Here is a 56,456-nt window from a genome sequence, read left to right as displayed (position 1 = left end):
GCGCGGTGGCAGCCCGCGCCAAGGTCGCCCCGGCCACCGCGTACACCTACTTCTCCTCGAAGAACCACCTGATCGCCGAGGTCTACCTGGACCTGGTGCGGCAGGTTCCCTACTTCACCGACGTCAACGAACCGATGCCCACCCGGGTTGAACAGGTGTTGCGTCACCTGGCCCTGGTGGTCGCCGACGAGCCCGAGGTCAGCGCCGCGTGCACGACTGCGTTGCTCAGCGGCGGCGCCGAGCCCGCGGTGACCGCCGCGCGCGACCGGATCGGCGCGGAGATCCACCGCCGGATCACCTCTGCCATTGGCCCCGACGCCGACCCCACCGCGGTGTCCGCGCTGGAGATGTCCTTCTTCGGGGCACTCGTTCAGGCCGGCAGCGGCGAATTCACCTACCGCGAGATCGCCGACCGGCTGGCCTATGTGGTGCGGCTGATCCTCACCGGCGCGGGAGAGACAAGCCAGGAGATAAGCACCGAATGACCGTTCATGTTGGCGACCACGAGCTGGTCCTCGATCCGTACGACTACGACTTCCACGAAGACCCGTACCCGTACTACAAGCGCCTTCGCGATGAGGCCCCGCTGTATCGCAATGAGGACCTGAAGTTCTGGGCGTTGTCGCGGCATCAAGATGTGCTGCAGGGTTTCCGCAACAGCACAACGCTATCCAACAAGTACGGCGTCTCGTTGGATCCGGCATCTCGCGGCCCGCACGCATCCAAGACAATGTCGTTTCTCGCGATGGATGATCCCGCCCATCTTCGGTTGCGGACGCTCGTGTCAAAAGGGTTCACGCCCAGGAGGATTCGGGAACTCGAGCCGCGCGTCACCGAGATCGCGACGCAGCACCTCGACACCATGCTGGAAAGGGCGAAGGGCGGCACGGTCGACTATGTCGACGAGTTCGCCGGGAAGCTGCCCATGGACGTCATCTCCGAGTTGATGGGTGTCCCCGAGCCGGATCGAGTTCAGGTCCGGGCGTGGGCCGACGGGGTGATGCACCGCGCGGAGGGCGTCACCGATGTGCCGCCGGAGGCTGTCGAGGCCTCCATCAACCTGATCGTCTACTACCAGGGGATGGTCGCCGAACGGCGCAAGAAGCTGACCGACGATCTGACCTCGGCGCTGCTGGAAGCCGAAATCGACGGCGACCGGCTCACCGACGAGGAAGTCCTCGGTTTCATGTTCCTGATGGTGATCGCCGGCAACGAGACCACCACCAAACTCCTTGCCAATGCCGCGTTCTGGGGTCACAAGAACCCGGATCAACTCGCCCCGGTCTACGCCGACTTGTCTCGGGTGCCGCTGTGGGTCGAGGAGACCCTGCGTTACGACACCTCCAGCCAGATCCTGGCCCGTACCGTGTCCGGGGAGCTCACCCTCTACGACACCACCATTCCCGAGGGTGACGTCTTGCTGCTGTTGCCCGGTTCGGGCCATCGCGACGAGCGGGTTTTCGACAACCCCGACGATTATCTGATCGGGCGCGAAATCGGGGCCAAGCTACTGAGTTTCGGTAGTGGCGCACACTTCTGCCTGGGCGCGCATCTGGCGCGGATGGAAGCCCGGGTCGCGCTCACCGAGTTGTTCAAGCGAATCCGCGGATATGAGGTGGACGAGGCCAACGCCGTCCGCGTCCACTCCAGCAATGTCCGCGGATTCGCTCACCTACCCATGACCGTGGAGGTCCGCTGAATGCCCCGTTTTGACCCCCTGCCCGAACGCCGGCCGGCGATCGTGGCCGGCGCCTCCTCCGGCATCGGAGAGGCCACCGCCATCGAACTCGCGGCGCACGGCTTCCCGGTCGCCCTCGGCGCCCGCCGGGTCGAGAAACTCAACGACATCGTCGGCAAGATCAACGCCGAAGGCGGCGAGGCGGTCGGGTTCCACCTGGACGTCACCGATCCTAACTCGGTGAAATCCTTTGTCGCGCAGTCGGTCGAGGCGCTCGGCGACATCGAGGTGCTGGTGGCCGGCGCGGGCGACACCTATTTCGGCAAGCTCGCCGAGATCAGCACCGACGAATTCGAGTCGCAGCTGCAGATCCACGTCGTCGGCGCCAACCGGCTGGCCGCCGCGGTGCTGCCGGGCATGCTCGACCGGCAGCGCGGGGACCTGATCTTCGTCGGCTCCGACGTGGCCTTGCGCCAGCGGCCACACATGGGCGCGTACGGCGCGGCCAAGGCCGCGCTCGTCGCGATGGTCACCAACTTCCAGATGGAACTCGAGGGCACCGGCGTGCGGGCCTCGATCGTGCACCCCGGCCCGACGAAGACGTCGATGGGCTGGAGCCTGCCGGCCGAGAAGATAGGCCCCGCACTAGAGGACTGGGCCAAGTGGGGCCAGGCCCGCCACGACTACTTCCTGCGAGCGGCGGACCTGGCACGCGCCATCACGTTCGTCGCCGAGACACCTCGCGGTGGCTTCATCGCGAACATGGAGCTTCAGCCCGAAGCCCCGTTGGCCGACAAGAAAGATCGCCAGAAGCTCGCGCTCGGCGAGGAGGGGATGCCGTCATGACTTCGCGAAACGACGATGCGGCGCGAGACGCGAGCGCCGAGGAGGAGTGAGCACATGACCACAGCTATCGTGCCGCGGGTATCCGGCGGCGAAGAAGAACACGGCCACCTCGAGGAATTCCGCACCGACCCAATAGGTTTGATGAAGCGCGTCCGGGAGGAGTGCGGCGACGTCGGCTGGTTCCAGCTCGTCGACAAGCACGTCATCCTGTTGTCCGGCGCCAGCGCCAACGAGTTCTTCTTCCGGTCCGCCGACGAAGATCTCGACCAGGCCGAGGCGTATCCGTTCATGACGCCGATCTTCGGCAAAGGTGTGGTGTTCGACGCCAGCCCTGAGCGGCGCAAGGAGATGCTGCACAACTCGGCGCTGCGCGGCGAGCAGATGAAGGGCCACGCGGCCACCATTGAGGGCGAAGTCAAGAAGATGATCGCCGACTGGGGCGACGAAGGCGAGATCGAGCTGCTCGACTTCTTCGCCGAGCTGACCATCTACACCTCGACGGCCTGCCTGATCGGGCTGAAGTTCCGTGAGCAGCTCGACCATCGGTTCGCCGAGTACTACCACATGCTCGAACGCGGTACCGACCCGCTGTGCTACGTCGATCCGTATCTGCCGATCGAGAGCTTCCGGCTTCGCGACGAGGCGCGGGTGAAGTTGGTGGCCCTGGTCCAGGAGATCATGGATCAGCGAATCGCGAACCCGCCCAAGGACAAGAGCGACCGCGACATGCTCGACGTGCTGGTGTCGATCAAGGACGAGGAGGGCAATTCACGCTTCTCGGCGGACGAGGTCACCGGCATGTTCATCTCGCTGATGTTCGCTGGCCACCACACCAGCTCGGGGACCTCGGCGTGGACGCTGATCGAGCTAATTCGCCACCCGGAGGTTTACGCCGAGGTGCTGGCCGAGCTCGACGAGCTATACGCCGACGGTCAGGAAGTCAGTTTCCATGCACTGCGGTCGATTCCGAAGCTGGACAACGTCGTCAAGGAGACCCTGCGGTTGCATCCGCCGCTAATCATCTTGATGCGGGTGGCCCAGGGCGAGTTCGAGGTCGAGGGCTTTCCGATCCACAAGGGCGACTTCGTCGCCGCATCCCCGGCGATCAGCAACCGGATCCCGGAGGACTTCCCGGACCCGGACGCGTTCAAGCCGGACCGCTACAACAAGCCCGAGCAGGCCGACATCGTCAACCGGTGGACCTGGATTCCGTTCGGCGCGGGCCGGCACCGCTGCGTCGGCGCCGCTTTCGCCCAGATGCAGATCAAGGCGATCTTCTCGGTTCTGTTGCGCGAATACGAGTTTGAGATGGCGCAGCCGGCCGATAGCTACCACAACGATCACTCGAAGATGGTGGTGCAGCTGGCCCGGCCCGCCAAAGCCCGCTACCGCAAGCGCACATCCTAGGGGCTCCGGCATGGCATTTCGGATCGAAGTCGACTTGGATTTGTGTCAGGGCCACGCCATGTGCGAACTCGAGGCGCCGGACTACTTCCGGGTGCCCAAGCGCGGCAAGGTCGAAATCCTCGACCCCGAACCGCCCGAAGACGCCCGCGAGGAAGTCGAGCGCGCGGTCGACATGTGCCCAACGCATGCACTGTTCATCAAAGAGAAAGAAGACTAAGGACCCATGAATTCACAGGCGTCACACTCACGCGAAGAACTCGAGGCATGGGTCGACCGCTGGCTGCAGGCCAACAAGGACTGCGAGAAGGCCGGTGACTGGCGGCCGTTGGCAGACTTCTACACCCAGGACGCCACCTACGGCTGGAACATCGGCCCCAAGGAAGACGTGATGTGCGTCGGCGTCGACGAAATCCGCGACATCGCGCTCGGCCTGGAGATGGAGGGCCTGGAGAACTGGGTGTACGAGTACCAGAAGGTGCTCATCGACGAGAAGCAGGGCGAGATCGTCGGCTTCTGGAAGCAGATCGTCAACAAGTCCGACGGCACCCAGGACGAGATCTACGGCATCGGCGGCAGTTGGTTCCGCCTCAACGCCGACAACCTCATCGAGTGGCAGCGGGACTTCTTCGACTTCGGTCACGTCGCGAAGATGTTCGCGGCGCTGATTGAGTCGGGCGACCTCAGCTCCGGCATGCAGAAGCGGATCGAGCGCAGCATCGCCGGTGAGAAGCTGCCGGGCTACTACCCGCTTGGTGAAGCTCCGGTGCCGATCTGGTGAGCGGACCAACCAAGCATTTGATTTGTTCCACGCGCTATGCTGACGCGACAAGGGTGCCTGTGGCGCCCGTCACCAAGTTGTCCGGCATGAAGGGGCCGGGCAGCTCTGATCGATTCAAAGGCGAAATGGGGTCAGGACCATCGTGAAGACAAAAGGCGCACTGATCTGGGAGTTCAACCAGCCCTGGTCCATCGAGGAAATCGAGATCGGCGACCCGCAAGCGCACGAGGTCAAGATCCAGATGGAAGCGGCGGGCATGTGCCACTCCGATCATCACCTCGTCACCGGCGGAATCCCGATGGCCGGCTTCCCGGTGCTCGGCGGGCATGAGGGTGCCGGCATCGTCACCGAGGTCGGGCCGGGCGTCGAGGACATCGCCCCGGGCGACCACGTCGTGTTGTCCTTCATTCCGTCTTGCGGGCAGTGCCCGACGTGTCAGTCCGGCATGCGCAACCTGTGCGACCTGGGGGCCGGCCTGCTCGGCGGTGCCGCGGTCTCCGACGGCACATTCCGCATCCAGGCCCGCGGCCAGAACGTCTTCCCCATGACACTGCTGGGCACGTTCTCGCCCTACATGGTCGTGCACCGTGCCTCGGTGGTGAAGATCGACCCGTCGGTCCCGTTCGAGGTGGCCGCCCTCGTCGGCTGCGGCGTCACCACCGGCTACGGCTCGGCGGTCCGCACCGCCGACATCCGGCCGGGCCAAGACGTCGCCATCGTCGGCGTCGGCGGGGTCGGCATGGCGGCGCTGCAGGGCGCGGTCAACGCCGGCGCGCGCTACATCTTCGCGATCGACCCGGTCGAATGGAAGCGCGACCAGGCCCTGAAATTCGGTGCCACCCATGTCTATCCGGACATCAACGCGGCGCTGATGGGCATCATGGAGGTCACCTACGGGCTGATGGCCCACAAGGTGGTGGTGACTGTCGGTGAACTGCACGGCGCAGACATCGACAACTACCTCAACATCACCCAAAAGGGCGGCACCTGCGTGCTGACCGCCATCGGCAGCCTGCTGGACACCAACGTCAATCTCAACCTGGCGATGCTCACCCTGATGCAGAAGAACCTGCAGGGCACCATCTTCGGCGGCGGCAACCCGCAGTACGACATCCCGCAGCTGCTGTCGATGTACAAAGCCGGCAAGCTGAACCTGGACGACATGGTCACCACCCAGTACCGCCTCGAGCAGATCAACGAGGGCTACCAGGACATGCTGGACGGCAAGAACATTCGCGGCGTCATCCGCTACACGGACGCCGACAGGTAACAGCAGCCCCAACCGACTGGGTCCCGAGTGACGGGGTTCGGGCACCTGCTGGCGCCGGGACGAATCGGCGCCATGACGGTGCGCAACCGCGTGGTCATGTCTCCGATGGAGACGATGTACGGCACGCCGGATGGGCTGCCGTCCGAACGCACCCGCGACTACTTCGCCGCCCGCGCCAAGGGTGGAGTCGGCCTGATCACACTGGGCGCCACCGGGATTGACAACCAACATCCCGAGACTCCCGGCGGGCTGCACCCGGCTACCGACGAGTCGGTCGACGCGCACCGGGCGCTCGTGGAGGTGGTGCACGAGCACGGCGCCAAGATCCAGCCCCAAATCGTGCATGCCGGGCCCGACGGCCTGGGACCCGAGATCTTCGGTGTCACATCGGTGGGCCCATCGGTGATTCCCTCCTACCTCACCGGGCGTCCGTCGGTTGAGCTCAGCAAGCAACAGCTGTGCGGAGTGTTCGACTTGTTCAAGGCCGCGGCGCGGCGCGCCGTCGAGGCCGGCTATGACGGCATCGAGTTGCACGCCGCGCATGGCTACATGCTGCTGGGCTCGTTCCTTGCGCCGCAACGCAATCGGCGCACCGATGACTATCGCGGCGATTCGACGCGTGGGCGGGCGCGCGTGGTGCTCGATGTGCTGGCCGCGATCCGCTCCGAGATCGGTGACGCACTGCCGATCACGCTGCGCATCTCCGGGTACGAACGGGTCGCCGGTGGACGGCCCATTTTCGAGACCGCGCAGCTTGCACCGGAATTCGTGGTCGCGGGCGTGAACGCGTTCCACGTCAGCGGCGGGGTGATCGATCGGCTGGTGACCGGGATGGTCAACGGCGCCGACGACGGCGACGAGCTCAACGTCGGGGCCGCGGCGGCGGTCAAGCAGGTAGTCGACGTGCCGGTGATCGCCGTCGGCCGCATCCACGACCCGGTCAGGGCCGAACGGATCCTGGCCGACGGGCGCGCCGATTTCATCGCCATGGGGCGTCCGCTGCTGGCCGACCCCGACCTGCCGCGCAAACTCCGCGACGGGCAGGCACACCGGATTCGCAAATGCATCTCGTGTGAAAACTGCATCGACGCAATGGAACAGCGTTTCTCCGTCGACTGCGCCGTCAATCCCCGCACCGGCAAGGAGCGGGAGTTGTCTGCGGCTCGCGCCGCGCGCCCCAAGCCCGTGGTGGTGGTCGGCGGCGGACCGGCCGGGCTGGAGGCGGCCCGGGTCGCCGCCGAACGCGGCCACCACGTCACGCTTTTCGAACGCAGCGCGGTGCTCGGCGGGGCGCTGCGCTGGGCGTCGGTTCTACATCCGGAGAACCAGCCGTTCCTGCGCTACCTGCGCGACGAGATCAAGCTCAGCAGCGCGGAAGTTCTTCTTGGCCAAGCAATTTCATCCCGGGACGTCGTCGATGCCGGCCCCGACGCGGTCGTCGTGGCCACCGGGGGCCGGGTCACCGTGCCGGCGATCCCCGGGTCCGAGCTACCGCACGTGTACACCGGACCCGGATTACGCAAATTGCTGGGCGGCCAAGGAGAATCCGGCGCCCCGGCCTGGCAGCGGCTCGGCGCTTCCGCGCTGGGCGGCTGGCGGCAGCGGCTAGTGCGGCCCGCCGCGGTCCAGCTGGCCAGCCGCGCCTGGATGCCGGTCGGGCGCCGAGTCGCCATCATCGGCGGCGACCTGGTCGCCCTGGAACTGGCCGAATTCCTGGCGAGCCGCGGCCGGCTGGTGTCCATACTCGAATCCGGCAAGAACATCGCTCCCGAAGTCGGCAACAAACGCAAGACTGAGCACATGGATCGCCTCGACCGGCTGGGCGTCACCGTGCACGTCCGGGCAACCGTGGAACGGATCACCACCGAAGCGGTGGTGTTCACCCCGGCCGGTGGCACCACCCGGCAGCTGCAGGCCGACAGCGTGGTGCTGGCCGGCACGGTCGAACCCGACACCACTTTGTTCGAGGCGCTGGTCGCCGCCCTGCCCGGCGCTGCGGTGTACGCCGCGGGCGACTGCACCGGGCTGGGGCTTATCCGCAAGGCCACCGAGGAAGGCGCGCGCGCCGCGTGCGCAATCTAGTGACAGGAGAAAAGAAATGACCCAGACCGAAGAATCCCAAGCATCCCAGGCGACCCCGGCACTGGCCGCCTCACAAGCCTCCTGGCGGTGCGTGCAAGCGCACGACCGGGGGGGCTGGCTGGCCCTGATGGCCGACGACGTCGTCATCGAGGACCCGATCGGCAAATCCGTGACCAACCCGGATGGCACCGGGGTCCGCGGCAAGGAAGCCGTCGGTGCGTTCTTCGACACCAACATCGCGGCCAATAAGCTGTCCATCACGTGCGAGGAGACGTTCCCGTCGAGTTCGCCCCACGAGGTCGCCCACATCTTGGTGCTCGACAGCAAGTTCGAGGGCGGCTTCACCAGCTCGGTGCGTGGCGTATTCACCTACACGGTCAACGATGCCGGACTCATCACCAACATGCGCGGGTACTGGAACCTCGACGTCATGCAGTTCGGCAAGGAGGAGTGAGCCGACCACTCCGCCGCCCGGCGAACCAGGGATTGCCGCCTTCTCCGACTTGATAGCGCAGGCGCTGTCAAACCTCGCGCAAACGGGCGCGACACCGGGGGAAAACATCGACGCCCCTATGCTGGGCCCATGGCGTCGATCTTCACCAAGATCATCAACCGTGAACTTCCCGGCCGCTTCGTCTACGAGGACGACGACGTCGTCGCATTCCTGACGATCGAGCCCATGACTCAAGGGCACACCTTGGTCGTGCCGCGGGCCGAAATCGATCAGTGGCAGGACGTCGATGGCGCGACGTTCGCCCGGATCATGTCCGTGAGTCAGCTCATCGGCAAGGCCGTTTGCAAGGCCTTCAAAACCGAACGGGCAGGGGTGATCATCGCCGGGCTCGAGGTGCCCCATCTACACGTGCACGTGTTTCCCACCCGCCGGCTGAGCGACTTCGGCTTCGCCAACGTCGACCGCAACCCGTCACCGGAATCCCTGGACGAGGCGCAGGCCAAGATCAAGGCGGCCCTGGCTCAATTGGCGTGAACCGGCTCCTGCGCCGTCACCTCGCTGACGCGCGGCAGCGTGACACGGAAACAGGAGCCCTCCCCCGGCGCGGTCGTCACCTTGACCGCACCGCCGTGCGCACGCACCAGGGAGTCGACGATCGATAGCCCCAATCCGGTACCGCCGCTGGCGCGTGCCCGCGACGAGTCGGTGCGATAGAACCGCTCGAACACCCGCGACGCGTCCTGCTCGGTCATGCCGGGACCCTTGTCGGCCACTTCGAGCACCGCGTCGTCGCCCTCGGTGCCGACCCGAACGGTGACGTCGGCGTTCTCCGGGGTGTGCTGCAAGGCATTTACGACCAGGTTGCTCAACACCTGGCGGATCCGCGGTTCGTCGCCGAGCACCTCCGGGGTGCCCGGGCCGTCGAGCACCTCCATGGCGACGGTGCGTTTCGGATCCATCGCCTGTGCGTCGTGCACGGCGTCGCTGGCCAGCGCCAGCAGGTCGACCCGGTTGTGTTCGAGCGGGCGTTGCACATCCAGGCGGGCCAACAGCAGCAAGTCGTCGACCAGCAGTCCCATTCGGCTGGCTTCGCTTTCGATGCGCGACAACAGCATGGCGACATCGCGCGCGGCGCCCTGCCGGTACAGCTCGGCGAAGCCCCGGATGGTCGTCAGCGGCGTGCGCAGCTCGTGGCTGGCGTCGGTGATGAACCGCCGCATCCGCTCCTCGGAACCGCGGGCCTTCTCGGCCGACGACTCCGAGGACGCAAGCGCTTCCTGGATCTGCGCAAGCATTCCGTTCAGGGCGAGCGACAGCCGGCCCACCTCGGTGCGCGGATCACGTTCCGGGACACGGCGATCCAGCTGGCCGGCGGCGATCGCCGCGGCGGTCTGTTCGACCTCGGACAGCGGCCGCAGGCTGCGCTGCACCACCGCGAAGCCGGCAATGCCGACAACGACCAGCACCGCCACCCCGATGCCAATCTGCAACCAGACCAGGGAGCTGACCGTGTGTTGGACGTCGGACAGGTCGATCGCGACGGTCGTCAGGCCGTGCGGGCCGCGTACCGACACCGCGCGCCACTGGATGTCTGACCCGTTGACCGACGGCAGCGTCGTCGGATTCGGGCCCACGTCATTGTTGGGCGGTAGTGCCGGTTCGGAGTTGCGGTCGTTGATGGCGGTGAACGGGGTGCCGTCGATGCCGATGCCCCGCACGTAGAACTTCGACGGTGGCCGGCCGGGATCGGGGCCCTCGTAGGGCGGCGGTGACTGCCGCCGCGGGTTCTGTGCCCAGCCGCGCGACGCGTCGAGCAGCGTCTGATCGATCCGGGAGACCAGGCTATGCCGCAGCATCGACGTGACCGCAATGCCCGAGACCGCCAGGCCGCACGCCACCAGCACCAGGGTGGCGGCGACCAGCCCTACCCGGAGCGGCAATCCACGTCGATGCTGTTTGGCCATGTGGGTGATTCTTCGCTACTGCTGGTGACCGGGCGCCGGCTCAGCGCGGTTCCCGCAACACATAACCCACTCCGCGCAGGGTGTGCAGCAGCCGCTTCTCCCCGGTATCGATCTTGCGACGTAGATACGACACGTAGGACTCGACGACATTGACGTCACCTCCGAAGTCGTATCGCCAGACGTGATCGAGGATCTTGGGCTTGCTCAGCACCGTGCCGGCGTTGATCACAAAGTAACGCAGCAGCGTGAATTCGGTCGGCGACAAGGAGACCGGTTCGCCGGCCTTCCACACTTCGTGGGTCTCCTCGTCGAGTTCGATGTCGGCGAAGGTCAGGCGGGCGCTGCGGGGCTCCGCTCCGCCCTTGCCGGCGCGCCGGAGGATGACCCGCAGCCGGGCGACGACCTCTTCCAGGCTGAACGGCTTCGTCACGTAGTCGTCGCCGCCCAGGGTCAGGCCGGCGATCTTGTCCTGCAGGGAATCGCGGGCCGTCAGGAATAGAGCCGGGGCGTCGATGCCGTCGGCACGCAGGCGCCGCAGCACCCCGAACCCGTCCATGCCGGGCATCATCACGTCGAGGATCACCGCGTCGGGACGGGCTTCGCGGGCCCGATCCAGGGCTTGGGCTCCGTTGGTCGCGGTGCAGACCTCGAACCCCTGGAACTTGAGACTCACCGAAAGCAGCTCGACGATGTTGGCCTCGTCGTCGACCACCAGGACGCGAGCCTCCGGTTTCGTTTCACTTGGCGTTGCCGCGGTCATGTTCTTCTGCCTCTTGTTGAACGTTTGCTATGTAAAGATTGTGTGTTTGCTGAAAGCTCAGTGCCAACACTCTGATAGTAGTCTGCCAGGAATCATCGCATCGGCTTGGACCTGCACGGCTTGACGCGGTCGCGTCCCGAATAGACTCGTGGGATGAACTTCGCCGCACGGATCGTCTCGGCCGCGACCGCCCCGGCGCGAGTCGGGCTTGCCGCTGCGGACGCCGGCTTGACAGTTGCAACCGCGGCGGTGGGTGTGGCGAAACGCGCTTTGGGTGACGGCGGGACCGCCGGAGCCAACGCCATGACGTCCATGCTGGGAATCGACGACGCGATCGTGCGCGCCAACCGGCTCGCCCGGCTGCTGGACGACGACGCGCCACTCGGACGGGCGGTGGCGCCGGAGGGACCGATCGACCGGCTGCTGCGCCCGGGCGGCGTGGTCGACATGCTGACATCGGACGGCGGTCTCCTTGACCGCCTCACCGCGGAGGGCGGCGGTCTGCACCGCACGCTGCAGCCCGGCGGGCTGGCCGATCAGCTTGTCTCCGAGGACGGGTTGATCGAGCGACTGCTGGCCGAGGACGGGCTGGCCGATCGGCTGCTCAGCGACGGCGGCCTGGTCGACAAGCTCACGGCGAAGAACGGGCCGCTCGATCAGCTCGCCGACGTCGCAGACACCCTGGCGCGGCTGACGCCCGGGATGGAAGCGCTGGAGCCCGCGATCGCCACGCTGCAGGACGCCGTCGTCGCGCTCACCATGGTGGTCAACCCCCTGAGCAACATCGCCGACCGCATTCCGTTGCCGGGCCGCCGGCGTCCCTCGTCCCGGGCGGTGCGCTCAACGCGCGTGATCGACAGCGGCAAGTGACCGATTAGGCTTGACCCGGTTTGATCCCGCCTCCTTAGCTCAGTGGTAGAGCACTCGCCTTGTAAGCGAGCGGTCGTCAGTTCAATCCTGACAGGGGGCTCCACCCAGTAGTTTGCCCCCGGTTAATGCCGGCCTGGAATGCCTTCCAGATCTCCCTGGACACCTTGCAGGTCCCCTTGAATGCCTTGCAGTTTTCCCTCGATGGCCTGCAGATCGGACAGAGCATTCTGATAGGCCGGCGACAAATCGGCCGGGGTGGCGGGCTGAGACTGAGGGCAGTACGAGACGATGGCACCCGCGGTGACCTCGGTGCTTTGATTGGCGTCCCAAATCGACGACCGCTGCACGAATTCGACCGCATCTGCGAAATTGGGTTGGTGCGCCAGGAAATCGCAGACTGCGTGCCCTTGGGTCATCACGTATTCCTGGCTGGGAACTGGCACGCCTTCGTGCTTCAACGCGGCGATGAACGCCATGTCGGCAATCTCGATGCGCGGGGTGGGCGCTTTCGGCGCAACCAGGGCGGGCGGCGCGGCCGACGGCGGTGTTTCCGCCGGCTGCGCTGAGGAATCCTGGTGGTGGACCGCAAACATCACCACCGCCGCGGCGGCGACGGCTAGAAGAGATAGCGGCAACGCCGTGGAAAGGCCCAAGTGCCGCTTCACACCCTGACGCCGGCGAGGCATGGTGCCAGTTTTGGCGCCCCGCGACCAAGTGTCGGCGACCACCTCGGGTTCACGCGTATTCGCCGCATTGGCGAAGGGCGCCCCCGCGCTGTAGGCCAGGAGCTCGTCGAGCAGTTCGTCGGCCTCTCGGGACGACGGCTGACCACCCTGCTCTCGGACGGATCGACGCCCAAGAGCGATGCGCCGCAATTCTGAATCGATCGTCTCGCGGTCGCGCATATCAACCAGTTTGAGCGCGTCACGACAATGCCACAAGCCCCGGTAAACAGCGTGGCAATACGGCCGATGGCGGCGAACTCGCACGGTTGCGTTGCCGCAGGTCACGCACCACTTTGATGCTGTCGCGAACACCCCCGAACGCTCGCCGACATAAGCCGGACCACCTTCTGGCCGAGCGGTCGTCAGTTCAATCTGACAGAAGGCTCTGCTACCGCGAGCCGGCGCCGCATCGGTGCCATTCGGTTGGATGCGAGAGACTCGCTGTGCGCAAGCTGGTGCAGCTGCAGTTTGGACCTCATGCTGGCCTCATCGAGGTGGCGGCTACGGGGATGATGATTAGTTATGTACAGGCCTCAAATCCTCGAATCATGCTCTGTAGCAAGGATATTGGAGACTGCAGAGCCGGATTGGCCGGTCATCGGCCTCGGGCGGTATGAAAAGCATTCTGTTGCAGTCGATTAGCGTTAATAGGTGACGCACGTGCTACTCTAGACGGGGATGCCCGTCGGCATCCGTTCAGAATGAGAGAAGTTGAAGGTATGACACAGGGAACTGTGAAATGGTTTAACAGCGAAAAAGGCTTCGGTTTTATCGCTCCGGACGGCGGCGCAGCAGATGTGTTCGTCCACTACTCGGAAATACAAGGCAACGGCTACAAGTCGCTGGAGGAAAACCAGCGAGTTGAGTTCACTGTCGAACAGGGGACCAAGGGTCCGCAGGCAGTCGGAGTAACTGCCGTCTAGTGCGAGTTCTACCCCGTGTGGGCTGGTGGGTGTTTTCCCGCCAGCCCACAGCACGTTGAGGGGTTCCCGGCTTACCCTCGGTAGGGCGACGATCAAGGCATTGGCCCAGGCCCAGGCCCCGGCACCAAGCGGACATCCAGCGATGCCGCCGGTGAAGGGGACCCCCGTAGAAGACGACCGGAAGAAGGGCCAAGAGGCCCGGTTTCTTGGGCAGATCAACGCCGCCAGTCGCTCGACGCGACGTCTTCGCTAACGCTGGCGTGTAGATTGGGTGACAGCAGTTCGTGTATGCACTGCCCGTAGCCCCTTTCTTGTGCAGATGAGCACATCTACGAATCGATCACCCTTCGCTCCACCCACTCACGGTTGGGCCGAAGCCAAAACCAATTTTAGGATCCCGCTCCATGACATCGTCCGACTTGTTTTCGCATCGCTCCGAGCCCGAGGTCGTGTCACCCGCCGGCCGCGATGGGGAACCGGTACAACTTCCGACCTTCTCCGACCGCCCCAATAGCGATTCCGCCGCTACGACGCCCTCGTAGGCACCTTGACCGGCACGCGGCGTCGCTGAGTCGACGGCGCGCCAGTCCGCCGCCGGCTACTGAGCCGGCGGCGGAACGGGACCGGGCGGCAATGCGTCCGGAGCGGGTTGTGGAGCCGGCGACCGATGGGTGCAGTCGGGCACGTAGATCAACACATGCCCGACCATCGTCCAACCAATCGCGCACCCCGGCGGCAACAACGGGGGCGTCTCGGGTGCAGCGATCAGTGCCGTCACCATCGCGGCGAATATCGCCGGACGAAGTGGACGGTGGACGAAATTTGGAGCTGCCCGGCCCGGAGCTCGGCGGATCCTGGATCGTCTCGCGGTTGGTTCAGCAGTGGCGTCAGGCATGCAACTGTTCCACTCTGCTGGGAGGAAGTTGATCCTCAAGTGTGAAATAGCCTGCGGCTAGCCGCAACTTGAAGGAGTTCCTCCCGGGTTCGCACGGCGCAAACATTCCAGGGCCATGCCCTAGGGGTCGCACCCCCGGCCGATATCGGTCACCGCATTGATGTCATGCGGTCGGATGCGAAAGACTATCCAGGGCAATCGACGGAAGTGACACAGTGAGCCGTACCAGCGCAGTCGCTGCTACCGCGCCGCTCGTACTCGGCGCGGTCATGTTCGCAATTGTCGGCTGTTCAGCGTCGCCGGCTAAGCCCACCGCAACCCCCGTCACCGCTTCAACCGCAGCAACAGCATCCGCCACACCGCTCGCGTCGAGAACCATTGCCGCAGCGCCGAATCCGCCTCTTGGCGCGCAACCCCAACTGGCAGCGGACCCGGCACAGGTGGCCGACGACCTCGTTGCCGACGAGCGCGCCGTGCGTGACCCATCGACGCCGGAGCCCGCACTGGTGGCAGCGGCGCACCGCGAACAGGCCGCATACCGTGCGATCGGGCGGCACCCCGAATGGGACTCGATTACGCGGCCGCGCATCCCCTCGGAGCTAGTCGGCGTCTACGACCGCAACCTCGATGCCCGCCGACAGCTCCAGGCGATGACCCCCGCGAAAGATACGCTGCCCGCGTGGCGGATCGAGCCGCCCGTTCCCGCCGACGAGCTGATCAGCGATTACCACGCCGCGGAAGCGGAGACCGGTGTCGGATGGAATTACCTGGCCGCGATCAACCTGGTCGAGACCCGCTTCGGCAGCATCAACGGCATGAGCACCGCCGGCGCGCAAGGCCCGATGCAGTTCCTGCCGTCGACGTTCGCCACCTACGGCCAGGGCGGCGACATCAACTCGCCCCGCGACAGCATCATGGCGGCTGCCCGCTTCCTAGCCGCCAACGGCTTCGCCAACGACCCCGCTCACGCCATCTACGGCTACAACCACGCGCACCAATATGTCCAAGCGGTTGACCAATACGCCGCACTGATCGCAGCGGATCCGGCCGCGTTCCCCACCTACTACCGGTGGGATGTCTATTACGTCACCACCGCCGGCGACGTATTGCTTCCAGTCGGCTACGCCGCGCCGTCCCCGATCCCCGTCGAGGACTACCTGGCGACCCACCCGCAGTAACCCGCACGGATCAGAGGTACTTCAGGGCGATGTCCTGCAGGTGCGATCGCACGTCTTGGCCCGTGGCCTTCTCCAGCTTGATCCCCAGCTCGCCCGCGAGGTTGACGAAGCCCATCAACAGCATGATTTCCCCATCGGGCTCATCGATCACGTTCTCGACGAGTCGGCTCCAGGCGAATTCATTGCCGCTGTCGGACGTCCAAGCCGTCATCACATCGATGGCCCGGCGGACGTTCTCTCGCACATCCATTCCCGGAGCCTGCCATGACGAGCGAACTGCCGCCCGCCAACAGGCGCGCCGGCTACGGCTGGCTGCACCCGTTGGCGGCTCTCGATTCGGCGACCGACTCCGGCCGGACCGTCAGTACAGCGGAACCCAGACTCCCATGTACCAGAACCCCCAACCACCGAACTGCCAGTTGAAGACCGGGATGGCGGTGTAGGAGTCGTACTGGAACGGCCCGAAATCGGCCTGCGCGACTACGACGTCACGCTGCGGCCCGGACCACGGGCGGTTCCAGCCACCGGGAGGCGGCGGACCGTCCCAGCCCCCAGGAGGAGGAGCGCCCACCCAGTGGGGCGGCGGGTGGCCGGGCGCCGGACCGTCGTTCCAGCCGTGGCCTCGCGGCGGCGGCGGTGGCGGCGCCCCGTGGTCCACGATGCTGAAGCCCGCCCGCGCATCGCCGGGCCCGCCTACTTGGGCGTTACCGCTGACGTACGTCCCGCGCGGGACGTACGCCTGGTGTGGAGGCTGGGTGCTCGGCGGGTTGAGGTCCTGCCTGCCCTGAGGCGGCGGGTTGTGCTCGTTCGCCGGTGCGGTCTGTTGTCCACCCGGGCCGTTCTGCCCCTGGTCACCCGGCGGCTGATCGTTCGGCCCACCTTGGTGCGGGTACTGGCCGTGCTCGTTGGGCGCCGGTGTGTTCTGACCACCTTGTGGCGGATTGTTCTGCCCACCCTGCGGGGGGTTGGTTTGCCCGCCCTGCTGAGGGTTGTTCTGCCCACCCTGCGGCGGGTTGGTCTGGCCGCCCTGCGGCGGGTTCTGCCCATGCCCACCTTGGGCGGGATTGTTTTGCCCGCCCTGGGTGCCGCCGGGCCCGCTCTGCTGCCCGCCGGTTCCGCCGGGATTGCCGCCGCCACCGCCGGGGTTGCCCCCGCCACCGCCACCACCGTGGCAGTTTGGGCACGGCGGCGGTGGGTCGAGCGGCGCCGCGAAGGCCGAACCCGCGTTCAAAGTGACCGCGGAGATACTCAGGCCCGCCGCGACGGCCGCCGCGCTGACGACACGTTTCATAGACATAGCTGCGTCCCCTCCCGGGTGTAGATCGCCCGCACTACGGGCAGGTCACTTCCAACTCGAATGATTTGGTCACCTGCTGCGGCTGCTGCGCGTTGCTCATGTCGAGCCCGGTCGCGGTGCCCTTGATTGCGTAGGTTTTCCCGTTCACCGCGGCTCCGGCGTTGCCGCCTTGATTGGGCGCGGCGTCGGAAAAGCCGAGTGTGATGCCGTTGACGCTGCCGAGTCCGACCGCATGGACGATGGGCGGGTTGGCGTTGCTGACCACGGCGCCGACCCCGGCTGTCGGGTCACCGATGCCGATGTTGGTGTTGTCGCCCGAGGGAGTGCACGTGACCTGGCCGCTGACGTTCTGAGTCTGACCGTCGACGATGACCTGCGGGCCGGCCGCCGACGCCGACGAACCCGACGATCCCGTATTTGACTTGTTGCTCGAACAGCCGGCGCACGCCGCGGCCACTACGGCCACGCTCGCCACGCCGACGACGATCCCACGCTTCACTAACGCTCTCCTTCGTGTCGCTGTGTCGCACTGCACAACTCATTGGCCTCGTCAACGTAGCGAGCCCCCACCAATGCCGCGGGGCGGGATACCCGATACCGGCGAGTTACAAACGCTGTGCCAGATGCGGCCGGGTGCCCTTGCCTGTCAAGGGAGAACGCGCAACCCCCACCTGCCCAGCAGCGGATCAATGAGCGTGAAGTAGGTCGTGTAGTCGTCGCCGTCGGGTGAGGACATCAACAGACCCACCGCGCTTACGGTGCCGTCAGGGTTCTTGACGAAACCCGGGCTGCCGCTGTCGCCGTTGAGGCTGAACACGTTGGCTTCGACAACGCCACCGTCAACATGTTTGACGAAACCACAGGTCTCACCGGTAACCGCACCCAATTTGCAGAACGGCATGCCCTCCCGGATTTGGTCACCGCTCAACACATCCCGGACCGCGTACCTTCCACCGACATCCCCGAGGGGCGCTCCCACGCTCGGCTCAAGGAGGATGATCGCGGCGTCCCTTGTGTCGCCCTCCTTCTCGCTAGCCGTGATCTTCCCCAGCGGGACGTCATTCCCGTATGTCCACAACGAACCGTCGTGGGCGTCGCAGTGGCCGCTGGTCATCAGGTAGTAGCTGCCGTCATTGCCCTGGGCCGCGAAACCCGCTGTGCACGAGCTATTTTCATCTTCGACCTTGATGCCCGGCGACACGCCCGCATCCGCTCGCGCCGGGTTCGCCAGCATCGTCGCGGCGACGACCACAGCACCCCCCAGGCCCAACCCTCGCACCCACCGCATGGCCACGCCGCCTCTCTTGATGTGTCGGGCAGCATGCTAACAGCGCGAGCAGGTTTCGGCCGCCTGGGCGTCAGGTCAGGGCCGCCGGCCTCATCCGACCGAATTGACGTGAGCGACAGAACTTTTAGCGAATACCCTGCCGGACAACAGCTTTCGCCATAGACGTCGGCACGCCCGTGATCAGCCGTCGACATGCCGGGCGAGGAATCCGAGGATGGCGTCGGCGAAGATGTCGTTGCGATCGCCGGCGACCATGTGCCCCGCACCGCGCACATCGGTGAACTCGACCTGCGGGAAGCGCACCAGGAATTCGTCAGCCCGTTCCTGGCTGACGAGGTCGCTCATCTGGCCCCGAATCAAAAGCATCGGCACCCCGCCGCTCAGGATCGCGTCAACCGCCGCGTGCATGCGGTCGGGGTCGGTGACCTCGAAAGGGGGAAACGCGGCAGTCCCGCTGATGAACTGGGGATCCCAGTGCCAGTACCAGCGATCGCCACGGCGACGCAGATTCGTGGTCAGGCCGTCCAGGTCGGTTGGTCGCGGCCGGTGCGGGTTGTACTCGGCGATCGCGTCAGCGACCTCGTCGAGTGAGGCGAACCCCGATTCCACCCGCTCGGACATGAAGGCGTGTATCCGATTCGCCCCGGACTGGTCCATGTTCGGCACGATGTCGACCAAGACCACCGCGCTGGCGATGCCGGGGGAAAGCTCACCCGCGAGCAGCATCGAGGTGAATCCGCCCAGAGAGGCGCCAACTAGCACCGGCTGCGGGGGCAGCGTGCCCAGCACTTCCTGGACGTCGCCGGCGAAGCTGACGACGCGGTAGTCGCCTTCGTCGGACCAGTCGGATTCGCCGTGGCCGCGCAGGTCGACGGTGACGGCTTGCCAGCCACGCTGGGCCACGGCGGCGGCGGCCTTGCCCCAAGAGCGACGGGTCTGCCCGCCGCCGTGCAGGAACACCACGGCTCGCGCTTCAGGATCGCCCAGCCGGTCGGCGACGATGCGCACGCCACCGGGCCCCTGGATCGAAAACGGTTCAACTGCCATGGGCATCAGGTGATACTAAGCCGCCTCGGCGCCGGCCCGGCGTCGAAGCGGCTCCAATACGATGCAGGGGCGTCCAGAGGAGAAACCGATGCAGCTTGACGAGTACATGTCCTTGGATGCGACTGCCCTGGCCGACCTGGTCGAGCGCAAGCAGGTGACGCCGGCAGAACTCCTCGCGTTGGCACGGCAGCGAGCAGATGCGGTGAATCCACAGTTGAACGCGATCGTCCGCCGTCTCGGCGACGTGGCGGACCGCCAAGCCGCCGACCCGGACCTGCGCGGACCGTTTGCCGGTGTGCCCTTCGTGATCAAAGACCTTGCCCAGGAGTATCGCGGCTTTCCGACCTCGAGCGGTTCCCGGTCGCTGGCCAACGACGTGGCCGAGCGGCACGCCCTGGTGACTCAGCGGTTCCTGGACGCGGGACTGGTGATCTTCGCGATGACCAACACCCCCGAGTTCGGGGCCAAGGGCGTGACGGAATCGGATTACTGGGGGCCCGCCCGCAACCCGTGGGACACCGCGCACACTCCCGGCGGCTCATCGGGCGGATCAGGGGCGGCGGTCGCCGCCGGGATCGTCCCGGCGGCCGGGGCCAACGACGGTGGCGGATCGATACGCATCCCCGCCGCCTGCAACGGGCTCGTCGGCCTCAAGCTCAGCCGGGGGCTGTCGCCCTACGGCCCGCAGACCGGCGAGCCGATGTTCGGGATGGTGACCCAGGGTGTCGTGTCGCGCACCGTGCGCGACACCGCCGCCTTGTGCGACGCGATCGTCGGCCGCGATCCGCATGGCGCCTACGAAGTCGCCCTCCCGCAAGGCGCTTTCGCCGACCACATCAAGCGTCATCCCGGCGCGCTCCGGATCGGGTACTCGTGGTCCTCGGCGATCAACCCACATCCCGACCGAGAAGCCATCGCCGCGGTTGAACGGGCGGTGTCGCTCCTCACCGATCTGGGGCACCGGGTCGAGGAGGTTTCCCCGCCGTACGACGACGCCGCCCTGGCGCGCGACTTTCTCACCATCTGGTTCGCGCAGCTCTATCAGCACGTCGCCGACGCCAGGCAACGCACCGGTGCCGGCGACCGCGATTTCGAGGCCGACACCCTGGCCGTGAGTGAACTCGCCCGATCCACCGGCGTCCTGGCGCCCATTTTTGCGTTGGAAAACAGAAACGATCACATCCGGTCCCTGGCGACGTTCCACGAGACCTTCGATTGCTTGCTGACCCCCACCCTGGCCACGCCGCCCCTGCGTGTCGGCGCCACGGCGACACCGCGCCCCCTACAACGGGTTGCCCGCATCGCCAGCAAGCTGCGCGCGGGAAAAGTCATGGCGCTCAGCGGGATTCTCGAGCAACTGATCCAGGAAAGCCTGGGTTGGGTGCCCTACACGCAACTCGCCAACATCACCGGACGCCCCGCGATCAGCGTGCCCCTGCATTGGACCGACGGCGGGCTTCCGCTCGGTGCGCAGTTGGTGGGGCGGCTGGGCGCGGACGGCGACCTCCTGCAGCTGGCAGCCCAACTCGAGGAAGCCAGCCCGTGGGCTCACCGGTATCCGGCGCCCGGGTGACTAACCTCGCGCGCCGGGCTCATCTCCCGGCGCGTGATCGCCTCGCCACAGCCTGGCGAACCGCTTGGCGACGTCGCCAAGCCGAGTCCCCGCTCGTTGGGAAGCTTTGATCCTGCCGAGAGCCTGTTTCCCCTCCGCGGCATAGTCCTGGACTGTCTCGTCGCCTTCCTCAGCGCGCATCGTTAACCTCCGGTCCTCATCAAGCTGCTTGGATCCGAGCCCGACGCTCGGACGGTTCCGACGGAGTCAAACGCTCCGGCGGCTCTGCCGGCGTGAGCCGTTCAGGTGTCTCGGTCGGCGTCACCCGCTCGGGTGTCTCGCTGGGAGTACCCCGCTCCGGCGGCTCGCTGGTGTCCATAGTTCGCCCTCCGATCGGCTCAGGGTTGCCTACCCGTCGACCCCGGGGATCGAAACGCTTACGGCCTCAACCGCCGCCGCAGCTCAGGGCACTGGTTCCTTGCTGGCCTTGACCGGCGCCGTGCTCGGCGGCAGCTTGAGCAGGTTGCCGCGCAGGCTCCCCCGCGCGGTGCGCACAGCCACCAGCAGCCAGGTGAACAACAGCCCGGCGTACGCGATGGCCGCGGCCAGCCGGAACGCGGGCAGATGGGTGTGACCGGCGAGCTGGGAGGTGCCCGTGACGAAGGTTCCAACCGGGAAGGTGAGGCTCCACCACGTCAGGGCGAACGGCATGCCGCGCCGCAGCGTGCGCACGGTCAGCGCGGTGGCCAACGCGATCCACAACACCGCGAAGCCCCACACCGGAACTCCATAGAGGATCGCGAAGGCATTGAGGTCCTCGGCCAGTTCAGGGTTGACGGCCAGTCCCGCGTTGGCACCCAAAAGCCCAGCGGCAGTGATGGATTGGCCGAGTGGGCCCAGCACGATCCACAGCGTGGGCACGCGCGCGGAACCCGAGGTGCCATACAACGTCAGGCGCGCCCAGATCATCGCGATGATGTTCAGGGAAGCCAGCAACGACAACCCGAACATCGCGTAGCAGCCGAAGAGCATGGTCTCGCGCCCGGTGCCCGCCGACATGTGCGGTAGCAGCAGGGCACCCGTGGCCGCGGTCACCATGGGCGGAACCACCGGCATCAGCCAGCCACCGAAGGCCGCGTCGGGCTCGACGTTGTGCTGGGTGAACATCAAGAACGGAATGCTCACCGCGGTGAACAGCCCGCCCAGCGTTCCCCCGGTCCACAGCACCCAATCCAGGTCGACGGCGATGCGCTCGCCGAGCAGATCCGCGCCGACGGCTACCCCTCCCGCGCCTACCGTCATCAACGCCATCGGCGCGGCGCCGTAGAAGTGTGCCATCTGCGGATTGCGCGCGTGAGTGCGCGCGACGGTGGGGTGACGCAACCAGTGACCCCCGATCAGAATGATCAGCGCCACGAGCAGGACGGCGGCGATCACCCAGACCACTTGGGCGAATGCACGCAACCCGACCACGTGCACGGGCAGGGTCGCGCCGGCGATGGCGACGATCCCGGTGCCCATCACCGAGGCGAACCAGTTGGGCCCGATGTTGCCCAGTACCTCGACCCGGGTCTGCGGCGACGCCGCGCCGCCCGGGTTTGCAATGGCCATAGCTGAGAAACCCTACTTCGCCACGCCGAATCGGGCGGGCAAGCCGCTTACACTCCAACGGTGATGCATCCGGCGCCGACGACGAGGCAGGCATTCAGCAGAGTCCCGGTGAGGGTCGGGCTCGCCGTGGTAGTGGTGCTCGCCGTTCTCGCCATACCCATCAAACAACGATGCGGGGCGCCAGGCTTGTCGTGCGCGACGGCCATGGACCCCCAGGGCAACGTTCACTACTACTACGAGGTCGAACCGCTCGGTGTGTACGTCGCCGAGATCATGACCGGCTCGAACATCACCGTTTTCTACGAATCGGGCGAGGACCTCGTCAAAGCCCGATAGCCGTCGTCGTATCGGCTCGATAACAGGTTCGAATCGGTCCCGTCGGCGGTGTGACGTTGTCGAAACCACCACGCGACGTTGGAGCCAGAACGTGCTGGTCAGGCGAAGATTGCCGCCAGGAACGCATGCCCGGCCCGCCGGGTGGGGCCGGCTCGGGAAGCGTTCTCGATTGGGGCCTTCACAGCAAGCTAACGCATACTTGTCACCATGCTTGAAGTGACATCGCCGCAAACCGCCGTTGCGGTGGCTGGTGATGCGCTGGGTGTGGGCAGAGGTTTGTGATGGCCCGCTCGGGCGGTGCCCATCACCGTCATCGAGCCGTCCGTCAACCCTCACGTTTCCGTAAAGGGCTGACGCGTACCTTGGGCGCGCTGGTGTCCGTGGCGGCGGTGGGGCTGACCGGGGCGGGGTACTACGTGGCCCACGGTGCGCTGGGCGGCATCACCGTTTCGAATGCCCTGCAGCCCGACGACCCCCGGTCCAGCGGCGACGACATGAACATCCTGCTGATCGGGCTGGACTCCCGTAAAGATCAGGACGGCAACGACCTGCCGTGGTCGATCCTGAAGCACCTGCACGCCGGCGATTCCGATGACGGCGGCTACAACACCAACACGCTGATCCTCGTGCACGTCAGCGCCGACAACAAAGTCGTCGCCTTCTCGATCCCGCGCGACGACTGGGTGTCCTTCACCGGGGTGCCTGGCTACAACCACATCAAGATCAAAGAGGCGTACGGCCTCACCAAGCAGTATGTCGCGCAGAAGCTCGCCAATCAGGGCGCCAGCAGCCAGAAAGAACTCGAGACCAAGGGTCGCGAAGCCGGCCGCGCGGCGACGCTACGCGCGGTGCGGAGTCTGACCGGCGTTCCGATCGACTATTTCGCCGAGGTCAATCTGGCCGGGTTCTACGACCTGACCCAAACCCTGGGCGGGGTGGAGGTGTGCCTCAACCATCCCGTCTACGACTCGTATTCGGGTGCCGACTTTCCGGCCGGGCGACAGACGTTGGATGCCTCCCAGGCCCTGTCTTTTGTCCGGCAGCGCCACGGCCTGGATAACGGAGACCTGGACCGCACCCATCGGCAGCAGGCGTTCATTTCGTCGGTGATGCAGGAACTGCAGGCCGCGGGCACCTTCACCAACCTGGACAAGCTTAAGAGCCTCATGGCGGTGGCACGTAAGGATGTGGTGCTGTCGGCCGGTTGGGACGAGGAGATGATCCAGCGGCTGGGTTCGCTGGCCTCCGGCGGCCACGTGGAGTTCCGGACGTTGCCGGTGGTGCGCTACGAGAACATCGACGGCCAGGACGTCAACATCATCGACCCGGCCGCAATCAAGGCCGAGGTGGCCGCGGCGATTGGCGCCTCGCCCACGACCACCACGCCAGCCACCACGGCCGCCAAACCGAGTCCGTCGACCGTCGTCGATGTGATCAATGCCGGCAGCATGAGCGGACTGGCGACCGAGGTATCACGCGCCCTGCAAAACCACGGCTACACCACGGGCCAGACCCGCGACCGCAATTCGGGCGAACCGACCGCGAGCACCGTCGCGTACGGCGCCGGCGCGGAAACCGACGCCGGTAACGTGGCCAAACTGCTCGGCCTCGATGCGCCCAGTCAGCCCGATCCCAGCGTCCAACCCGGACACGTCAGGGTGACCCTGGATACCAATTTCTCGGTGTCGATGGTTGACGACGGCACGACGGACGAGACCGCGACAACCACAACGTCCAGCAAAGCCAAGCCGTATTACTACAACGGCACCACCACGACCTATCCGACGCCCGATCAGGGGAAGCCGATCGACGGCGGCGGCGTGCCGTGCGTTAACTAGCGGCGATCCGTGCGTTAACTAGCGGCGATCGCAAGCGCGGCGAAGCCGGGCGCGGCGGGTCGCCGCCATCGGGCGCGGCGACGGGCTAAGCGTGCGTCCCGCCGTCGATACGAATTTCGGTCCCGGTGATGAACGCGCCGTCCTCGGACACCAGCATGGCGATCACCCCGGCGACCACGGACGGATCGGCCATCCCGGTGCCGCTGGACTCCACCGTGGTCGGCAAAATCGGCATCAACCTCGAAAACAGCGTCCAGTCAGCGTCTTTGGGGATGTATCCGCCGGTCGCGTCGGTGATCCCGGACTTGATGCTGCCCGGGGCCACGCAGACCGCGCGCAAGCCGTCGCGCGCGTATTCGAGCGCCAGTGAATGAGTGAAGGCCTGGATCCCACCCTTGCTCGCCGCGTACGCCGCCATGTAGGGGTGAGCGAAAGAGGCCGAGGTCGAACTGAAGTTGACGATCGCGCTGCGCGGATTCGCCAGCAGCGCCGGAAGCGCTTCGCGCACAACGAGAAACGTCCCGGTCAAGTTGACGCCGACGATCTGGTTCCATAGTTCCAAGCTGGTCTGGTGGGTGTGCGCGGCGCGCAGGATGCCGGCGGCGTTGACCAATGAATCCAGTCCGCCGAGCGTTTCGACGGCCAGGCTCACGCCGTCGATCACCGAGCCTTCGTTGCCCACGTCCATCGGCATGGTGGTGAGGCGCCCGGCGGTCGCGGCCTCGTCCGCGCGGACCCGCGTGGCGTCCAGGCCACCCTCCGCGACGTCGGAGGCCACCACGATGGCACCCTCGTCGAGCAGCCGCAGCGCGGTCGCCTGCCCGATCCCCGACGCGGCGCCGGTCACCAGGACCCGCTTGCCCTCGAGTCGATTCATCTGCCGCTCCCGTCACTAGGCGTGCGTGACCATCATCGTAAGGAGCGGCTCATCCGGGTCTGGGGAAAGGCGTGAGAAAGGGCCCAGAACGGGCACAGTGGAGGCATGGACATCGGATTCATCGGCCTCGGGAAGATGGGCCGCGGCATGGCCGTGAACCTCTTGAAGGCGGGCCACCGCGTCACCGTCTACAACCGCTCCCCCGATAAGGCGGAAGCGCTCGTGCAGCAGGGCGCGGCGGCCGCGCGCAACGTCGCCGACGCGTGCAACGCCGAGGTCGTGTTCACCATGCTGGCCGACGACAGGGCCGTCGAGGGCGTGGCTTTCGACCAAGGTGGCATCGTCGCGTCGCTGGCGCCGGGCACGACGCACGTCTCGTCGAGCACCATCAGCGTCGCCCTCTCCGAGCGCCTGGCCGCCGCGCACGCCGAAGCCGGTCAGCAGTATGCCGCGGCGCCGGTCTTCGGCCGGCCCGACGCGGCCGCGGCCGCAAAGCTTTTCGTCGTCGCGGCGGGTGCGCCACAGGTGCTGCAGCCGTTGTCCCCGTTGTTCGACGCGATCGGGCAGCGGACCTTCGTGGTGTCCGAGCGGCCACACACGGCCAACCTGGTGAAGCTGAGCGGCAACTTCCTGATCGCATCCGCCATCGAATCCGTCAGCGAGGCAGCCGCTTTGGTCGCCAAGGACGGCGTCGACAAGCAGCAGTACGTCGACATCCTCACCTCGACGCTGTTCGCCGCGCCGGCCTACCAGACCTACGGCGGGCTGATCGCGCGCCGGGAGTTCGAGCCGGCCGGCATGGCGGCGACTCTGGGGCTCAAGGATGTGCGGCTGGTGCTCGCCGCCGCAGAGCAGCTCGAAGTGCCGCTGCCGGTGGCCAGCGTGCTGCGCGACCGGCTGCTCACGCTGGTGGCGACCGGCGGCGGGCACCTGGACTGGTCGGCGCTCGCCACGCTCGCCGACCGAGACGCCGGCCTGTTATCAGACGAGTCCGCGTAGCCCGTCGGCGCCGAACGCGGGTTCCAGCATCGCGGAATAGTCCGGGCCGCGCCGCAGCATCAGCCCACCGTCGACGTTGATGACCTGCCCGGTGATGTAGCAGGCGGCATCGCTGAGCAGGAACATCGCCAGATTGGCGACGTCCTCGACCTCGCCGGGCCGTGGCAGCGGCGTGCACGCGCGGTAGTCCTCACTCACCTCGGGCAGGGCGAATACCGGCGCGACCAGATCCGTGCGGATCAGGCCCGGTCGGATGCTGTTGACGCGCACCCAGGACGGGCCGAGTTCGTCGGCGGCCAACTGCATCATGTGGTCGACGGCCGACTTGCTGACCCCGTAGGCGCCGAACCACCGGTGGGTGTTGCTGGCCGCGATCGACGAAATGCCCACAAACGAACCGCCACCGCCGCGGACCAGCTCGCGCGCGACGTGCTTGAGCACGTACATGGTGCCGTTGACGTTCAGGTCGACGGTGCGTCGCCAGCCTTCCGAGTCGATCTGGGTGATTGGCCCGATCGTCTCGGAGCCACCTGCGCAATGCACCGCCCCGTGGAGTTGACCGTGCCAGGCTGTGGCGGCGTCCACCGCGCGGGCGGCCTCGTCCTCGTTGGTGACGTCGGTCGGCTCGTAGCGAATGGAGCCGCTTCCTTCGAGCGCTTCGATCTCGCTGACGGCGCCCGCCAGCCGGTCGGGGTTGCGACCGGCGATCATGACCGAGGCACCGGCCGCGACCAGCCCGGCGGCCACGCCCTTGCCGATTCCGCTGCCACCGCCAGTGACCAGATATGTCCGGTTTTCGAAAGAAAGCTGCACGCGACGCCCTCTCAAACTGAAACAGGTTCTAGATATCGAACCATGCGAAGAACTTGCCGCGGCAACGGGTGCTGGTGACACCCGCCATAGCCAGCCCTGCGAGCGCTACGGCGTATCGCGGCGGGCCACCTGCGTCGGCTTCGCGTTGCGCCAGTCCTCGACGTCGGGCGGCAGGCCGACCGCGTACCTGTTCTCGTTGTGGGCCGCCCAGTGCGCATGCCCCAACTCGTGAATGTGGAACGCGTGACGCAATGCCTCGGTGAATCCCATTGCGTCGGAGGCGGCGTTGACCGAGTCCTTGACGAGCAGCGCCGCCATCGTGGGCCGGTCGGCAATGCGCCGGGCGAATTCCAGCGTCTTTTCGGCCAGCTCGTCGACCGGGAACACCTTGGACACCATGCCAAGCCGATAGGCTTCGTCGGCGTCGAGCGCATCGCCGGTCAGCAGCAGCTCTTTGGCCTTACGGGGACCGAATTCCCAAGGGTGAGCATAATATTCGACGCCCGGCATCCCCAAGCGCACCGCGACCACATCACTGAACTTGGCGTTGTCGGCGGCCACGATCAGATCGCACGCCCAGATCAGCATCAGTCCCGCGGAGATCGCGTTGCCCTGCACCTGGGCGATGGTGATTTTGCGCAAATCCCGCCAGCGGCAGGTGTTTTGGAAGAAGTAGTGCCACTCCTGCAGGTAGATCTTCTCCGCGATCGGATCGCGGGTCCCGCCGTTGATGCGGAAGCTCGGAAGCTGGCTGCGCTCGGCGATCGCCAACTCGGAGCCCAGATCGTGGCCCGCGGAGAAGTTGCGGCCGCGCGCCGCCAGGATCACCACGCGCACGGTGTCGTCGGCCTCGGCGCGCACAAACGCCTCGTCGAGCTGAACCAGCATGCCGCGGCTTTGCGCGTTGTGGGCATCGGGCCGGTTGAGCCATATCCGCGCGATGCGACCCTCGTCGAGGGTTTCGTAGCTCACCAACTCCTCGGCATCGGCATTGCCCGTCTGAGCACCGGCTTGCTCTGAGACTGTCATTCGGCCCACCTCACTCGTTGTCAGGTCCGACATCGTTACACATTACGGCCAGTCTGTAAGTGGGTCATCGGTGGGTGGCTGAGCCGTCCGGCCGCTTGTCGAGCGGCAGCAGGCGATGGTCTCGGGTGAACGCCAGGCGGACGAGTCCGAGTCCGACGACGACGGTGGTGGCCGCCACCGAACCCAGGATCAAGAACATCACGACAGCCTGGACCAGCACGGCCTGCACCGGATGCACGCCGGCGAGGATGAGCCCCGTCATGGCGCCCGGGAGGAACACCAGGCCGGTGGCTTTCGTGGTTTCGATCTGCGGCGATATCGCGGACCGCAACGCGGTCCGCAGGTACGGGGCAGCGGCCTGACGAGAAGGTTGCCCGAGGGCAAGCCTGGCTTCCACCTCGTCGCGTTTGTCGCGCAACTCGTCGACCAACCGCCGGGCCACCAACACCGTGGCGGTCATCGAGTTGCCGATCATCATCCCGGCGACCGGCACCAGGGTCCGCGCCTGCAGGGGGAACACCCGCAGCCCGAAAATCACCCCGAGGGTGATGACCGCCGCGGCGGCGAACGCGGCGATCGTCAGCGGCGCCAGTCGCGGCACCTCCGGTGCCCTGCGGCGGGCGACGTCCCCGGCGTAGGCCACCATGCCGGCCACCCACGCCCACGACCACCACAGGGAACGGCCGGGCTCGAACAGCAACGTCAGCGCGCCGCCCACGAGCAGCAACTGGGCCAGGGCGCGGGCCGCCGCCCAAACCAGTTGCCGCTGCAGCCCCAACCGCTGCCACAGTGAAATCGCCGCTGCGAACGCCACCAGGATCAGCGACGCCGCCAGGCCCAGCCAGCCGACCTGGCCGTTCATCACGCCACCGACCCGACCGGGCCGAGCCCGAGGCTGCGGCCCCGCCCGATCTGCAGGACCCGGTCAGCGGCGCGCTCGACCTGCGCCGAGTCGTGAGTGACCCACAGCGCGGGGATCCCGTCGGCCGCCAGGTCACGCACGGCACGCTCGATCACCCCGACGGCTTCGGAGTCGACGGCGGAGGTGGGTTCGTCGAGCAGCAACACCTGCGGCTGTGCCATCAGCGTGCGCGCCAGGCAGATGCGCTGCGCTTCCCCGCCCGACAGCGCGGTGGCGTCGCGGTCCAGCCACGATCCGGTCAAACCCACCCGGGCCAGGGTGTCCCGCATCCGTGCATCGGATGCGTCGGGGTCGGCCACCCGCAGATTGTCAGCCACCGTCCCCGGGAACGGCGTCGGACGCTGGAAACACATGCCCACCCGGCGCCGCAGCCACAGGGGATCGATGCCGGCGACGTCCTTGCCGTAGAACGACACCGTGCCGCTCGTCGGCACCTCGAGTCGATTGCACAGTCGAAGCAGGGTCGATTTGCCCGATCCCGACGGTCCGAACACGGCCGTCACCCCCCCGGCCCGGAATGGCGGCGGTCAGGCCGTCCAACGCCCGCACTCCCTGCCGCTCTACCACCACGTCGAGGAACTCGAACATCAAGTCCTCACCCACCTGCCCATCCTGCATCACCTACAGTTAAGTCATGGCTACGAAATCTGACCCTGGCGAAATCGGCGACGTCGAACCGGTTGCCGACAGCACCGCGAGCCAGGCCAGGCGAGTCGTCGCGGCATATGCGAACGACGCCGACGAGTGCCGCGTCTTCCTGTCCATGCTCGGCATTGGGCCCGCAAAACTCGACGCGTAAATGGCTCCCGGGAACGGGCACGACTCGAAGACGCCACCCTTCGGAAACTCCGACTTCGTGGTGGTCGCCAACCGGCTGCCCGTAGACCAGGAGCGGCTTCCAGACGGCACCACGGCGTGGAAGCGCAGCCCCGGCGGGCTGGTGACCGCGCTGGAGCCGCTGCTGCGTCGCCGGCGTGGCGCGTGGGTCGGCTGGGCGGGCATCGCCGAGGAAGAGATCGATTTCGCTGACGAGCCCATCGTCCAGGAGGACCTCGAGCTCCGACCGGTGCGGCTGAGCGCCGACGACATCGCCCAGTACTACGAGGGTTTCTCGAACGCCACACTGTGGCCGCTGTACCACGACGTCATCGTCAAACCGATCTACCACCGCGAATGGTGGGAACGCTACGTCGAGGTCAACCGGCGCTTCGCCGAAGCCACCTCCCGCGCCGCCGCCGAGGGCGCGACGGTGTGGGTACAGGACTACCAACTGCAGCTGGTCCCCAAGATGCTGCGTGAACTGCGGCCCGACCTGACCATCGGCTTCTTCCTGCACATCCCCTTCCCACCGGTGGAACTGTTCATGCAGCTGCCGTGGCGCACGGAGATCATCGAGGGCCTGCTGGGCGCCGACTTGGTGGGCTTCCACCTGGCCGGGGGCGCCCAGAACTTCCTGTTCCTGTCCCGGCGACTGATCGGCGTCAACACCTCCCGCGGATCCGTCGGAGTGCGCTCGCGGTACGGGGAGGTCGAGCTCGCTTCGCGCGTGGTCCGGGTGGGCGCCTTCCCCATCTCCATCGATTCCAGCTCGCTCGACCAGGCCGCCCGCGACCGCGACATCAGGCGCCGCGCCCGGGAGATCCGGGCCGAGCTGGGCAACCCCCGCAAGGTGCTGCTCGGCGTCGACCGGCTCGACTACACCAAGGGCATCGATGTGCGGCTGAAGGCCTTCTCGGAGCTGCTCGCGGAAGGCCGTTCGAAAGGCGACGACACCGTGCTGGTCCAGCTCGCGACGCCGAGCCGCGAACGCGTGGAGAGCTACCAGATTCTGCGCAACGAGATTGAGCGCGAGGTTGGCCATATCAACGGCGAATACGCGGAGGTCGGCCATCCGGTGGTGCACTACTTGCACCGCCCGGTCCCCCGCAACGAATTGATCGCATACTTCGTGGCCGCCGACGTCATGCTGGTCACCCCCCTGCGCGACGGCATGAACCTGGTGGCCAAGGAGTACGTCGCCTGCCGCAGCGACCTCGGCGGTGCGCTGGTGCTGTCCGAATTCACCGGCGCCGCAGCCGAACTCCGGCAGGCCTACCTGGTCAACCCGCACGACCTCGACGGCGTCAAAGACGCGATCGAAGCGGCCCTCAACCAGCCCGTCGAGGAGGGCCGGCGCCGGATGCGGGCGATGCGCCGCCAGGTGCTCGCCCACGACGTCGACCGCTGGGCGCGGTCATTCCTCGACGCGTTGGCGGAGCCGCGTCCGCAGGATGCCAAGTAGGCCGCCCGAACCCATGGTGTTGCCGCGCAAACGCTGTGATACTCGATGGATCGGTGCAGGGGAAGGTCGGAAAGGGAGGGCACTGTGAAGTTCCGTCGCGGGTTGGCCGCTGGCGCAGGCATCTTCTCGGCAGTCGCCATCGGAATCGCGCTGGACTCCGGTGACCCGGCCCACGCGGTCGGACCGCCGCCGGACGGCAACTACAACTACAACGAGGCGGGGGTCTCCGGGGTGACCTGGACGATCTCGGCCCTGTGCGACCAGCCGTCCGGAACCCGAAACATGAATGACTATTCCGACCCGATCGTCTTCGCGATGAACTGCGCCCTGAACATCGTGAGTTCGACGAACGAGCGGATCACCGCCGCGGACAAGGCACAAAACTTCAGCGGTAGGGCTCGAATGTCCAGCATGCTGTGGACCTTCAAAGTCGAGAAATCGGACGGCGTTTCGTGTCCGGGCGGCGGCACCGCACCGTCCACCGAAACCTACGCGTTCAGCGACGAGAACATGAGCGGCACCCACACCAGCCTGCACGGCCCCGTCTGTGGGATGCAGCCGGAGATGAAGAAGCAACCGTTCTCGCTCCAGCTGGCCGGGCCCCCGCCCAGCCCCGTCGAACGTTATCCGTTGTACTGCAACGGCATTGCGATGTGTTACTAGGACCTGCTGTTAGATCGGCGTGATGTAGGCGATCAGCCATTGCTTGCCGATCTTCTTGTAGTCCACCCGTAACCGGCTGCCATCGTAGAGCGGCTGGCGTGATTTGTCGGTCACGGTGCGGTTCATATAGACCATCAGCGATGCCGAATCACGCTTGGCTGACATGATTCCCACGCCCACAACGCTGGCCTGGACGACCACCTCACGCTTCTTGGCCTCCGGAATGATCTGCGCGTTGGCGCTTTTCCGGAACTCCTGGCGATAGTCGGGCGTCAACAGCGGGTACGCATCGCTCAGGCTGCGTTCCACCGTCTGATAGTCGTAGGCGAAGACCTCGGGAATCTCCTTGGTAGCCAAGCCCGGAAGCATCGCCCGGGCCGCCTCCTCGCCGCACGTCTGTACCCGCCCCCAGTAGAACCAGCCGGCCGCCGCGGACAACCCGACGAACACCACAACCAGGAGGTAGCCCGCGACGACGAGCAGCCAGCGCCGCCACCGCATCAATTACCCCCGTTGGGATACTTCAGGTCGTAGCCCGTCATCCGACCCTGCTCGTCCTCGTGCACGATCACCCGCAGGCGATAGGGCATGGAGGGCTTGTTCACGCCGTCGATATCGGCCACCGTGACCCGCACCGAAACGAGCACGGACGCGTTGTCGGTGACGGTGTCGATGCCCTCCAGCGCGGCGCCGTTGATGACGGCTTCCGACGTCGCATTGGTGGAGCGGAAGATGCCCTTGAGGTTCTCGATGTTGTTGTTGGCGCCGAGCATTCCGCGCAGCGGCCCGCTGGTGCCGTTGTAGAAACGGTTCACGCTCTCGTCGATGGTGTCCTGCTTGTAGCTGAACATGTTGACCACCGTCTGGGTGGCGGTGTCGACGAAACGCTGATCGCGCGCCTGTTGGGCGTTGGCGTGCCGTTGCTGCACGACGAGCACGGCCAGGCAACCGGCCAGCGCGCCGATGCCCAACAGCGCGGCCGCCAACGAGATCCCGGCCACCAGGACGCGGTGCGGCCGCCGCCGCGGCGGCGGCTTGACCGACTTGAGGGCCCTGGCGGGCTTGGCCGGCTGCGACGGCGCGGCATCGACCTGCACCGTGGCGGCCGCATTCGCCTCGCCTTTCGCGGGGCCGGCCGCGCGGGAGGCCCGACGACGAACGCGCGGACTGTTCGTTGGCTCGTCTGCCACTACATCGGCCTCGGATCAAGCATCAGGTCCACCCAATTCTCGGCACTCGACGCGCCGCTAGTACCGGCCGCGAAAATACCAGTGCCGCCGGCCGGGTCCTTGAACGCGCCGGTCTTCTCGTCATAGGTGGCGTAGGCCGGCCCGCTGGCCTGCGGCTGCGAGCCAGGTGGCGGCCCCCACGGCTTCTCCGGTCCCGGGCCCGGCGGCGGAGGATTGATCCCTTCCGGCGGCGCCGGCGGTGGCAGCCACTTGGGATACGGCAGCTGCGGCGGCACGGGCGGAACCCCAGGCGGCTGCCACGACGTGAAGGGCGGTGGCGGCCCGTTGTCGTTTGGCGGCGGCGGGTCAAATGCCGGCTGCTTGTTCGGCAGCGGGCCGGGCCCGGGCGCCACACCAGGAGGGGGCGGCCCGACGATGGGTGTGCCGGGATCCGGCTCTGCGCCCGGCGGGATGTATGGGAACTTGTTGGGCGGCAACACGTTCAACCCGTTGGTCACCGGAGTGTCGTAGGGCACTGGCGGACCACGCCACGGGTTGCGGCCAACGGGAACGTAGCCCTTCGGGTCGCGGCAGAGCTGAACCGTCGGCGCCCGTTTGCCCGGGAATTCCTGGCACGGATAGTTGCGCGCGCCCCGAACCGTGCTCGGGTCGTTCTGGGCGACCTTGCAGTACATGTCCCTCGGCAGCTCGCGCACGGTCTCGTCGGCCGGCGTGCGCATCAACGGCGGTGGCAGGAAGCCGACGGCACACGGCGGCGGGTCGTTCAGGTCGAGCTTGAAGTCCAGCTTGGCGCCCTCGTCCTGGGGCATGCCGCCGGCGGCCGTGGTGATCGCGGCGAACAGCGCCGGCAGCACGACCAGCAGCTGCTCGATCGACTTGTGGTAGATGACTCCCACCCGGCCCAGGTTGGCCAGGCTGGCGGCCAGCGCCGGGAAGGACGGACGGATGCCGGAGAACGCGGTGCTGGCCTCGTCGGTCGCCCCCGGGGCGGTGGCCAGCGTCGAACGCAGCTCTGGGTCGGCCTGGCGCACCTCGGAGGTGAACCGCGCCAGCCCGTCGGACAGCGACTTGATGTCGGCGCCGGCGCGAATCTGTGCTTGCAGGAACGGGCCGGCCTGGTCGATCAACTGCGAGGCTTGCGGATAATTCGCGTTGGCCTCGTCCACCAGCAACCGGGCGGACTCGAACAGCCGGGCCAGTTCGGGGCCCGACCCGTTGGTCGCGATGAACGTCTCATGCAGCAGCTCGCGCAACCGGGTGTCGCCCAGGCTGTTGGTCAGGGCCTCCGCCCGCTTCAATAGATCGGCGACATCCTGGCCGATCCGGGTGTTCTGCCGCTCGATCCGAAACCCGTTGTGCAGCTTCGTCGTTGCTGGTGCGCTCGGCGGCACCAGGTCGATGTATTGCTCACCGACGGCCGACACGCTCTTGATGGTGGCGGTGACGTTCGACGGGATGGCCGTGCCGCTGTTCAGCCGCATCCCGGCGGTGACGCCATTGGGGTTGAGGCCCACCGATTCCACCCGGCCGACGGCGACGCCACGATAGGTGACGTTGGCGTTCTTGTACAGGCCGCTGCCGGCGACGAAATCGGCTGTTCCCGCGTAGGTTCCAAGGCCGAACGCGGCGGGCAACCGAAGGTAGAAGATCGCCATCACGGTCAATGTGATGGCGGTGATCACCGCGAATATCCACAGCTGGATCCTGGTGAGTCTGTCGTGCATCTGCGTCCGCCCCCTACTGTCCTGAAGCCGTGCCGGGCGGAATCTTGAATGGGTCGGCCGCCTGTCCGGACAGGTTGGCCAGTTCGCCGACCAAAAAGTCGGGCGGATTGAGGATCTCGTTCATGTGGGCCATATTCGGGTCGAAATACGCCGTGGTGAAGAATGTTTCACCGAGCCGGCGCAGCGTGAGGTCGAAGGTGGTGAACACGTTGAGGTAGTCGCCGCGCACCGCATTCTTGATCCCGAAGTTGGGGAAAGGGAACGTCAGCAAGAGCTGCAGCGACGTAACGAAGTTCTTCCGGTTGTCGTTCAACGCCTTGGCGGCCGCGTACAGGTCCTTGAGGTCGGCGGCGAAGTCCACCTTGGTTTTTGCCAGCACATACGAGGTCACCGTCGCCAGTTTCTTGAGCGCGGAGAACGCCTCGACGATGTGGTCGCGGTTCTTGTTCAGCACGCGAATCGCGTCGGGTAGCGTGTCCAGCGCCCGGCCCAGGTTGTCCTTGTCGCGCGCCAGGCTCGCCGAGAATCGGTTCAAGCCGTCGACCGCGTCGATGATGTTATTGACCTGCCGGTTGAGTCCGGCGGTCAGTTCCGCCAGCCGGGGAACCAGGTCGACGAACTGGTCTTGCCGGCCGGCGACGGCCTGATAGGTCTCGTCGGTGATCTCTTCCAGGGCACCGACATTGCCCTTGTTCACCACGACGCCGAGGGCCGACAGCACCTCCTCGGTGGTGGGGTAGCGGCCGGTGTTGGACTCGGAGATCTTCGACCCGTCGGTCAGTTGGCCGACGGCGGGCTTGCCCTTCGGGCGGGCCAGGTCGATGTGCATCGAACCCAGCAGCGACGTCTGGGCGACCGTCGCCGTCGAGTTGGCCGGCAGCACGACGTTCTTGTCCAACGCCAATTTCACTGCCGCATAGAAAGAACCGTCGGAGCGCTGCACGGCCTGAATGCCGGCGACACTGCCGACGGTGACGTCGTCGACCATGACCGGCGAGTTCTGCGGCAGCGTCGCCACGTCGGGCAGGTCGACGGTGATCGAGTAGGCGCCGCCGCCATGACCGGCGGTGCCTGGCATCGACAGCGAGTTCAGCCCGCCGTATTGGCAGCCGGCCAGCAGCACACTGCCCGCCGCTAAAGCGCTGCCGCGCAACCACATTCGGTTCATTTAGCCGCCCCCTCCGCCAGCAGGCGACGGCGGTGCAGGCGCCTGGCCTGGCGGCGGTCCCGGTAGCGGCCCGAAGGCGCTCCCCGCGGTAGGACCGGGCGCGGGTCCGGCATTACCCAAGGCCGGCGCCGGACCGGGCGCCTGGCCGGTCTGCGGGGCCGTCGGGACAAGCAGGGCCTGCAGATCCGCCGGGTTCTGGGCGGCGGGTGGCGCCTTGGCACCGTTGGCCGGGACCCAGGTGAGCTCGGGGACTGGAGTCGCCGACTTGGCTTGGGTTTCCGGGGTGTCATAGATGATCTGGCCCTTGTAGGCCGTGATCGTGTTGAGCGGGTGGAACATGATCGGCGGGTAGTTCACAGTGAGCCGGCGCAGCACCGGTCCCAGCCGTTCACGGCACAGCTCGGCGCGCTTGAAGTAGTCGGGCGCGCGTGGCCCGGCCGCCGTTTCGAAGGATCCACCGCAGATGAACTGCACCGGGTTGGCGAATTCCGGGATCGACAACAGGCCGTTGAGCGTGCCCTGCGCCGGGTCATAGATGTTGTAGAAGTTCGCGATGCCGGGGCCCGCCACGTGCAGCACCTGCTCGATGTTGTCGCTTTGGTCGCTCAGCGTCTTCGCGAAGTCGTTGAGGTTGTTGACCGTATCGATGATGGTCGAGTTGTTCTCGTGCAGAAACCCGCGGATGTCGGAGAGTGCCTTGTTGAGTGTGCCCAGGGTGGTGTCGAGGTGGCGCGAGCTGTCGGCGAGCACCTGGGACACCGAGGCGACGTTTCCGGCGAACTGCACGATTTGTTCGTTACTCGCCGAGAGCGCGTTGACCAGAACCTGAAGGTTCTTGACCGTGCCGAAGATGTCACTGCGTGAATCCCCCAGCCGCCCAGCGGCTTGCGAGAGTTCGCGCAGGGCGTTGTGGAAGGACTCGCCGTTGCCGTTCAACGTGTCCGCCGCCTGGTTGATCGCCCGGCCCAAGGGTCCCTGCATCGATCCCGTGGTGGGACCGAGCTGCACGGCCAATTTGGTCAGCGACTCTTTGACCTCGTCCCACTCCACCGGAACCCCGGTGCGGCCGAGGCCGATGCTGCCGCCGTCGGGCAGCACCGCACCGCCGGTGTACGCCGGTGTCAGCTGAATGAACCGCGCCGACACCAGGTTCGGCGACATGATGATGGCCTGGGCGTCCTTCGGGATCTTCACGTCCTTGGACACCGACATGGTGATCTTGACGTCGGTGGGCCGCGGCTCGATAGTGTCGACCTGGCCCACCGGAACCCCGAGGACGCGGACCTGGTCGCCGGGGTACAGCCCGACGGCGGACGTGAAGTAGCCGACGATACTGCGCGTATTGCCGGTTGACGACAGCACATACACGCCGCCCACCAGCGCCGCGATGAGCGCGATGGCGGTGCTGTAGCGCAGCCCTCGACTGCCGGCGATCCGCTGCATCATGGCGACTTCGGCCTGATGATCCAGCGTTCCTGGATTAAGCCGCGCAGGTAATCGGCGAGACTGGCGGGCATCTTGCCGGGCTGGTAGAAGAAATCGAACATCGTCGCGACCAGCGGCGCCGGTAGGACACCGTAGACGTTGACGTTGAATCCCGGTCCGGACCCGACGACCTCACCCAGCTCGGTGGCGTAGGTCGGCAGCCGCTTGAGGGCCTCGGTGATGTAGTCGCGGCGCTCGTTGAGATTGGTCAGCACGTCGTTGAGCTTGCTCAGCGCCGGGCCGAACTCCTTACGGTTGTCGGCGACGAAGCCGGAAATCTGTGCCGACAGGCCCTGAATCCCCGAAATCAGCCGGCCGAGGGCGGCGCGCCGCTCGTCGAGCGCGGCGAACAACTCGTTACCGTCGTCGATCAATTTGTTGACTTGGTCGGCGCGCTGAGACAGCACACCCGTCACGGACTTCGCATGCGCCAGAAGGCTTTGCAGCGCCTCGTCACGGCGGTTCAGGGTGCGCGACAGCGTCGTCACACCGTCGAGCGCACCGCGCAGTTCGGGAGTCGCGTCGTGCAGCGTGTCGGTCAAGACATTCAACGCCTGCTCGAACTGAGGCTTGTTCAGGTTGTTGGCGTTTTGACCCAGATCCTCCAGCGCGCCGGCGAGCGTGTAGGGCGTAGTCGTGCGACTCAGCGGGATCGTGGTTCCCCTGCCGGTGCCGGCCGGCGTCACTGCGATGGAGCGCTCACCGAGGATGGTGTCGGTGCGGATCGCGGCAAGCGACTGATCCCCGACGGCGACATGGCGGTCCACGCTGAAGCTGATCTTGGCGCTGTCTCCAGCCAGGCCGACCGACGTCACCTTCCCGACCTTGAAGCCTGAGACATACACCGCGTTACCGGGATTGATACCGCCGGCGTCAGAGAAATAGGCGTCGTAGATCTTTCCCTGCGGCCAAAACGGTAATGCCGCGTAGCCGAATGCGATGAGCATGACGCACACCACCAGCACCACCCCGAAGATGCCGGTGCGCAGCGGATCGCGCTCACGCTTTGCGTTACTTGGCAAAAGCGCACCTCCCCTTGCTGGGATCCACCTGGCCACCAAGGGGCAGCAGAATGTCGCTGCCGGCTGGGCCGTTGATCTTGATTGTCACGGAGCAGAAGTAAATGTTGAAGAACGACCCGTATGCACCCAGCGCAGCCAGCCGCAGATAATCCTCGCCCAGCTGCTCGATGTCGTTGTTGACCTCGGCCTTGCGGTTGTCCAGTTCGGTCGCCAGCGGCCGGGTGTTTTCCAGGATGCCTTGCAGCGGCCGGCGTGAATTCTGCAGCAGCTCGGTCAGATCCGTCGTCGTCGAGGCAAGCGGAGGGATAGCGCCCGCAATGTCGTCCTTGTTCTTGGCCAGCCCGCTGATCAGTTGCTGCAACTGGTCCACACTGGTCGAGAATTGGGCGCTGCGCTGATCGACGGTCTTGAGCACCGTATTGAGGTTGTTGATCACGTCACCGATGAGTTGGTCACGCTGGCCCAGCGCCGACGAGAACGCGCTGGTGTCGGCCAGCACGTTGGACAACGCGCCGCCCTGCCCTTGCAGCAATTCGATGACGGCGCTGCTGATCGTGTTGACTTTGTCCGCGTCCAGGCCTTTGAGCACCGGCCGCAGGCCGCCCAGCAGCGCATCGAGATCCAGCGCGGGCTGGGTGTGTTGGGCGTTGATCGTCCCGCCCGGAGGCAGCTTCCGCAGCTCTCCCGGGCCCGAGGTGACCTCCAAATACCGGTCACCGACCAGGTTTTCGTAGCGGACCACCGCGCGCGTGGAGGAATAGAGCGTATAACGCTTGTCGATTTCGAACGAGACGTCGATGGTGTTGTCCGGGTTGAGCTTCACGCCGGACACCGCACCGACCGGCACGCCGGCGATGCGTACCTTCTGGCCCGCCTTCAACCGCGACACATTGGTAAACGTTGCGTGGTAAGTGCTTTCGGGGCCGAACCGGAAGTCGCCGAAGACCACCACCAGTCCCGCGGACACGAGCAGCATGGCCACCGTGAAGATGCTGACCTTGATCATCATCGAGCGGTGCGTCGGCATATCCCCGGCCGCCATCAGAAGTCGTCCCGTTCCGCGAAGGCGCCGTGGAACAAGAACTGCAGCGTCGAAGGCGCGTCAAACTGCAGTTCCGTGAACGGCTCGTACGGAATATTGGCGTTGTCGGTGACCAGGAACGGGGAGCGGAAGAACGACCCGCCGGTCTGCTTGGTCGGAATGTCCGGCAGCCCGCGGCAGTTCGGACCGCCGGAGGCGTTGACGATCGGCAGGGACTCGGGGTACGTGTACGACGGCGCGCCCAGCACGAAGCTCGACGACGTGAACAAACCGGCTTTGACGGTACCGATCAGCGGGGCATATTCCTTGATACCGCGCTCGATGCCGGCGAACAGGCAGCCGAATTCCGGTGAATAGTCGGCGGTCACTTTCAGGGGCGCCCGCAGCCGGTTGATCGCGTCGATGAAGTTTTGTTCGGCCGGCTCCAACGTCTCGTAGGCGTTGTTGGCCAGGCCGATCGTGGCCAACAGCGTGTCGTTCAGGTTGTTCTGCTGGTCGACGACGGTCTTGTTGATTGTCGGCAGGTTGTCGAAGACGGTGTTGAGATCGGGAGCGGCGTCGGCGTAGATGTTCGCGACCACCGCCGCCTTACGGAAGTCCTCCTGCAGCGCGGGCAGCTTCGGGTTCGTCTGGCGCGTCAGCGTGTTCAGGCCCGACAGGATGCCGCCGAAGTCGTCGCCGTGACCGCGCAGACCTTCGGACAGCGCGCTCAACGTCCCGTTGAGTTCGACCGGGTCGATCTTGTGCAGCAGGTCGATCAGCGACTGGAACAAGGTGTTGACTTCAAGCTGCACCGCCGAGGCCGCGACGTGCGCGTCCGGGCGCAGGGAGGTCGGCGAAGGGTTCTGCGGCGGAAGGAATTCCACCGACTTGGCGCCGAAGATGGTGTTCCCCGCGATATGCACCGTCACATTGGACGGGATGAAGTGCATGTCGTTGCTGTTGATGCTCAGCGTCAGCCGCGCCTGGTCACCGGAGTAGTCGATGGTTTCGACCTTGCCGATTTGGATGCCGCGATACTTGACCTTGGCGCCCTTTTCCAGCACCAGCCCGGCCCGGGGAGCCGAGACCGTAACCGTGTCGATCGAAGCGAAAGCCGCTGTGTAGGAAAGGTAAGTCACGGCGGCGAACGCCAAAATCAGGCTGGCAAGCACTGCGGCCGCCAGCCGGACGGGGGTACGTCGCGTTCCTGTTTCTGCCATGTTCCTTAAGCGGTCCTCTTACCCGGAGAGGTTGAAGTTGCCGGACGCGCCGTAAACGGCGAGTGAGATGAACAGGGTGATGACGACGACAACAATCAGCGAGGTCCGCACAGCCTGGCCGACCGCGATGCCGACGCCGACCGGTCCGCCGCTGGCGTTGTAGCCGTAATAGGTATGGACGAGCATCACCGCGATAGACATGACGATCGCCTGCAGGAACGACCACAGCAGGTCCGACGGTATGAGGAACGTATTGAAGTAGTGGTCGTAGAGGCCCTTGGACTGCCCGTTGATGTACACCGTGGTGAAGCGCGCGGCGAAGAACGCGGCCAGCACCGACAGTGAATACAGCGGGATGATTGCGATGAGTCCGGCGATCAGCCGGGTGGACACCAGGTAGGAAACGGATTCCACCGCCATGCATTCGACCGCGTCGATCTCTTCGGACACTCGCATGGCGCCCAGTTGCGCGGTGGCACCGGCACCGATGGTGGCCGCCAGCGCGATGCCGGCGATCACCGGCGCGACCACGCGGACGTTGAGAAAAGCCGACAGGAAGCCGGTCAGCGCCTCGATGCCGATGTTGCCCAGCGACGAGTATCCCTGCACGGCGATGACCCCGCCGGAGGCCAATGTCAGGAAGGCCGCGACGCCGACCGTGCCGCCGATCATGACGAGCGCCCCAGCGCCCATTGTCATTTCGGCGATCAACCGGACCGTCTCCTTGCGGTACTTGGTGATCGCGTGAGGGACATGACGCACCGTTTGCCCGTAGAACAAGGCCTGCTCACCGAAGTCGTCGACCGGCTCCTGTAACCGGGAGGCGAGGGTGCGCAACCGGTAGGTGACGTCGTAGCTCATCGAGTACTCACTTCGCCGAGATTCGCACGCCGATGGCTGTCATCACCACATTGATGACGAACAGACAGATGAACGCGTAGACGACCGTTTCATTGACCGCATTGCCGACGCCCTTGGGTCCGCCCTTGACGGTCAGGCCGCGATAACAGCCGACCAACCCGGCCATTACGCCGAACAGGAGGGCCTTGACCTCGGCGAGCACCAGCTCGCGCAGCCCGGTCAGCACGGTCAACCCGTTGATGAACGCACCCGGATTGACGCCCTGCAGAAAAACGGAGAAGACGTAGCCACCGGATAAACCGATGGCGCACACCAAGCCGTTGAGCAAGAGCGCGACGACAGTGGATGCCAGCACCCGGGGTACCACGAGTCGATGGATCGGGTCGATGCCGAGCACCCGCATCGCGTCGATTTCTTCGCGGATGGTGCGCGCACCGAGGTCGGCGCAGATCGCGGTGGCACCGGCACCCGCCACGACGAGCACGGTCACCACCGGACCCAACTGGGTGATGGTGCCGAATGCCGTTCCGGCGCCAGACAAGTCGGCGGCCCCGATTTCGCGCAGCAGAATATTGAGGGTGAACGCCACCAGCACGGTGAACGGGATGGATACCAGCAGCGTCGGGACCAGCGACACGCGCGCGATCATCCACGTCTGTTCCAAGAATTCGCCCAATTGGAACGGCCGGCGAAAAGTCTCGCGGCCGGTGTCGAGCATCATTTCGAAGAACCCGCCGACGGCGCGAGCGGGAACCGAAAGTTGTTCAATCAACTCGGCTCCCCCTCGGCTGCTCGCGGCGAAGTCTGTGCGTCGCCTTAGCGGTGTCTTCCGTCGCATGCGGCTCGGTGTGAGCCGGATCATATTAACTCAGAACAAGTTAATGGTGTCAATGAACAGCATTGCTTTGTCTAAAACGTTAATTTGCCAGGTCAGACGCACTTGCGTCATTCCAAATTGACACACGTTCTACACGCTGATTCCCCCCCGTGCTAAGTAACCTCACACAGTTACTACCCCATAAGCCCGACCGCGGAAAAGTTCCGCTCCGGATCACGCCCAGCAAAGTACTCCTGCAGCGTTGCGCTCAGTTGCCCGGGCTCCCAGGCCGGTCCCTCAGCGCTGAATCTATGCTCCGCGGTCGGCGCCGCGACCAGTGTTACCTGGGGCCCGTAAACAATGAACACCTGGCCGTTGACTTCGGCCGCCGCCGGAGATGACAAGAACTTGACCAGACTGACCACGTGCTCGGGCGACAGCGGGTCGATCCCGCCCGCCTCCACTTCCGGTGCGGCACCGAAGACGTCGGCCGTCATGGCGGTGCGGGCGCGCGGACAGATCGCGTTGGCGCACACGCCGTAGCGGCCCAGCGCCCGCGCGGCCGTCAGCGTGAGCGAAATGATGCCGGCCTTGGCGGCGCCGTAGTTGGCCTGCCCCACCGGGCCGACCAACCCCGCCTCGGACGCGGTGTTGACCAGGCGGCCGAAGACGGTTCCCCCCGCGTCCTTGGCCTTGGAGCGCCAGTAGGTGGCCGCGTTCCGGGTCAGCAGGAAGTGGCCGCGCAAGTGCACCGCGATCACCAGATCCCACTCCTCGTCGGACATGTTGAACAGCATCCGGTCGCGGGTGATCCCCGCGTTGTTGACCACGATGTCCAGTCCACCGAGCCCGTCGGCCTGGGCGACCAGCTCGTCGGCGGTTGCGCGCTCGCTGATGTCGCCGGCCACCGCGACGGCCTTGGAGCCGGCCGTGTTGATCTCGTCGATGACGTCGGAGGCATCGAGGGCCGCGGCGATGTCGTTGACGACCACGGTGGCGCCGAGCCGGGCCAGGCCAAGCGCCTCGGCCCGCCCCAGTCCCGCGGCGGCACCGGTCACCACCGCGACCTTTCCGGAGAGATCGGTCGCGTTCGTGCTGCTAGTCAATTTATGAATACCTCTAGTTCCTGGTGGCGCACTTCAGTCTTCGCGCTGCAGCGCCGCGCGCGGGCACTCGGCGATGGCCCGCTCGGCAAGCTGTTCCTGATCGGCGGGAATCGGGTCGAGCTTCACGACGGCGTAATCGTCGTCGTCCAGGTCAAAGATGTCCGGCGCGATACCCATGCACACTGCGTTTCCTTCACACCGGTCACGGTCGACGATCACCCGCACAGCACCCTCCTTGCACCTGGCCTCACCTGAGGACATGCCCCATCAGTATTTAGGACCACCATAGGGCCCCGATACCGCTGGGGAAACGGTCGCTGGAATCTCAGACTAGAACGTGTTACAACCGGGAATACGAACGGGTAGTCGTCGGCCGAGTAACGTCGGCTAGTCGAGGCGTGTCACGTTAACAAAGGACGGCTGGAATGCGCATCAGTTACACCCCTGAACAGGAGGAGCTGCGTCGCGAGCTGCGGTCGTACTTCACCACGCTGATGACCCCGGAGCGTCGCGAGGCGCTGCACTCGACGCAGGGCGAGGTCGGGACCGGCACCGCGTATCGCGACACCGTTGCGCAGATGGGCAAGGACGGGTGGCTCACCCTGAACTGGCCCAAGGAGTACGGCGGCCAGGACCGCTCGCCGATGGACTCGCTGATCTTCACCGACGAGGCCGCGATTGCCGGTGTGCCGGTGCCGTTCCTGACGATCAACAGTGTGGCGCCGACCATCATGGCGTTCGGCACCGAGGAACAGAAGAAATTCTTCCTACCCAAGATCGCCGCCGGCGAACTGCACTTCTCCATCGGCTACTCCGAGCCCGGCGCCGGCACCGACCTGGCCAACCTGCGTACGACCGCCGTCCGCGACGGCGACGACTACGTCATCAACGGCCAGAAGATGTGGACCAGCCTGATCGCGTACGCCGACTGGGTCTGGCTCGCGGTCCGCACCAATCCCGAGGCGAAGAAGCACCGCGGCATTTCGATGCTGGTCGTGCCGACGACGGCCGAGGGCTTCTCCTGGACGCCTGTGCACACCATGGCCGGTGTGGACACCAGCGCCACCTATTACTCCGACGTGCGGGTGCCGGTGACCAACCTGATCGGCGAGGAGAACGGCGGCTGGAAACTGGTGACCAACCAGCTCAACCACGAACGCGTCGCCCTGGTGTCGGCGCAACCGATCTTCCTGGCCCTGCGCGAGGTTCGCGAGTGGGCGCAGAACACCAAGGACGCCGGCGGGGCCCGGCTGATCGACTCGGAGTGGGTGCAGATCAACCTGGCCCGCGTACACGCCAAGGCCGAAGTGCTCAAGCTGATCAACTGGGAACTGGCGTCGTCGAATAGCGAGTCCCTGTCGCCGGCCGATGCGTCGGCGGCCAAGGTGTACGGCACCGAGCTGGCCACCGAGGCGTACCGGCTGCTGATGGAGGTGCTGGGGACCGCGGCTACGGTGCGCCAGGATTCGCCGGGCGCGCTGCTGCGCGGCCGGGTCGAGCGGATGCACCGGGCGTGCCTGATCCTGACCTTCGGCGGCGGCGCCAACGAAGTGCAGCGCGACATCATCGGCATGGTCGCACTGGGCCTGCCCCGGAACCGCTGAGCCCCTCTCCCTAAGGACGAACATCGATGGACTTTTCGACAACCGAAGCGGCGAACGATCTCGGCGGCCTGGTCGACACGATCGTGAACTCGGTATGCACACCGGAGCACCAGCGTGAGCTCGACAAGCTCGACCAACGGTTCGACCGCGAGCTGTGGGGCAAGCTCATCGACGCCGGCATCCTGACCAGCGCCTCGGCCACCTCGGTGGGCGGCGACGGATTCGGGGTGCTCGAGCAGGTCGCCATCCTGGTGGCGTTGGGCCACCAGCTGGCGGCCGTGCCGTACCTGGAGTCGGTGATGCTGGGCGCCGGCGCATTAGCCCGTTTCGGCACCGAAGAGCTGCAACAGGATTGGGGCGCCCCGGCGGTCAGCGGTGAGAAGGTCCTCGCCGTCGCGCTGCTGGGCGAAATGGGTGAGGGTCCGGTGCAGGCCACCCGCGCCGGTGAGGGCTACCGCCTGACCGGTACCCGCACCCAGGTCGGCTTCGGGCCGGCGGCCGACGCCTTCCTCGTTCCGGCCGAGACCGATTCCGGCACCGCCGTTTTCGTGGTCACTGCTGGCGACCCCGGGGTTTCGGTGACGGCATTGGAGACCACCGGCCTGGGCAGCGTCGGGCACCTGACGCTGGACGGCACCGCAGTGGACGGCACCCGGATGGTTGGCGGTGCGGAGGTCGTGACCTGGCTCGACACGCTTGCGGCCTTGGGCCGCAGCGCCTTCCAGCTGGGCGTGCTGGAACGCGGACTGCAGCTCACCGCCGAATACGCCCGCGAGCGTGAGCAGTTCGATCGCCCGATCGGCAGCTTCCAGGCGGTGTCCCAGCGGCTGGCCGACGGCTACATCGACGTCAAGGGCTTGCGGCTCACGCTGACCCAGGCGGCCTGGCGGGTCTCCGAGGATTTACCCGCCGACATCGACGTGGCCAGTGCCGCGTTCTGGGCCGCCGACGCCGGGCACCGCGTGGCACACACCATCGTGCACGTGCACGGCGGCGTCGGCGTCGACACCGATCACCCGGTACACCGCTATTTCCTGGCCGCCAAGGAGGCCGAATTCGCGTTGGGCGGGGCGACGGGTCAGCTGCGCCGGATCGGCCGCGAGCTGGCGGAAACCCCTGCCTAGCTTCGTGCTTCCTCCGGACCCCACGGTCACCAAACTGCTGGTACCACTGGCTGAGATCGGCGACCGGGGCGTCTATTTCGAGGACTCCTACACCAGCTGGCGCGATCACCTGCGCCACGGCGCCGCGATCGCGGCGGCGCTGCGCGAACGCCTCGACCCGGCGAAGCCGCCACACGTCGGCGTGCTGTTGGAGAACACGCCGTTCTTCTCGGCGATGCTGACGGCGGCCGGCATGTCCGGGATCGTGCCGGTCGGGCTCAACCCGGTGCGTCGCGGCGACGCGCTGGCCCGCGACGTCGCCCACGCCGACTGCCAAGTGGTGCTGGCTGACTCGAATTCGGCTGCCGCACTGGGTGACATCGATCACGTGAACGTCGATTCCACCGAGTGGGCCGACGAGGTGGCCGCGCATCGCGATGCCGAGCCGCGTTTCCAATCCGCAACGGCCGCCGACCTTTTCATGCTCATCTTCACCTCGGGCACCAGTGGCGAGCCCAAGGCGGTGAAGTGCAGCCACGGCAAGGTTGCGATCGCGGGCGTGACGATGACCCAGCGATTCGATCTCGGCCGCGACGACGTCTGCTATGTGTCGATGCCGCTGTTTCATTCGAACGCGGTGTTGGTCGGCTGGGCGGTGGCGGCGGCCTGCCAGGGCTCACTGGCGTTGCGGCGCAAGTTCTCTGCCTCCAACTTCATGGTGGATGTCCGCCGCTTCGGCGCCACCTACGCCAACTACGTCGGCAAGCCCCTGTCGTATGTGCTCGCCACGCCCGAACAGCCCGACGATGCGGACAACCCGCTGCGAGCGGTGTACGGCAACGAGGGCGTGCCGCGCGATGTCGAACGCTTCGCACGCCGGTTCGGCTGCGTCGTGCAGGACGGTTTCGGTTCCACCGAAGGCGGTGTGGCGATCGCGCGAACTCCCGACACCCCGGACGGTGCGTTGGGTCCCCTGCCCGAAGGAGTCGAGATCGTCGACCCCGATACCGGTGCACCCTGTCTGGCGGGCGTAGTCGGCGAGCTGGTGAACACCGCCGGCCCGGGCCGTTTCGAGGGCTACTACAACGACGAGGCCGCCGAGGCCGAGCGGATGGCGGGCGGCGTGTACCACACTGGCGACCTCGCCTACCGCGACGACGCCGGTTACGCGTACTTCGCTGGGCGGCTCGGTGATTGGATGCGGGTCGACGGTGAGAATCTGGGCGCGGCCCCGATCGAGCGGGTGCTGCTGCGGCATCCCGACGTGACCGAGGTGGCCGTGTACGCGGTGCCGGATCCAGTGGTCGGTGACCAGGTGATGGCCGCGTTGGTGCTGACGCCGGGCGGCGAGTTCGATGCAGAGAAGTTTCGCGCCTTCCTGGCCGAGCAGCCCGACCTGGGGCCCAAGCAGTGGCCGTCGTACGTCAGGGTCAGCGCCGAACTTCCGCGCACGGTGACGTTCAAGGTGCTCAAGCGCCAGTTGGCGGCGCAAGGGGTCGACTGCGACGATCCGGTGGTGCGGATCCAGCCGCAAACGGGGAGGGGAACGTCCGCGCATGAAACTCCGTAAGGCGATCGCCGGGTCCGCCCTCCTTGCTTCCTTCGGTACCGCCGCGCTCGGGTTGGGCGCCGGTTTCGCCGCCGCGGATCCGGTGCCACCGCCGCCTCCACTGCCGCCGCCACCGCCGCTGGTGTGGGCACCGCAGACGCCGGAGCCTGATCCGTGGCAGCCACCTCCGCCGGAGCCGGGGCTGCCGCTGCCGCCACTGCCGCCGAGCTAGCGGCGCGCCGTCACCCTTGTCGCACTGCGCGTTAAGACCGTCGACGATAATGCGACACTGCACAGACATGTCGGGATCGAAGGAGACGCGATGGTTGGTCCGATCAGCGCATGACTTCCCGGCCCCTGGAGACCGCGCTCGAAGCGAGCTTTGAACAGGTGTCCGCCGCGGTGCCGGCGGACGTCGGCATTGCGATCGCCCGACCGGATCGCACCTACTCGCTGGGCCGATGGTGGTCCGGTGTCGCATGGTCGACGATCAAGGTGCCGTTGGCGATCGCGGCGCTGCGCAGCGATTGGCTGCACGCCAAGGACCTGGCCGTCAAGGCCATCACGGAATCCGACAATCGCGCGTCGGAGCAACTGTGGTCTCACTTGGGCGATCCCGGGGAAGCGGCGCGGCGGGTGCAGGGTGTGATCGCCGAGGGCGGTGACACCGCCACCGTGGTCGAATCGCGTCGGCTTCGGCGTGGGTACACCGCGTTCGGCCAAACGCAATGGACCCTGCAGCGGCAGGCCCGGTTCGCGGCCGAGCTGCCGTCGATCCCCGACTCGGCCGACGTCATCGACCTGATGCAGCGCCTCACCGGCGGCCATCGGTGGGGGCTGGCCGCCAAAGGCCATCCGGCGAAGGGCGGTTGGGGGCCGGGGATGCATGGTGACTACCTGGTGCGGCAATTCGGGATCGTGCCCACGCCATCGGGGCAGTGGGGCGTGGCTCTGGCGGCCAAGGTTCACGACGGGGTGTTGGAGACCGGCGTCGACGTCCTCAACACAATGTCGGAGTGGGTCCTCAGCCGACTTCCCGGGCTAGCCCGTTATTGACGGCACCACGGCGTCGATCAGGTGCGGCCCGGGCTCGCTCAAGGCTTGACGCAGCGCGTCGGCGAGTTCCTCGGCAGTGGTGGTCCGGCGGGCGGGCACTCCCATCCCCTCGCTGATCTTGACGAAATCCATTGTGGGGCGCGATAAGTCGAGCAGGTCAAGCGCCTTGGGCCCCGGAGCCGATCCGGCGCCCACCCGCGCCAACTCGATCCGCAGGATGTCGTAGGCGCTGTTGTCGTAGATCACGGTGGTCACGTTGAGGTTTTCCCGCGCCTGAGTCCACAACCCTGAGATCGTGTACATCGCCGACCCATCGGATTCCAGGCAGAGCACCGGGCGATCGGGGGCGGCCACCGCGGCGCCCACCGCGGCCGGGATGCCGTACCCGATCGCCCCGCCGGTCAGCGTCAGCCAGTCATGGGCCGGCGCCCCGGCCGTGGCCTGGCCGAGCAGCACACCGGAGGTGTTCGACTCGTCGACCACGATCGCCCCTTCCGGCAGCAGCGCCCCGATCACGTCGGCCGCCGACGCGGACGTCAGGGCACCCGTCGGCAGCTGTGGCCGCGCCGGGGCCGCCACGGTCGCAACGGTTCCGGGCGCCACCTCGTCGGCCACCGCGGCAAGCGCCTCGGCGGCACCGCTGTGCTCGGCGAGCAGATGCACCTCACAGCCGGCCGGGACCAGGTCGCTGGGCATGCCCGGGTAGGCGAAGAAGGACACCGGCGACTTGGCGCCCGCCAGCACCAGATGCTTGGCGCCGTCCAGTTGGGCGGTCGCGGCCTCGGCGAAATAGGCCAATCGCTCGACGGCGGGAACCCCCGCGCCCCGCTCCAGCCGCGCCGGGAACGTCTCGCACAACAACCGGGCCCCCGTCGCCTGCGCGATCCGGGCGGCGGCGGCAAGACCCGGACCGCGGGTGGCGTCGCCGCCGATCATGAGCACGGTCGGTTCCCCCGAGCGCAGCACCTCGATCACCTCGAACGCCAACCGCGGCTCGGCCCCCGCGGGTTGCGCGGGCATGGTGTCGGCGGGTTGCGCACCGTCCGACCAGGACACGTCGGCGGGCAAGATCAACGTCGAGACCTGCGAGCCCGCGCGGCTGGCGGCGATCGCCTCGGCGGCGTCGGACGCGACGTCCGCGGTGCGTTCGGTGCGCCGCACCCACCCCGAGACCGTGCCGGCGAGCGCGTCGATGTCGGATTCCAGTGGGGCGTCGTACTTTTTGTGATACGTGGCGTGGTCGCCGACGACCACCACCATCGGCACCTGAGCGCGGCGGGCGTTGTGCAGGTTCGCCAGGCCGTTGCCCAGGCCGGGGCCCAGGTGCAGCAGAACGGCGGCCGGCCGACCGGCGATGCGGGCGTAGCCGTCGGCCGCGCCGGTCGCGACACCCTCGAACAGGGCCAGCACGCCGCGCATTCGCGGCACGGTGTCCAGTGCGGCCACGAAGTGCATCTCCGAGGTGCCCGGGTTGGCGAAACACACGTCGACGCCACCGTCGACCAGGGTGTTGATCAGGGCCTGGGCACCGTTCACGAATTTGCCTCCAGTTTGAAAACGCGCTCGGCGTTGTCGTGCAGGAAGTCTCGGCGGCCCTCGTCGGACAGGCCGAGGTCCGCCAATCCCGCCAAGGCATGCGCGTGGCTCATCATCGGGTAGTTGGTGCCGAACAAGACTTTGCGTTGTCCGGTACCGGTTTTCATAAACCGGACAAGCTCCAGTGGAAGCCGGCGGAGCGTATAGGCGGACGTGTCGATGTAGACGTTCTGATGCTTGCGGGCGACGGCGACCATCTCTTCGGTCCACGGATACCCGACGTGGCCACACACGATCACCAGCTCGGGAAAGTCGAGGGCGACCTGGTCGATGTAGGGAATCGGGCGGCCGGTCTCCGATGGCCGCAGGGGGCCGGTGTGACCCACCTGGGTGCAAAACGGCACCCCCAGCTCCACGCATTCGGCGAACAGCGGATAGTAGCGGCGATCGGTAGGCGGCGCGTTCCACAACCACGGCACCACCCGCAGGCCCAGGAATCCTTCTCCGACGCGGCGCCGCAGTTCGCGGACCGCTTCCATCGGGCGGTCGAGATCGACCGCGGCCAGGCCCCCAAACCGCTTCGGATGCAGGCTAATCCATTCGGCGACCTCGTCGTTGGAGATCAGATCCTGACCGCCGGGGCCGCGCCACGCGCTGAGCAGGCCGAAGCGGACGTCGGCCGCGTCCATCGTCGCGATGCTCGCCTCGATCGGGACGTCGGCGTCCGGTATGGAATCGCCGGTCCAGCGTCGCAGGGATGCCAACATGTCGCTGCGCAGGAACCGCGCAGTCGGGTGCTGCATCCACACATCGACCGTCATAGAGATCCAACAGTAGACGGACGTTACGCGGCCAGTGCCGCGCGGGCGGCCGCGTGCGTCCGTTGCGCGTACCCGCCACCGAACAGCACTACGTGCGCCAGCAGCGGAAAGAGTTGGTGCAGCCCGATCCGGTTGCGCCAACCGTCTTTCAGTGGCCGCACCCACTGGTAACCGTCGAGGACCGCGTCGTAGTGCGGGCAACCGAACAGTGCGAGCATGGCCAGGTCGGTTTCGCGGTGGCCGGCGTGCGCGGCCGGGTCGATCAGCACCACCCCGTCGGGCGTCCACATCACGTTGCCGCTCCACAGGTCGCCGTGCAATCGTGCGGGCCGGTCACCGTCGTCGAAGTCGCCCGCGCGGCAACGCGCTACGACGGAATCGATCGCGGAGCGGGTGGCAGCGTCGAGCCGCGCCGCCGCGAGCTCGGCCATCGGGATCAGTCGCTCCTCGGCGTAAAACTCGCCCCAGCGGGGGTGCCGCAGCAGCGACATCGGCAGCGGCTCGGACAGCGGCCCGAAGAACCCGGGTCCGTCCCATCCGTCGGGTCCGGCACCGAACGCAGGGCCACCCGCGTCGTGCGTGACGGCGAGCCGGCCGCCGAACGCGTGCGCCGCGTCGGGGGTCGGTGTCACCGAATCAAGCCGCCGCAGGGTCAGGCTCGTCGCGTCGACGGAAACGACGTGCGCGCACAGCACACCGCCGTCAACGCCGGACAGCCATCGCAATCCGGCGGCTTCCCACGCGAAGTAGCCGCTGGGCGCGGCCGGGTGCTGCTTGACGAAGTCGGCCAACGACCGCGGTCAGGCAGAAACGTGTGCTGCGTGCACGTCGTCGGCGGGCCGCGCCTCGGTCTGCTCCTTGGCCCAGCGGTAGTCCGGTTTGCCGGCCGGCGAGCGCTTCACCTCGTCGACCAGCCAAAGGCTACGTGGCACTTTATATCCGGCGATATGGGAACGCACGAAGCGGTCGAGCTCCGCCAGTGTTGGCCGAGCCCCTGACCGGGGCGCTACGACGGCGGCCACATGCTGCCCGTAAAGGGGATCGGGCACACCGACCACTAGAGCGTCGAAGACGCCGGGATGGCCCTTGAGCGCGGCCTCGACCTCCTCGGGATAGACTTTCTCTCCGCCACTGTTGATCGACACCGAGCCGCGGCCCAGCATGGTGACCGTCCCGTCTGCCTCGACCGTTGCATAGTCCCCCGGGATGGCGTAGCGCACTCCGTTGATGGTCCGGAATGTCTCGGCCGTCTTCTTCTCGTCCTTGTAATAGCCGACCGGAATGTTGCCCTTCTTGGCGATGAAGCCGCGCACACCCGATCCAGGCTTGACCTCATTGCCCTCCTCGTCGAGCACGACGGTGCGGTGGTCGATGGTGACCCGGGGGCCACCGCTGTTCGGCGCACCCGCAGCGACGATGCTGGTGCCGCCAAACCCGGTCTCGGAGGAGCCAATTGAGTCCGTGATGACCCGGTTCGGTAGCAGCTCGAGGAGCTTTTCCTTGATACTCGGCGAGAACAACGCCGCGGTGCTGGCGAGCAGAAACAGGGACGAGAGGTCGTAGTCGTGGTCGGTGTCGAGCGCGTCGAGCAGCGGGCGCGCCATCGCGTCGCCGGTGAAGAACAGCAGGTTCACCTTGTGCTCGTGGATCGTGCGCCACACCTCGTCGGCGTTGAATTCCGGTGCGAGCACGGTGGTTTGGCCCGAGAAGATCGACATCCAGGTGGCCGACTGGGTGGCACCGTGGATCATCGGCGGAATCGGGTAGCGGACCATCGGCGGATTGGCTGCCGCGGCCTTGGCCAGGTCGTGCTCGTCCTCGACGAATTGGCCTGTCGCGAAGTCGGTTCCGCCGAAGAGCACCCGGTAGATGTCCTCGTGGCGCCACATCACGCCCTTCGGGAAGCCGGTGGTACCGCCGGTGTAGAGCAGGTAGATGTCGTCGGCGCTGCGCTCGCCGAAGTCGCGGTCGGGGGAACCCTGCGCGATCGCCGAGTAGAACTCGACGCCGCCGTAACGCTGATAGTCGTTGTCGGAGCCGTCCTCGATGACGAGGATCGTCTTGACGTTGGGGGTGTCCGGCAGCACGTTGGCCACCCGGTCGGAGTACTGGCGCTCGTGGACCAGGGCGACCATGTCAGAGTTGTCGAACAGGTAGCGGAGCTCGCCCTCGACGTAGCGGTAGTTGACGTTCACCAGGATGGCGCCCGCCTTCACGATGCCGAGCATCGCGATCACGATCTCGATCCGGTTACGGCAGTACAGCCCGACCTTGTCGTCCTTTTTCACCCCCTGATCGATCAGGTAGTGGGCCAGGCGGTTGGCCTTTTCCTCCAGTTGGGCGTAGGTCAGCTTCTCGTCGCCGCAGATCAGGGCGACACGGTCCGGCACAGCGTCGATAGCGTGCTCTGCGAGATCGGCAATATTCAGGGCCACGGCCACCAAATTAGAACGTGTTACATTTCTTGACAAGCTCATGCCCCTCGTCGACGGAAAGGCGGTAGCCGTGGCTTTGCAGAATGGTGGGGTCCCAGCAAACGAGCAATCCGGCCCCGACGCGCTGGTGGAACAGCGGGGTCACACCCTCATCGTCACGCTGAACCGGCCGCACGCCCGCAACGCCCTGAGCACCGAAATGATGGAAATCATGGTCGAGGCCTGGGACCGCGTCGACAACGATCCGGAAATCCGCTGCTGCATCCTGACCGGGGCCGGTGGCTACTTCTGCGCCGGGATGGATCTCAAGGCGGCAACCAAGAAGCCGCCGGGTGAGTCGTTCAAGGACGGCAGCTACGACCCCTCGCGAATCGACGCTTTGCTGAAGGGCCGCCGGCTGACCAAGCCGCTCATCGCGGCCGTCGAGGGACCCGCGATCGCCGGGGGCACCGAGATCCTGCAGGGCACCGACATCCGCATCGCCGGTGAGAGCGCCAAGTTCGGCATCTCGGAGGCCAAGTGGAGCCTGTACCCGATGGGCGGGTCGGCCGTGCGGCTGGTACGGCAGATCCCCTACACGGTCGCGTGTGACCTGCTGCTGACCGGCCGGCACATCACCGCCGCCGAGGCCAAGGAGATGGGCCTGATCGGACACGTGGTGCCGGACGGGCAGGCGCTGACCAAGGCGCTCGAGATCGCCGAGATCATCGAGAACAACGGCCCGCTGGCCGTGCAGGCGATCCTGCGGGCGATCCGCGAGACCGAGGGCATGCACGAGAACGAGGCCTTCAAGATCGACACCCAGATCGGCATCAAGGTGTTCCTGTCCGACGACGCCAAGGAAGGCCCCCGGGCATTCGCCGAGAAGCGCAAGCCCAACTTCCAGAACCGCTGACATTTCGTCACATCCGCACCACTGGCCCCTGGATTCGCGGGCCGGCTGGTTGCCCGCCTCCGAGCGACAACCACCACACGGTGTGCGGCCGGCACCTGGCGCCGACGCGTTGTCGCTCGGAGGCGGGCACAACGGGTGTCGCCGCCGCCAGGGGCCAGTGGTGCAGGTGTGACTGGCCCCCGCGGCGGCGAGCGCAGGAGGGGCGCTTAGCCCAGCGGCGCGCTTGGCGTGAACGCCACCGGCATCTTCTCCAGGCCGGACACGAAGTTGGCCGGCCGTAGGGGCAGGTCGGCGTCCGAGGCCAGCCGCATGTCCGGCAGGCGTTGCAACAGGCGCGTCTGCATGATCGACAGCTCCAGACGGGCGAGCTGGTTGCCGAGACAGAAGTGCGTGCCGAAGCCGAACGCGAGGTGGTTGTTCGGGTAGCGCTCGATGTTGAAGGTTTCCGGGTCGTCGAAGACCTTCTCGTCGAAGTTCGCCGACTCGAACAGCAGGATCATCTTCTCGCCCTGGTGCAGCTGGGTGCCGTGGAATTCGGTGTCGGCGGTGATCGTGCGTGCCATGTTCTTCACCGGCGCGGTCCAGCGGAGCATCTCTTCAATCGCGTTGGGCAACAAGCTGAGATCACTCGCCAGACGCTTGTGCTGATCGGGGTGCAGCACCAGCTGTCGGGTACCGCCGGACAGCGTGTGCCGCGTGGTCTCGTCGCCTCCAATCAGCAGCAGCAGCACCTCGGTGACGATCTGGTGGTCCTCGAGCCGTGAGCCCTCGACCTCCGCGTGCACGAGGACGCTGACCAGGTCGTCGGTCGGTTCCTTCTTGCGGGCCTCGATCATCCCCATCATGTATTGGCTGTAAGCGGCGAAGGCATCCATCGTTACCTGGACATCCGCTTCGGCCGCGGTGCTGCTCAACGCGCCGACCAGGTCGTCGGACCACTTGAGGAACATCGTGCGTTCCTCGGGGCGCACGCCGAGCATGTCGCCGATGACCGCCATCGGCAGGGGCGCCGCCAGGTCCCAGACGAAGTCACACTCGCCGCGCTCGCACACCGCGTCGATCAGCGTGTCGCACAGCGAGGTGATCGAGGGCTCCAGGTCTTTGACGCGCTTACGGGTGAAGCCGGAGTTGACGAGCTTGCGGCGCAACAGATGCTGCGGATCGTCCATCTCGATCATCATCTCGACCCCCGGCTGGTCGGGGCGGATGCCGCCAGCATTCGAGAACAGCTCGGGGTTGCGCTCGGCCTCGATCACGGCCTGATACGTCGACGCCGCGGCCAAGCCGTTGCGGTCCCGAAAGACCGGCTCGTTCTCGCGCATCCACTTGTAGATGGGCCGAGAGTCGCCGGCGTAGAAAGTCCCGTCCGTCAGGTCGACGTCTGGTTTGGTCATGGTCATGAGATCTCCTGGGCATCGCCGAATGTCATCTGCACCTGATCAGCAGAGCTGGACAGC

General features: G+C 66.5%; 57 protein-coding genes, 1 tRNA gene and 2 pseudogenes (2 of these 60 only partly in view). 27 read left to right on the top strand and 33 right to left on the bottom strand.

The window, feature by feature from the left end; translation table 11 throughout:
* The 10 genes from AWC17_RS26970 to AWC17_RS26925 all read left to right on the top strand — a co-directional run.
* Nucleotides 1-485, top strand: partial view of a TetR/AcrR family transcriptional regulator gene (locus AWC17_RS26970; protein ID WP_046185978.1) — the 3' portion only. The gene continues 154 nt to the left of window position 1, outside the view; only the last 485 of its 639 coding nucleotides appear in the window; the start codon falls outside the window, past its left edge; the stop codon is at nt 483-485.
* The gene (locus AWC17_RS26965) at nt 482-1,699 is read left to right on the top strand and encodes a cytochrome P450 (protein ID WP_046185979.1); all 1,218 of its coding nucleotides are present in this window, start codon (nt 482-484) and stop codon (nt 1,697-1,699) included. The genes AWC17_RS26970 and AWC17_RS26965 overlap by 4 nt, the downstream gene beginning before the upstream one ends.
* Nucleotides 1,700-2,524: an SDR family oxidoreductase gene (locus tag AWC17_RS26960; protein WP_047321879.1), complete on the top strand. Its 825-nt coding sequence runs from the start codon at nt 1,700-1,702 to the stop codon at nt 2,522-2,524. It abuts the gene before it with no gap.
* Between the two features lie 54 nt (nt 2,525-2,578).
* On the top strand, nt 2,579-3,931 hold the full coding sequence (locus tag AWC17_RS26955; RefSeq protein ID WP_046186373.1) for a cytochrome P450: 1,353 nt from the start codon (nt 2,579-2,581) through the stop codon (nt 3,929-3,931).
* A 10-nt stretch (nt 3,932-3,941) separates the two neighbouring features.
* Entirely contained in the window at nt 3,942-4,148 is a 207-nt protein-coding gene (locus AWC17_RS26950; RefSeq protein WP_085165491.1) for a ferredoxin, read from the top strand.
* Between the two features lie 6 nt (nt 4,149-4,154).
* Entirely contained in the window at nt 4,155-4,709 is a 555-nt protein-coding gene (locus AWC17_RS26945) for a hypothetical protein (RefSeq protein ID WP_046186375.1), read from the top strand.
* Between the two features lie 142 nt (nt 4,710-4,851).
* The gene (locus AWC17_RS26940) at nt 4,852-5,979 is read left to right on the top strand and encodes an NDMA-dependent alcohol dehydrogenase (RefSeq protein WP_046186376.1); all 1,128 of its coding nucleotides are present in this window, start codon (nt 4,852-4,854) and stop codon (nt 5,977-5,979) included.
* A gap of 27 nt (nt 5,980-6,006) precedes the next feature.
* On the top strand, nt 6,007-8,061 hold the full coding sequence (locus tag AWC17_RS26935) for an oxidoreductase (RefSeq protein ID WP_085165489.1): 2,055 nt from the start codon (nt 6,007-6,009) through the stop codon (nt 8,059-8,061).
* 16 nt (nt 8,062-8,077) lie between these two features.
* A complete protein-coding gene (locus AWC17_RS26930; RefSeq protein WP_047321881.1) occupies nt 8,078-8,515 on the top strand; it encodes a ketosteroid isomerase family protein in 438 nt (145 codons plus the stop codon).
* Between the two features lie 129 nt (nt 8,516-8,644).
* A complete protein-coding gene (locus AWC17_RS26925) occupies nt 8,645-9,049 on the top strand; it encodes an HIT family protein (protein WP_046185552.1) in 405 nt (134 codons plus the stop codon).
* On the opposite strand, the pseudogene AWC17_RS26920 reads toward AWC17_RS26925, so the two are convergent.
* Nucleotides 9,021-10,479 (bottom strand): annotated as a pseudogene (locus AWC17_RS26920) (sensor histidine kinase). The gene AWC17_RS26925 and the pseudogene AWC17_RS26920 overlap by 29 nt on opposite strands.
* Nucleotides 10,480-10,519: 40 nt before the next feature.
* Nucleotides 10,520-11,239, bottom strand: a complete 720-nt coding sequence (phoP, locus tag AWC17_RS26915; protein ID WP_046185550.1) for a two-component system response regulator PhoP — start codon at nt 11,237-11,239, stop codon at nt 10,520-10,522.
* Nucleotides 11,240-11,392: 153 nt separating this feature from the next.
* Between phoP and AWC17_RS26910 the strand changes: the two genes are divergently transcribed.
* Together AWC17_RS26910 and AWC17_RS26905 are read left to right on the top strand one after the other, a co-directional pair.
* Nucleotides 11,393-12,109 (top strand): hypothetical protein, encoded by a 717-nt coding sequence (locus AWC17_RS26910; protein WP_047321883.1) that lies wholly within the window; start codon nt 11,393-11,395, stop codon nt 12,107-12,109.
* A 28-nt stretch (nt 12,110-12,137) separates the two neighbouring features.
* Nucleotides 12,138-12,212 (top strand) — tRNA-Thr (locus tag AWC17_RS26905).
* 19 nt (nt 12,213-12,231) lie between these two features.
* Here AWC17_RS26905 and AWC17_RS26900 read toward each other — a convergent pair.
* Nucleotides 12,232-13,014 carry a DUF732 domain-containing protein gene (locus AWC17_RS26900; protein ID WP_085165488.1) on the bottom strand — a complete coding sequence of 261 codons (783 nt, stop codon included), beginning with the start codon at nt 13,012-13,014 and terminating at the stop codon, nt 12,232-12,234.
* 539 nt (nt 13,015-13,553) lie between these two features.
* Between AWC17_RS26900 and AWC17_RS26895 the strand changes: the two genes are divergently transcribed.
* Both AWC17_RS26895 and AWC17_RS26890 read left to right on the top strand, forming a co-directional pair.
* Complete coding sequence (locus tag AWC17_RS26895; protein ID WP_046185547.1) at nt 13,554-13,757, top strand: cold-shock protein; 204 nt, start codon at nt 13,554-13,556, stop codon at nt 13,755-13,757.
* Between the two features lie 1,164 nt (nt 13,758-14,921).
* Complete coding sequence (locus AWC17_RS26890) at nt 14,922-15,830, top strand: lytic transglycosylase domain-containing protein (protein WP_085165506.1); 909 nt, start codon at nt 14,922-14,924, stop codon at nt 15,828-15,830.
* Between the two features lie 10 nt (nt 15,831-15,840).
* Here the strand turns inward: AWC17_RS26890 and AWC17_RS26885 are convergent, their stop codons facing one another.
* From AWC17_RS26885 to AWC17_RS26865, 5 genes are all read right to left on the bottom strand, one after another.
* Nucleotides 15,841-16,080 carry a hypothetical protein gene (locus AWC17_RS26885; RefSeq protein ID WP_046185545.1) on the bottom strand — a complete coding sequence of 80 codons (240 nt, stop codon included), beginning with the start codon at nt 16,078-16,080 and terminating at the stop codon, nt 15,841-15,843.
* A gap of 111 nt (nt 16,081-16,191) precedes the next feature.
* Nucleotides 16,192-17,121, bottom strand: a complete 930-nt coding sequence (locus AWC17_RS26880; protein ID WP_085165486.1) for an MAP_0585 family protein — start codon at nt 17,119-17,121, stop codon at nt 16,192-16,194.
* Nucleotides 17,122-17,161: 40 nt separating this feature from the next.
* Complete coding sequence (locus tag AWC17_RS26875) at nt 17,162-17,626, bottom strand: lipoprotein LpqH (protein ID WP_085165484.1); 465 nt, start codon at nt 17,624-17,626, stop codon at nt 17,162-17,164.
* 147 nt (nt 17,627-17,773) lie between these two features.
* Nucleotides 17,774-18,415 (bottom strand): chymotrypsin family serine protease, encoded by a 642-nt coding sequence (locus AWC17_RS26870; RefSeq protein ID WP_276038251.1) that lies wholly within the window; start codon nt 18,413-18,415, stop codon nt 17,774-17,776.
* 180 nt (nt 18,416-18,595) lie between these two features.
* The gene (locus tag AWC17_RS26865; RefSeq protein ID WP_197089723.1) at nt 18,596-19,462 is read right to left on the bottom strand and encodes an alpha/beta fold hydrolase; all 867 of its coding nucleotides are present in this window, start codon (nt 19,460-19,462) and stop codon (nt 18,596-18,598) included.
* An 88-nt stretch (nt 19,463-19,550) separates the two neighbouring features.
* On the opposite strand from AWC17_RS26865, the gene AWC17_RS26860 reads away from it, so the two are divergent.
* Entirely contained in the window at nt 19,551-21,035 is a 1,485-nt protein-coding gene (locus AWC17_RS26860; RefSeq protein WP_085165481.1) for an amidase, read from the top strand.
* Here the strand turns inward: AWC17_RS26860 and AWC17_RS34050 are convergent, their stop codons facing one another.
* Nucleotides 21,036-21,215, bottom strand: a complete 180-nt coding sequence (locus AWC17_RS34050; RefSeq protein WP_046186281.1) for a hypothetical protein — start codon at nt 21,213-21,215, stop codon at nt 21,036-21,038.
* Between the two features lie 261 nt (nt 21,216-21,476).
* A complete protein-coding gene (locus AWC17_RS26850; protein WP_046186282.1) occupies nt 21,477-22,625 on the bottom strand; it encodes a TDT family transporter in 1,149 nt (382 codons plus the stop codon).
* Between the two features lie 63 nt (nt 22,626-22,688).
* Here AWC17_RS26850 and AWC17_RS26845 point away from each other — a divergent pair, with 63 nt between their 5' ends.
* Nucleotides 22,689-22,961: a hypothetical protein gene (locus AWC17_RS26845; protein ID WP_046186283.1), complete on the top strand. Its 273-nt coding sequence runs from the start codon at nt 22,689-22,691 to the stop codon at nt 22,959-22,961.
* Between the two features lie 281 nt (nt 22,962-23,242).
* Nucleotides 23,243-24,799 (top strand): LCP family protein, encoded by a 1,557-nt coding sequence (locus tag AWC17_RS26840; protein WP_141224806.1) that lies wholly within the window; start codon nt 23,243-23,245, stop codon nt 24,797-24,799.
* A gap of 85 nt (nt 24,800-24,884) precedes the next feature.
* Here AWC17_RS26840 and AWC17_RS26835 read toward each other — a convergent pair whose 3' ends face one another.
* Complete coding sequence (locus tag AWC17_RS26835) at nt 24,885-25,676, bottom strand: SDR family NAD(P)-dependent oxidoreductase (RefSeq protein ID WP_085165479.1); 792 nt, start codon at nt 25,674-25,676, stop codon at nt 24,885-24,887.
* 105 nt (nt 25,677-25,781) lie between these two features.
* Between AWC17_RS26835 and AWC17_RS26830 the strand changes: the two genes are divergently transcribed.
* Complete coding sequence (locus tag AWC17_RS26830; protein ID WP_085165477.1) at nt 25,782-26,675, top strand: NAD(P)-dependent oxidoreductase; 894 nt, start codon at nt 25,782-25,784, stop codon at nt 26,673-26,675.
* Here the strand turns inward: AWC17_RS26830 and AWC17_RS26825 are convergent.
* The 4 genes and pseudogenes from AWC17_RS26825 to AWC17_RS26810 form a co-directional block, all read right to left on the bottom strand.
* Entirely contained in the window at nt 26,658-27,488 is an 831-nt protein-coding gene (locus AWC17_RS26825) for an SDR family oxidoreductase (RefSeq protein ID WP_085165476.1), read from the bottom strand. The genes AWC17_RS26830 and AWC17_RS26825 overlap by 18 nt on opposite strands.
* 105 nt (nt 27,489-27,593) lie before the next feature.
* Nucleotides 27,594-28,517: an enoyl-CoA hydratase gene (locus AWC17_RS26820; RefSeq protein WP_046185185.1), complete on the bottom strand. Its 924-nt coding sequence runs from the start codon at nt 28,515-28,517 to the stop codon at nt 27,594-27,596.
* 64 nt (nt 28,518-28,581) lie between these two features.
* The gene (locus AWC17_RS26815; RefSeq protein WP_046185179.1) at nt 28,582-29,379 is read right to left on the bottom strand and encodes an ABC transporter permease; all 798 of its coding nucleotides are present in this window, start codon (nt 29,377-29,379) and stop codon (nt 28,582-28,584) included.
* Nucleotides 29,379-30,057 (bottom strand): annotated as a pseudogene (locus AWC17_RS26810) (ABC transporter ATP-binding protein). Before AWC17_RS26810 ends, AWC17_RS26815 begins: the two are co-directional and overlap by 1 nt.
* 16 nt (nt 30,058-30,073) lie before the next feature.
* On the opposite strand from AWC17_RS26810, the gene AWC17_RS32315 reads away from it, so the two are divergent.
* The 3 genes from AWC17_RS32315 (at nt 30,074) to AWC17_RS26800 (ending at nt 32,383) form a co-directional block, all read left to right on the top strand.
* On the top strand, nt 30,074-30,238 hold the full coding sequence (locus AWC17_RS32315) for a hypothetical protein (protein ID WP_102419489.1): 165 nt from the start codon (nt 30,074-30,076) through the stop codon (nt 30,236-30,238).
* Entirely contained in the window at nt 30,239-31,720 is a 1,482-nt protein-coding gene (locus AWC17_RS26805; RefSeq protein ID WP_047321905.1) for an alpha,alpha-trehalose-phosphate synthase (UDP-forming), read from the top strand.
* Nucleotides 31,721-31,804: 84 nt separating this feature from the next.
* On the top strand, nt 31,805-32,383 hold the full coding sequence (locus tag AWC17_RS26800) for a hypothetical protein (protein ID WP_046185177.1): 579 nt from the start codon (nt 31,805-31,807) through the stop codon (nt 32,381-32,383).
* 9 nt (nt 32,384-32,392) lie between these two features.
* On the opposite strand, the gene AWC17_RS26795 is transcribed toward AWC17_RS26800, so the two are convergent.
* The 12 genes from AWC17_RS26795 to AWC17_RS26740 all read right to left on the bottom strand — a co-directional run bounded on the left by AWC17_RS26795 (nt 32,393) and on the right by AWC17_RS26740 (nt 44,225).
* Nucleotides 32,393-32,884, bottom strand: coding sequence for a mammalian cell entry protein (locus AWC17_RS26795; RefSeq protein WP_085165474.1), 492 nt, complete (start codon nt 32,882-32,884; stop codon nt 32,393-32,395).
* A complete protein-coding gene (locus AWC17_RS26790) occupies nt 32,884-33,573 on the bottom strand; it encodes a mammalian cell entry protein (protein WP_085165472.1) in 690 nt (229 codons plus the stop codon). Before AWC17_RS26790 ends, AWC17_RS26795 begins: the two co-directional genes overlap by 1 nt.
* Entirely contained in the window at nt 33,573-35,297 is a 1,725-nt protein-coding gene (locus tag AWC17_RS26785) for a virulence factor Mce family protein (RefSeq protein ID WP_085165470.1), read from the bottom strand. Before AWC17_RS26785 ends, AWC17_RS26790 begins: the two co-directional genes overlap by 1 nt.
* Before the next feature lie 13 nt (nt 35,298-35,310).
* On the bottom strand, nt 35,311-36,465 hold the full coding sequence (locus tag AWC17_RS26780) for an MCE family protein (protein ID WP_085165468.1): 1,155 nt from the start codon (nt 36,463-36,465) through the stop codon (nt 35,311-35,313).
* Complete coding sequence (locus tag AWC17_RS26775) at nt 36,466-37,911, bottom strand: virulence factor Mce family protein (RefSeq protein ID WP_047321909.1); 1,446 nt, start codon at nt 37,909-37,911, stop codon at nt 36,466-36,468. It lies immediately after the preceding gene.
* The gene (locus AWC17_RS26770; RefSeq protein ID WP_141224805.1) at nt 37,908-38,972 is read right to left on the bottom strand and encodes a virulence factor Mce family protein; all 1,065 of its coding nucleotides are present in this window, start codon (nt 38,970-38,972) and stop codon (nt 37,908-37,910) included. The genes AWC17_RS26775 and AWC17_RS26770 overlap by 4 nt, the downstream gene beginning before the upstream one ends.
* Nucleotides 38,962-40,014: a virulence factor Mce family protein gene (locus AWC17_RS26765; protein ID WP_046184754.1), complete on the bottom strand. Its 1,053-nt coding sequence runs from the start codon at nt 40,012-40,014 to the stop codon at nt 38,962-38,964. The genes AWC17_RS26770 and AWC17_RS26765 overlap by 11 nt, the downstream gene beginning before the upstream one ends.
* Entirely contained in the window at nt 40,014-41,216 is a 1,203-nt protein-coding gene (locus tag AWC17_RS26760; RefSeq protein ID WP_046184753.1) for an MCE family protein, read from the bottom strand. The genes AWC17_RS26765 and AWC17_RS26760 overlap by 1 nt, the downstream gene beginning before the upstream one ends.
* A gap of 18 nt (nt 41,217-41,234) precedes the next feature.
* Nucleotides 41,235-42,077, bottom strand: coding sequence for an MlaE family ABC transporter permease (locus tag AWC17_RS26755; RefSeq protein ID WP_046184752.1), 843 nt, complete (start codon nt 42,075-42,077; stop codon nt 41,235-41,237).
* Nucleotides 42,078-42,084: 7 nt separating this feature from the next.
* Nucleotides 42,085-42,849, bottom strand: a complete 765-nt coding sequence (locus tag AWC17_RS26750) for an MlaE family ABC transporter permease (RefSeq protein ID WP_046184751.1) — start codon at nt 42,847-42,849, stop codon at nt 42,085-42,087.
* Nucleotides 42,850-43,088: 239 nt separating this feature from the next.
* Entirely contained in the window at nt 43,089-44,000 is a 912-nt protein-coding gene (locus AWC17_RS26745) for a 3-oxoacyl-ACP reductase (protein WP_046184750.1), read from the bottom strand.
* Nucleotides 44,001-44,033: 33 nt separating this feature from the next.
* Nucleotides 44,034-44,225, bottom strand: coding sequence for a ferredoxin (locus AWC17_RS26740; RefSeq protein ID WP_046184757.1), 192 nt, complete (start codon nt 44,223-44,225; stop codon nt 44,034-44,036).
* Between the two features lie 200 nt (nt 44,226-44,425).
* Between AWC17_RS26740 and AWC17_RS26735 the strand changes: the two genes are divergently transcribed.
* From AWC17_RS26735 to AWC17_RS26715, 5 genes are all read left to right on the top strand, one after another.
* Nucleotides 44,426-45,604, top strand: coding sequence for an acyl-CoA dehydrogenase (locus tag AWC17_RS26735; protein WP_085165466.1), 1,179 nt, complete (start codon nt 44,426-44,428; stop codon nt 45,602-45,604).
* Nucleotides 45,605-45,630: 26 nt separating this feature from the next.
* Nucleotides 45,631-46,728: an acyl-CoA dehydrogenase family protein gene (locus AWC17_RS26730; protein ID WP_047321910.1), complete on the top strand. Its 1,098-nt coding sequence runs from the start codon at nt 45,631-45,633 to the stop codon at nt 46,726-46,728.
* A 4-nt stretch (nt 46,729-46,732) separates the two neighbouring features.
* Nucleotides 46,733-48,277 carry a long-chain-fatty-acid--CoA ligase FadD17 gene (gene fadD17, locus AWC17_RS26725; protein ID WP_047321911.1) on the top strand — a complete coding sequence of 515 codons (1,545 nt, stop codon included), beginning with the start codon at nt 46,733-46,735 and terminating at the stop codon, nt 48,275-48,277.
* The gene (locus tag AWC17_RS26720) at nt 48,264-48,488 is read left to right on the top strand and encodes a hypothetical protein (protein WP_082123062.1); all 225 of its coding nucleotides are present in this window, start codon (nt 48,264-48,266) and stop codon (nt 48,486-48,488) included. The genes fadD17 and AWC17_RS26720 overlap by 14 nt, the downstream gene beginning before the upstream one ends.
* 110 nt (nt 48,489-48,598) lie before the next feature.
* Entirely contained in the window at nt 48,599-49,312 is a 714-nt protein-coding gene (locus tag AWC17_RS26715) for a serine hydrolase (RefSeq protein ID WP_046184746.1), read from the top strand.
* On the opposite strand, the gene AWC17_RS26710 is transcribed toward AWC17_RS26715, so the two are convergent.
* The 4 genes from AWC17_RS26710 to AWC17_RS26695 are packed head-to-tail and all read right to left on the bottom strand — an operon-like array spanning nt 49,298 to nt 54,110.
* Complete coding sequence (locus AWC17_RS26710; RefSeq protein ID WP_085165464.1) at nt 49,298-50,848, bottom strand: acetolactate synthase large subunit; 1,551 nt, start codon at nt 50,846-50,848, stop codon at nt 49,298-49,300. The two genes, AWC17_RS26715 and AWC17_RS26710, sit on opposite strands and share 15 nt — an antisense overlap.
* Complete coding sequence (locus tag AWC17_RS26705) at nt 50,845-51,669, bottom strand: amidohydrolase family protein (RefSeq protein ID WP_085165462.1); 825 nt, start codon at nt 51,667-51,669, stop codon at nt 50,845-50,847. Before AWC17_RS26705 ends, AWC17_RS26710 begins: the two co-directional genes overlap by 4 nt.
* A gap of 23 nt (nt 51,670-51,692) precedes the next feature.
* Nucleotides 51,693-52,460: a fructosamine kinase family protein gene (locus tag AWC17_RS26700; protein ID WP_085165461.1), complete on the bottom strand. Its 768-nt coding sequence runs from the start codon at nt 52,458-52,460 to the stop codon at nt 51,693-51,695.
* Nucleotides 52,461-52,469: 9 nt separating this feature from the next.
* Complete coding sequence (locus AWC17_RS26695; protein WP_085165459.1) at nt 52,470-54,110, bottom strand: acyl-CoA synthetase; 1,641 nt, start codon at nt 54,108-54,110, stop codon at nt 52,470-52,472.
* Nucleotides 54,111-54,144: 34 nt separating this feature from the next.
* Here AWC17_RS26695 and AWC17_RS26690 point away from each other — a divergent pair, with 34 nt between their 5' ends.
* The gene (locus AWC17_RS26690; RefSeq protein ID WP_046183801.1) at nt 54,145-54,999 is read left to right on the top strand and encodes a crotonase/enoyl-CoA hydratase family protein; all 855 of its coding nucleotides are present in this window, start codon (nt 54,145-54,147) and stop codon (nt 54,997-54,999) included.
* Between the two features lie 206 nt (nt 55,000-55,205).
* Here the strand turns inward: AWC17_RS26690 and AWC17_RS26685 are convergent, their stop codons facing one another.
* Nucleotides 55,206-56,393: a cytochrome P450 gene (locus tag AWC17_RS26685; protein ID WP_082123004.1), complete on the bottom strand. Its 1,188-nt coding sequence runs from the start codon at nt 56,391-56,393 to the stop codon at nt 55,206-55,208.
* A 2-nt stretch (nt 56,394-56,395) separates the two neighbouring features.
* Nucleotides 56,396-56,456, bottom strand: the 3' end of a protein-coding gene (locus AWC17_RS26680; RefSeq protein ID WP_046183803.1) for an acetoacetate decarboxylase family protein. It continues 656 nt past the right edge of the window; 61 of the gene's 717 nt are visible here — the last part of the coding sequence; its start codon lies beyond the right edge, outside the window — the gene reads right to left on this strand; it ends in the stop codon at nt 56,396-56,398.

Source organism: Mycobacterium nebraskense, from assembly GCF_002102255.1.
In the GTDB taxonomy this organism is placed as follows: Bacteria; Actinomycetota; Actinomycetes; order Mycobacteriales; family Mycobacteriaceae; genus Mycobacterium; species Mycobacterium nebraskense.
This window is presented reverse-complemented; position numbering and strand designations above follow the sequence as displayed.

Bases quoted from the DNA above. Each gene is read 5' to 3' on its own strand.
- phoP (WP_046185550.1), bottom strand. From the start codon at position 11,239: ATGACCGCGGCAACGCCAAGTGAAACGAAACCGGAGGCTCGCGTCCTG.
- AWC17_RS26965 (WP_046185979.1), top strand. From the start codon at position 482: ATGACCGTTCATGTTGGCGACCACGAGCTGGTCCTCGATCCGTACGAC.
- AWC17_RS26765 (WP_046184754.1), bottom strand. From the start codon at position 40,014: ATGGCGGCCGGGGATATGCCGACGCACCGCTCGATGATGATCAAGGTC.
- AWC17_RS26895 (WP_046185547.1), top strand. From the start codon at position 13,554: ATGACACAGGGAACTGTGAAATGGTTTAACAGCGAAAAAGGCTTCGGT.
- AWC17_RS26845 (WP_046186283.1), top strand. From the start codon at position 22,689: ATGCATCCGGCGCCGACGACGAGGCAGGCATTCAGCAGAGTCCCGGTG.
- AWC17_RS26830 (WP_085165477.1), top strand. From the start codon at position 25,782: ATGGACATCGGATTCATCGGCCTCGGGAAGATGGGCCGCGGCATGGCC.
- AWC17_RS26960 (WP_047321879.1), top strand. From the start codon at position 1,700: ATGCCCCGTTTTGACCCCCTGCCCGAACGCCGGCCGGCGATCGTGGCC.
- AWC17_RS26930 (WP_047321881.1), top strand. From the start codon at position 8,078: ATGACCCAGACCGAAGAATCCCAAGCATCCCAGGCGACCCCGGCACTG.
- AWC17_RS26685 (WP_082123004.1), bottom strand. From the start codon at position 56,393: ATGACCAAACCAGACGTCGACCTGACGGACGGGACTTTCTACGCCGGC.
- AWC17_RS26820 (WP_046185185.1), bottom strand. From the start codon at position 28,517: ATGACAGTCTCAGAGCAAGCCGGTGCTCAGACGGGCAATGCCGATGCC.
- AWC17_RS26735 (WP_085165466.1), top strand. From the start codon at position 44,426: ATGCGCATCAGTTACACCCCTGAACAGGAGGAGCTGCGTCGCGAGCTG.
- AWC17_RS26755 (WP_046184752.1), bottom strand. From the start codon at position 42,077: ATGAGCTACGACGTCACCTACCGGTTGCGCACCCTCGCCTCCCGGTTA.
- AWC17_RS26925 (WP_046185552.1), top strand. From the start codon at position 8,645: ATGGCGTCGATCTTCACCAAGATCATCAACCGTGAACTTCCCGGCCGC.
- AWC17_RS26775 (WP_047321909.1), bottom strand. From the start codon at position 37,911: ATGATGCAGCGGATCGCCGGCAGTCGAGGGCTGCGCTACAGCACCGCC.
- AWC17_RS26805 (WP_047321905.1), top strand. From the start codon at position 30,239: ATGGCTCCCGGGAACGGGCACGACTCGAAGACGCCACCCTTCGGAAAC.
- AWC17_RS26910 (WP_047321883.1), top strand. From the start codon at position 11,393: ATGAACTTCGCCGCACGGATCGTCTCGGCCGCGACCGCCCCGGCGCGA.
- AWC17_RS26720 (WP_082123062.1), top strand. From the start codon at position 48,264: ATGAAACTCCGTAAGGCGATCGCCGGGTCCGCCCTCCTTGCTTCCTTC.
- AWC17_RS26835 (WP_085165479.1), bottom strand. From the start codon at position 25,676: ATGAATCGACTCGAGGGCAAGCGGGTCCTGGTGACCGGCGCCGCGTCG.
- AWC17_RS26880 (WP_085165486.1), bottom strand. From the start codon at position 17,121: ATGAAACGTGTCGTCAGCGCGGCGGCCGTCGCGGCGGGCCTGAGTATC.
- AWC17_RS26795 (WP_085165474.1), bottom strand. From the start codon at position 32,884: ATGCGGTGGCGGCGCTGGCTGCTCGTCGTCGCGGGCTACCTCCTGGTT.
- AWC17_RS26760 (WP_046184753.1), bottom strand. From the start codon at position 41,216: ATGGCAGAAACAGGAACGCGACGTACCCCCGTCCGGCTGGCGGCCGCA.
- AWC17_RS26690 (WP_046183801.1), top strand. From the start codon at position 54,145: ATGCCCCTCGTCGACGGAAAGGCGGTAGCCGTGGCTTTGCAGAATGGT.
- AWC17_RS26860 (WP_085165481.1), top strand. From the start codon at position 19,551: ATGCAGCTTGACGAGTACATGTCCTTGGATGCGACTGCCCTGGCCGAC.
- AWC17_RS26780 (WP_085165468.1), bottom strand. From the start codon at position 36,465: ATGAACCGAATGTGGTTGCGCGGCAGCGCTTTAGCGGCGGGCAGTGTG.
- AWC17_RS26945 (WP_046186375.1), top strand. From the start codon at position 4,155: ATGAATTCACAGGCGTCACACTCACGCGAAGAACTCGAGGCATGGGTC.
- AWC17_RS26950 (WP_085165491.1), top strand. From the start codon at position 3,942: ATGGCATTTCGGATCGAAGTCGACTTGGATTTGTGTCAGGGCCACGCC.
- AWC17_RS26865 (WP_197089723.1), bottom strand. From the start codon at position 19,462: ATGGCAGTTGAACCGTTTTCGATCCAGGGGCCCGGTGGCGTGCGCATC.
- AWC17_RS26955 (WP_046186373.1), top strand. From the start codon at position 2,579: ATGACCACAGCTATCGTGCCGCGGGTATCCGGCGGCGAAGAAGAACAC.
- AWC17_RS26705 (WP_085165462.1), bottom strand. From the start codon at position 51,669: ATGACGGTCGATGTGTGGATGCAGCACCCGACTGCGCGGTTCCTGCGC.
- AWC17_RS26870 (WP_276038251.1), bottom strand. From the start codon at position 18,415: ATGCGGTGGGTGCGAGGGTTGGGCCTGGGGGGTGCTGTGGTCGTCGCC.
- AWC17_RS26730 (WP_047321910.1), top strand. From the start codon at position 45,631: ATGGACTTTTCGACAACCGAAGCGGCGAACGATCTCGGCGGCCTGGTC.
- AWC17_RS26785 (WP_085165470.1), bottom strand. From the start codon at position 35,297: ATGCACGACAGACTCACCAGGATCCAGCTGTGGATATTCGCGGTGATC.
- AWC17_RS26850 (WP_046186282.1), bottom strand. From the start codon at position 22,625: ATGGCCATTGCAAACCCGGGCGGCGCGGCGTCGCCGCAGACCCGGGTC.
- AWC17_RS26890 (WP_085165506.1), top strand. From the start codon at position 14,922: ATGTTCGCAATTGTCGGCTGTTCAGCGTCGCCGGCTAAGCCCACCGCA.
- AWC17_RS26840 (WP_141224806.1), top strand. From the start codon at position 23,243: ATGGCCCGCTCGGGCGGTGCCCATCACCGTCATCGAGCCGTCCGTCAA.
- AWC17_RS26815 (WP_046185179.1), bottom strand. From the start codon at position 29,379: ATGAACGGCCAGGTCGGCTGGCTGGGCCTGGCGGCGTCGCTGATCCTG.
- AWC17_RS26900 (WP_085165488.1), bottom strand. From the start codon at position 13,014: ATGCGCGACCGCGAGACGATCGATTCAGAATTGCGGCGCATCGCTCTT.
- AWC17_RS26715 (WP_046184746.1), top strand. From the start codon at position 48,599: ATGACTTCCCGGCCCCTGGAGACCGCGCTCGAAGCGAGCTTTGAACAG.
- AWC17_RS26885 (WP_046185545.1), bottom strand. From the start codon at position 16,080: ATGGATGTGCGAGAGAACGTCCGCCGGGCCATCGATGTGATGACGGCT.
- AWC17_RS34050 (WP_046186281.1), bottom strand. From the start codon at position 21,215: ATGCGCGCTGAGGAAGGCGACGAGACAGTCCAGGACTATGCCGCGGAG.
- AWC17_RS32315 (WP_102419489.1), top strand. From the start codon at position 30,074: ATGGCTACGAAATCTGACCCTGGCGAAATCGGCGACGTCGAACCGGTT.